The sequence below is a fragment of the Roseibium sediminicola genome (assembly GCF_023156505.1).
GTDB classification, from domain to species: domain Bacteria; phylum Pseudomonadota; class Alphaproteobacteria; order Rhizobiales; family Stappiaceae; genus Roseibium; species Roseibium sediminicola.
This window is the reverse complement of record NZ_JALNMJ010000029.1, coordinates 1-54,408: the sequence shown is the minus strand read 5'-3', so window position 1 is coordinate 54,408 and position 54,408 is coordinate 1. Positions and strand designations below refer to the sequence as shown.

Sequence of the window (54,408 nt, the reverse complement as noted above, 5' to 3'; positions counted from 1 at the left end):
GTCTATGCCGAAGCGTCCCGTCAGAAGGGCGATACTTCGGAAAACCTGATCGGCCTGCTGGAGCGCCGTCTCGACGCCATCGTCTACCGCGCCAAGTTCGTGCCGACCGTGTTTGCTGCCCGTCAGTTCATCAACCACGGCCACGTCAAGGTCAACGGCAAGCGCGTCAACATCCCGAGCTACCAGCTGCGCCCGGGTGATGTGATCGAAGTCCGTGAAAAGTCCAAGCAGCTCGCTCTGGTTCTGGAAGCTGTCCAGTCCGCGGAACGCGACGTGCCGGACTATGTCGACGCCGACCACAACAAGATGACCGCGACCTACTCGCGCATTCCGGGTTTCTCCGATGTACCGTATCCGGTGCAGATGGAACCGAACCTGGTCGTCGAATTCTATTCGCGCTAATCAGCGCCGAATACGGTTTGATGGGAAGGGCCCGCCACTTGGCGGGCCTTTTTCTTTTGGCGCGACCAAAGGCGCTACTGGCCCGATAGCCTCTTTAGGTGCAGGTCCACCGCTTTTTCGATCGGCGATTTTTGGGTCTTGTCGGCTGGCACATAAATGCCATCGGCGGCAAGAATAGCCCATAGGATCGATTGTTCCGACTTTTCATAGTGGCGTGTTGCCTGCTTGAGTTGCTGCATCAGGGCGCGGGTCTCGGCCTCTCTTTGAAAACTGAAAAGATGACCGTCATAGAGACCTTTCCGGGCAGGGTCGGCTGACCGGTAGACATGCATTGACGTGAAGAGTTCAATGCCGGACCGGGTCTTGCCCTTGAGAAGGCACACAAAGGTCGCGACCCCATAGGTCCTGCCACCGGTTCCGTATCTGCCCGGCAGAGTTCCCATATCGCTGCCGAGCTTGGGACAGCCGATGGCACGATAGTCCTTGATTTCACCGGTGGTTGCCTGCACGAATTCGCCATCGGGGGCGATTGCGTAGACATCTTCCGTGCCAGAATATTGCAGCTTCTTTGCAAGCAAACTTTCAGCCCGGGCAGTCTCCAGCGGTCCCGTTCCGCGGAACGAATGGACCAGAAAATACCCCACCGTGACTGCGACAAGGCCAACTGCGACCACTTTGGAGGCTGAACTGCTCATTGAGCCGGTATCCTCTTTGTTTGTCGCATCGCGGGCGGATGGGGCAGCCGCCCGGCAGACAGAGAGTGTGCCATCGTTCGCGCACTCGTGTTGAAAGGTTCCGCCATTCGGGCGGAAAATCTTTGTTGGCTCAGATCCTTGTTGTTCGGATCCCGGCTTGCCGAACAAGTCATCGCCTTGCGGATGCTGGGCGGAAGTCCGCCTCAGTTGAGGACCTGCGGTTCGACAGACCGCATTGCGGCCGTGGCGACAGGCACCAGCTCTAAAGTTTTCTGAGTTTTGCCGGCTCCCGGCCGGTCCCGTAAGACGGTGATCGTGAATTCCCGGCTGTCCTCCAGTCGGACAGGCTGTGCGAAAATCGCGTCACCGGATATCGTATTGCGCATAATGCACCTACCCGTATCCTTGGAATTTCTAACGGGTGGAACCTATCTCATGTGTCACACCGGTTGTGTGACCTTCGGCACATTCTTTGCGTTTCAGCCCGAGGAATGCCGGGTCCGGCGTTCAAAGATCGTTGCGCGGAATCCGCAGCACCTGACCCGGGAAGATCACATTCGGATTGCTCAACAGGTGCTGGTTCGCCTCGAAGATCGGCTGGTAGATGGAATTGCCATATTGCTGCTGCGCGATCTTCGTCAGGGTGTCGCCGGACTTGACCGTATAGGGCTGCCAGCCGCGATAACCCGACAGGATCCTGGGGCCGTACAGGACCGGGATCACTACCGACGGTCCGTTTTCGTTGCCCGTATCGTCGGCCAGCGTCAGGAACAGCCGGTTGAGCTCGAAGCTGTTGGTGTCGGGAATGTCGATAAAACCCTGAAACTGCCGCAGACCGAGGGCGCCGACCTGGGTGAAGGAGGCATATTCGTCGTGACCTTCGGAAACGCGGATGCTGAGCGTGCCTTCAAAAGCCGTGGCATTGCCGGCGATCAGGATCTTCGAACCGACCAGGTCGAAGGGCTGCGGCTGCTGGATGTCGAGCGTTACAGTCATTTCAATTGCCTCCTGAAACAAGCTTGAGATGTCGACCAATGCCCTCGACCGGTTTACAACAATGCACAAGGTTTTGGCGAAAGCGTGTTCGATACACCTGAAAGTCGCGGCAAGTGCGGTCGAAATTCAGATGTCTGTGGGGTTGCATCGGGCTATGTCGATTGGCAGGAACGCTGAAAAGGTCTGGCTGCTGGCCTAGGCAGCCCTTGGAAAGCCGGAGCTTTTTGCTTTTCCCGGCGTTGGCGATCCGCTATGTCACCGGGAACAAACAGACAGCTCCAAGGCCGCCAATATGAACGACATTGCCGACAGCACCGACATGGATGTGCCCGCGCTCCTGCGCAATGCGCCCTCCAGCGTCGAATTCAAAAAGCTGCGCAAGCGCCTTCTGCGGCAGGCGCGCGAGGCGATTGGTGATTTCGGCATGCTGCCGGCGGACGCTTCGCAGGACAACAAGCCGAAATGGCTGGTCTGTCTATCCGGCGGCAAGGACAGCTACACCCTGCTCGCCGTCCTGATCGAACTGAAATGGCGCGGCCTGCTGCCGGTCGATCTGGTGGCCTGCAATCTGGACCAGGCACAGCCTGGTTTTCCGGCACATATCCTGCCGCAGTTCTTTGAGGAAAACGGCATCGAGCACATCATCGTGCGCGAGGACACCTATTCGATCGTTACCGACAAGATCCCGGCGCACCGGACCTATTGCTCGCTGTGCTCGCGCCTGCGCCGCGGCATTCTTTACCGCGTTGCGCGTGAGCAGGGCTGCGAGGCGATCGTGCTCGGTCATCACCGGGACGACATTCTCGAAACCTTCTTCATGAACCTCTTCCATGGCGGCCGGCTTGCCTCCATGCCGCCGAAGCTGATCAACAACGAGGGCGATCTCCTGGTGCTGCGCCCGCTCGCCTATGCGGCGGAAAGCGATATCGAGAAATTCTCGAACGGCATGCGGTTCCCGATCATCCCGTGCAATCTCTGCGGCTCGCAGGACGGGCTGCAGCGCGAGGAGGTCAAGCGCATGTTGCAGGGCTGGGAGAAGGCGAATCCCGGCCGCCTCGGTGTCATGGCGCGCGCCCTGGGCCACACCAGGCCGTCGCATCTGCTCGACCGGTCTCTCTATGATTTTGTCAACCTGCGTCCGGCGGAAGGAAGTTCGGCCGGGGCAAGCGGCGACGCAGAGGAGCCCTGCGGCGCGAGCCTGGCCATGACCGCGAAGCTGTTCGCGGCGGAGTGACGACCAGGCGCCTGTTGGTATGGGATTGCCTCCAATCTACGTCATTGCCGGACTTGATCCGGCAATCCATGCCGTTGACTTGCCAAACCTGCGGTCCGCCCGATAGGAAGTGAAACGGCATGGATGCCAAGGTCGGGCCCACTGGTGTCCGGTTTAAGCAGTGTTCGCAGTTCTTACTCGGGCCTCGCGGCTTGTTCCAGTCTCCCCCCTTGCGGGGGAGATGTCTCCATCAGGAGACAGAGGGGGGTGTCAACCTCCCGATATCATTCGGCATTTCCGAATTCGCGGTGACCGCTTCACCCCCCTCTGTCCGGTTCCCGGACATCTCCCCCGCAAGGGGGGAGACGGCAGCAAGCGGCCAATCTTTTGAAAGTCCAACAAGCTGTTCACGGCAGATAGTCAAATCGTTCAAACATCTTGCTGAAAGCGTAGTCGTTTAAACCGGACAGCAGTGGGTCAAGCCATGGCATGACGAATGAGGGGGATAGAAGAGGCCGTAAGAGGCCGGGCGGGTCCGCTTTCCTCTGCTGTCACCCCCGCTTTCGCGGGAAAGGCAGGAGGGGAATGGAGGCGACAATTCAGCCAAACAACTCCCTGAGCCAGCTTTCAACAGTCTGCGTTGCCGCATTGGAAGGCCCGCCGCCTTCCCGGTGCAGAAGATAATGCGAGCGCACGGACGGAAGGCTGACGTCAAGGGGAACCGCCAGCCGGCCGTTTGCCTGCAGCCGTCTGGCGACCTTGCCCAGCAGCAGTGCGATGCCACCGCCGACGGCGGCATGTTCGACGGCAGCCAGCGAGGTGTCGACGGTTATGCCGCTGGTCTTGCCTGGGGGCTTGAGATCGCAGGCCTCGAAATAGCGCGGCCAGTGATCGTCGAAGCCGAGAATGTGAATGCGTGGCTGGTCCACGAGGTCTGACGGCTCTGCAATTCGCCGCGCCAGGTCCGGATGGCACACAGGCACAATTGTTTCCATGCCGAGCGGCTCCGCAGAGACCCCCGGCCAGGTTCCCGTGCCGAGCCGGATCTCGATATCGATGCCGGTTTCGAGCGCCGTGTCGGCCCAGATGGCCGACAACAGCCGGATGTCGAGATCCGGATGCTGGCGCCGGAAAGTCACGAGGGCGGGCGCGACGATCAGCGCGGCCTCGGAGATCGGCGCACGGATGGTAACGGTGCCCGATGTCCGGCTGCCGAACAGGCCCTCGGTCGATGTGGCCAGCTCCTGCAGCGCCTTCCTGACCGAAGGCAGATAGGCCTTGCCGCTGGCGGTCAGGGCCACCTTGCGCGTGGTCCGCTCCAAAAGCTGATGGCCGAGCTGGGTTTCCAGCGCGCTGATATGGGTGCTGACGGCGGCCTGGGTTAGACCAAGCTCGCTGCCGGCCGCCGTAAAGCTGCCCAGGCGGCTTGCCGCCTCGAAACTGCGCAGCCAGATCAGGTTGGGAAGCGACAGCATGCGAGCTTACTCATAAAAAAAACAGGGTAATTCTCCCTGTTTATATCGTTTCTCTTACCAAATGGCGAGGCGCAAAGTGAGGTTCCTGAGGTCACATAGTCAGAAAGGCGCTTCTCATGCGTGTCGGGTTCATCGGTCTGGGCAATGTCGGCGGCAAGCTGGCGGGCAGTATTCTGCGCAACGGGTTCGAGCTGAAGGTGCTCGATCTCAATCCGTTGCTGGTGGAGAGCTTTGTGGCAAAAGGGGCGACCCGCGGCGACAGCCCGAAGGAACTGGCCGAAGCCTGCGACGTCGTCATCACGTGCCTGCCGAGCCCGGCGGCCTGCGCGGCGGTCGTCGAAGGCGAGAACGGTATCCTGGAGGGGATTGGCCCCGGCCGGATCTGGGCGGAAATGTCGACGACCGACGCCAAGGAAACAAAGCGTCTCGCCGACCTCGTCATCGCAAAGGGCGCCGAGGCAATCGAATGCCCGGTGTCCGGCGGTTGCCACCGGGCGGCGACCGGCAACATCTCCATTTTCGCTGGCTGCACCCGCGCCACTTTCGAGAAGGCGCTGCCGTTCCTGACCGTGCTCGGCCGCCGTGTGCTGCACACGGGTGAGATCGGTTCTGCCTCGATCCTGAAAGTGGTGACCAATTATCTGGCGACTGCCAATCTGGTGTCGGTCGCCGAGGCTCTGGTGACGTGCAAGGCGGCCGGCATGGATCTGGGCATTGCCTATGAGGCGATCCGGATCTCGTCCGGCACGTCCTTCGTCCACGAGACCGAAGGCCAGGTGATCCTGAACGGCTCCCGCGACATTTCCTTCACCATGGATCTGGTGGCCAAAGACATCGGCCTGTTCCAGAAGATCGCCGAAGACAATGACGTGCCGCTGGAACTATCGCCGCTTCTCAACCGCATTTTTGCCGACGGCATCGAGCGCTACGGGCCGCGCGAACTTTCGCCCAACATCATCAAGCGCCTTGAAGACGCCACCAGCCTCAGCGTGCTGGCACCTGGTTTTCCAGCCGAGATGGTTGACGACGAGCCGGAAGAATCCGGATATGAAGTTGTGCCCAATCGGGGCGCGGCGACGTCAGGACAACGGGAAGCGGCAAGCGGATGATCGAAAAAAAGCAGTTCTATATCAACGGCACCTGGGTGGACCCGGTTGAAGCGAAGGCGCTTGAGGTGATCAATCCGGCGACCGAACAGCCGGTCGCCGTGATTTCGCTCGGAACAAGCGCCGATGTCGACAGGGCCGTCGCGGCCGCCAAGGCCTCCTTTGCGAGCTGGTCTGAGACCAGCGTCGAGGAACGGGCCGCCCTGCTGGAGCGGATCATCGCCGTCTACGAGCGCCGCTCTGGGGAGATGGAAGAGGCCATCCGGCTGGAAATGGGCGCGCCGAAGACCTTTGCGCGCGAGAACCAGACCCCGGCGGGAAGCGGTCATCTCCAGGCTACCCTGGACGCCCTGAAGAGCCACCGGTTCGAGCGGCCGAGCCCGCGCGGCGGCAGTCTTCTGCGCGATGAGCCGATCGGTGTCTGCGGCCTGATCACACCTTGGAACTGGCCGATCAACCAGATCGCCGCCAAGGTGGCGCCTGCGCTTGCCGCCGGCTGCACCATGGTGCTGAAGCCGAGCGAGATCGCGCCGCTCTCCGGGCTGCTCTTTGCCGAGATGCTGGACGAGGCCGGCTGCCCGGCCGGTGTCTTCAACCTGGTCAATGGAGACGGCCCGGGCGTCGGCGCGCCGCTCTCCGCTCATCCGGACATCGACATGATGTCCTTCACGGGCTCCACCCGTGCAGGTGTCTCGGTGAGCCAGAACGCGGCCCCGACCGTCAAGCGGGTTGCGCTGGAGCTTGGCGGCAAGTCCGCGAACCTGCTCTTTGCCGACGCGGATCTTGAAACCGCCATGCGCACGTCGCTCTCCGGCTGTTTTTCCAATTCCGGCCAGTCCTGCGACGCGCCGACCCGGCTGCTCGTCGAGCGCAGCGTCTATGAGGACGCCGTTGCCCTGGCCGCCAGGATCGCACCGGAGTTCAAGGTCGGCGATCCGGCGGAGGAGGGCGATCATCTCGGCCCGGTGATCAGCGAGCTGCAATACGAGAAAATCGAAGGCCATATCGAGCGCGGCATCGCCGACGGCGCCCGGCTGGTCGCCGGCGGTCCGGGCAAACCGGAAGGTTTCGAGACCGGCTATTTCGTCAAACCTACGATTTTCGCCGATGTCAGCAACGACATGACCATCGCCCGCCAGGAGATCTTCGGTCCGGTGCTGGTGATGATCCCGTTCGATACGGAAGACGAAGCGATCGCAATTGCCAACGACACGCCCTACGGCCTCGCCGCCTATCTGCAGACCGGCGATCCGGAACGCGCCAAGCGCGTATCGCGCAAGCTGCGCGCGGGCAGCGTCTATATCAACGGCGGCAGCCCGGACTATGACGTGCCCTTCGGCGGCTACAAGCAGTCCGGCAACGGCCGTGAATTCGGCGAATTCGGCCTAGAGGACTTTCTGGAACTGAAGGCGATCACGGGGTAGCCGGCGCCGGGCGGGTTGACGCTCAAAGCGGTCGCCGCGAACCTGGCGACCGCAACGCCCATCTTCACAACACCACGATCGGCGAGCCGACGGGAACGCGGCTGTAGAGGTCGATGATGTCCTGATTGATCAGCCGGACGCAGCCGCTGGAGACGGCCGAACCGATGGTCCAGTATTCCATCGTGCCGTGCACCCGGTAGAGCGTGTCCTTGTTGCCTTCAAAGATATAGAGCGCGCGGGCACCGAGAGGGTTCTGCAGACCGGGCGGCATGCCGCCGTTGCGCCAGCTCCATTGTTCCAGTTCCGGCTGGCGGGCGATCATTTCTTCCGGTGGGGTCCATTTCGGCCATTCGGACTTGCGGGCGATCTTCGCCCGGCCGGACCATTCGAAGCCGGCACGGCCAAGTCCGACACCATAGCGCATCGCCTTGCCCTGTTCCTGGACCAGGTAGAGGTAAAAGTTGTTGGTGTCGACCACCAGAGTGCCGACCCGTTCCGAGGTCGGGTAGTCGACCTGTTTGCGATAGAAGCGTACCGGCACCTTTTTAAGATCGATCGCCGGAAGCGGAAAGCGTTCCTCCGGCATGGCGCGGTACATGACGAGATTGGCCGGATCTTCCGCCGGGGAGAGAGGCACGGGCGTTCTGTTGGTCGAGGCGCAGCCGGTGACGGCGAGCCCGGTGAGGCTCGCCGAACCGGCAAGAAAGTGTCTTCTTGTCAGCTTTATCATCTGGGGGTTACTGGCCCATTTCCATGTAAGGTTTGGCGGCGCCTGCGGTGTTGGCGCCGATTTCGTAGACTGTGTATCGGGCGTCCGGGTCGTCGCCCATGCCAAGCGATCCCATCGGCATGCCCGGAACCGCGATGCCGTGAATGTCGGGCCGTTCGCTCATCATCTTTTCCATCGCCTCCAGCGGCACATGGCCTTCGACGATGTAATTGCGCTCACCGCCGATCACGGCGGTGTGGCAGGCCTGCATGTCGTCCGGAACACCCGCCTGTTTCTTGATGGCATTGAGGTCCTCGTGATCCTCGATGATGACCTTGTAACCGGCGGCCTTGACGGCATCGGTCCAGACCTCACAGCAGCCGCACCAGGGAGATTTGTAGACCGTGACCACGGTGTCTTCTCCGGCATGGGCCGGGAGGGAGAGGGTGAGCGCGCCGCTGAAAACGGCCTGCATCAGATAGGACTTTTTCATTGGTCGGCTCCGGTCTTGTTGGTGGCGTGGCAGGACGTGCCCATGAAACGGTGCATGACGGCATGCATGGCAAGGCAGCCGAGCATCGGGGCGGCCAGGAGAAGCGTTTCCGTCCATGTCAGGCCGGAGGGTGCCGACGTGATCAGCAGACCGGTACCGGCGATCATGGCGGCACAGCAGGCGATCATGAAAAGCGATTGGGCGTTGAAGTGTTTGCGGCTCAACGCCGGAATGGCAGGCGCATGTGAACGATTGCCGGTGTGAAAGAGGCTCATGAAGCGTTTCCCTTCAAAGCGAGGCGAACGGAGCGTGTGCCGGGTTCCATGCCCGGTGGGGTCTTCGTCCGACCTTCCAAATGACTGACTGTCCGGCGCTTTGCACCGGGATGACGGGTCAGACGTTTATGGGAGGCTGCAGGAAAGGTGCGGGCAAAAAGGCGGTCAGCGTGGGCTGGGATCGCGATTCCTCGGCAGCCGCGGCCGGGCGGGGAATGTGCAGGCAGCCAGGCAGAACAGATGCGCAGTCCACGCTGCAATTTGCGACCTTCGCCTTCATCGCTTTCGGATCGGTTTGTTCACAACAGGCTAGGTGGTGCGGTTGGGAAAGCACCGTCATCACAGCCATTTCGGTGTCGGCAGTCAGCGAACGCTCAATGGCTGCCGCACGTTGCGGCGCGCGGGTGAGGGCGTTGGCCGTGTGGACCCCCGCGAAGAACATCACCAGCAATGTCACCAAAAGGGTGCGCATTCCAAGCCCCAATTTCCAACGTTTGCATCAAGCGGGAATCGCATAATCCGATCAGCTCAAAATAGCAGGTAGAAACAAATTGCGGTCAAACCGTGACTGTCACGGGAAGGTGACCGAGACGAGATCCCTGACCGGCACCACATGCCAGAGAGGGATGGCTCATGAACTCCTTACGGCAGCTTGCAGTGGCTTCGTGTTGGGCAGGTCGCTTGTCTGGAGCGCTGGCAGGGCACCGGTCTGCGGGCGGCCGAAATAATAGCCCTGCATCAGCGTGATGCCGATATCCTGAAGACAGGTGAGTTCTTCCTGCGTTTCGATGCCCTCCGCGAGCAGAGAAACATCCAGCATCCGGCACATCTTCTCGAGGCCGGTGACGATCGCGTGCTTGGTTTTGTTGAGATGGATGTCGCGGATCAGATCCATATCGATCTTCAGCAAATCCGGCGTGAACCGTGCCAGCGCATTGAGGCCGGAAAAGCCGGCGCCGAAGTCGTCGATGGCGGTAATGAAACCCTGCCGTCTGTATTCATCGACGATTTTCCGAACATGTTCAGTGTCGAGGAATGGCTCGTTTTCGGTAAACTCGAACATGATCCGTCCGGGATTGAAACCGGTCCTGGCAGCGGCAATCAACGTTGTGCGGATGCAGGCGGCTGGCTCGTAAACGGCATTCGGCATGAAATTGATCGATAGGCGCGACCCGTCATCCGGGAACAGCTCGGCGGCCAGTTCCACCGCCTTGACGCGGCATTCCTGATCGAAACGATAGCGGTTTTCAGGGGTCACCTTCTTAAGGATTTCGCCGGCGCCTTCGCCGTTAAGGCCGCGCACCAAGGCCTCATAGCCCCAGACGCGATCTGCGCGCAGATCGACGATGGGTTGAAATGCCATGGTAAATTCGAAGTCCAGGACAGCCTTGTCCCCGCACCCCTGACAGGCCATTTACGTCTCCAGGTCAACTACCGCAGGTGCCGTAAGGTACCCATATCAACTTGCAGAAATCTTAAGTCGTCTGATTGTCTGAATTGAATCCGGTCGCTGAAGCCTGGGCCATCAATGCGGAAACGGTTTGTCTGGACAGGCATTCCGTCCTTGCCTATCTCTTTCCCATGACCTTGCGCGCGCAACAGACTTCCAACGACTACGGCATCGTGGTGGAACCCCTTTCCGGTGAGGTGATCGCCTGGCGGGGAGACCAAATGATCGCCCGCTCGACCCGGGCCCGGGTCATGTACGAGACCCGGCTGCCGCCGGTGGTCTATTTCCCGGAAGAGGACATTCTGGCGGAACTGGAACCGGCAAAGGACCACAAGACCTTCTGCCCGTTCAAAGGCACGGCCTACTACAGGCATGTCCATTTTGGCGGGGAGCGCATTGAAAACGGCGCCTGGCACTATCCGAGAGCCTTGCCGGAAGGACAGGCGGTCGACGGCTGCTTTGCCTTCATGCCCGGCGTGGCGTCGCGCATCGAACACGACGGCAAGGCGGTCGAAACGCTGCCGGCAGGCAACATCACCGGGCCAGTGGTCGACTGGCTGCTCCGGGAGGCCTGGACGGCGAAAACGCCGGAAGAGCTGCTGGCGGCACTCGGCAATAAGCTGGTGGAAGACGGCATCGCTGTTGCCCGCATGAGCATCCTGATCTGGTCGCTGCATCCGATGATCGCCGGGCAGAACTGCATTTGGTTCCGCGACAAGGAAGAGGTCACCAGCCGCTATCCGTCCTACGACATCCTGGAAAGCCCGGTCTTCCGGGACAGCCCCTTCCAGCATGTCGCCGAGGGGCTCGGCGGAGTGCGCCAGAAGCTCGACACCAATCCGGACGAATTCAATTTTCCGATCATGGAAGATCTGAAGGAGCAGGGCGTCACCGATTATGTCGCCATGCCGCTGCCTTTTTCCGACGGCCGCATCAATGTACTGACTCTCGCTTCCGACCATCCGAACGGTTTCACCACCGCCAATCTGGGGCTGATTTTCGAATGCTCGGCGCTGATCAGCCGGCTGTTCGAGGTGTTCGCGCTGACCTCCAACGCAACGTCGCTTCTGGAGACCTATCTCGGCAAGCGCACCGGCGCCCGGGTGCTCGGCGGCAAGATCCGGCGCGGTGATGGCGATGTCATCGATGCGGCGATCCTGTTCTGCGATCTGCGTCACTCGACCCGGCTGGAAACGGAGCTTGGCCGGGAGGCCTATGTCACCCAGCTCAACCGCTTCTTCGAAATCACCACGGAAATCGTCAATGCCCATGAGGGCGAGGTGCTGAAATTCATCGGCGACGCGGTCCTGGCGATCTTCCCGGCCAGTTCCGGCCATGGCGCGGCCTGCCGCCACGCGCTTCAAAGCTCAGAAGAAATCGTTGCCAAGCTGAAGGATCCCGATCCGGAATCGGACGACATTGCACTCGCCTGCGCGATCGGCATCGCCTTTGGCGAGGTCACCTATGGCAATGTCGGATCGAAGGAACGGCTGGATTTCACCGTGATCGGCAGTGCCGCCAATATCGCGGCCCGTCTCGGCGAATACGGTAAGGTGGCCGGTCACCCGGTGGTGGCGACAGTAGATGTCGCGGCGGATGCCGGATTTCAGCTGGAAAGCCTTGGGGCGGTCGACCTGCACAACGTCAAGGAGCCTGTGGCCGCCTGTGCCGTCAAGGTTGGCTGAGCGGGCCCATTACGGATGACTGCCTTCAGTGCAGCGTGTTCTCGCCGACAAATCCGCCCATGGGCTGGTTGCGGACCAGGATCACCAGACCCTCGTCGCTGGGCAGTGCGTCCTTTTCGGCGACACCGCCGTAATTGGCGCAAAGTTCCTCGGCGCTTTTCTTCTGCGCGGGGGTGAACATGGTGATGGCCTGGCAATCGACGCGCCGCAATTCGCTGTCGGTTTTCACGCCGCCGGACAAGGCGAGGCTGACGCCGACCAGTGCGATCGCGAAAGTGGTGGTGGCTGCAACAGTAATTTTCTTCATTGTCCCCGGTCCCATTTCCCGGCCCCGTTCCTTGAAGGGGCCCCGTGATATGGTCGGAGAATGGCGGAACACACCTGTACTCACCCTGACATCCGCATTCACCTTGCATTCAGCTTAGGTGATTCGTGCTTTGCTGCCGAGGTTTTGCCCCAATTCAGGCGATTTCGATTCGGGTTAATGTTGGATAATTCGCGATCCTAGGTGGTTTTGACGCTGGGATTTTCCGAGGAGCAGCCGTTCTGGACAGCGAGGCGCGGCTGAGGGGGATCCGTTTCCAGCGGTTTGTGATCGCAGATATTCTCGGATAACGCGTTTCCTCACCGGCGTCTTCCCGGCCAAGCGCTGCACGAGCCAGGACCGGGGAGCCTCATGATTTGCGGGTTTCACTCATTTCCGACGAGAGACCCAGGCTCCCCGGTCCCGGGTCTACGCTGCGCTGCGTCCGGGATGATGAACTTCTCAACTTGTCATTCCGGACAAGTGCAGCGTGGCTGCACGCTGATCCGGAACCCAGCGCATCAGCGCGAGCGAAAGCGAGCACGAAACCAGCCAAGCATTTGAATTTTCTAATAGAGACGCGCCTCCGGCGCGAAGTGTGCGCTGGGTTCCGGATCTGGCCATGCAGCTGCGCTGCAGACCGTCCGGAATGACGGAGTGACTTTGTCATCAAAAAAGGGGCGGAAAAACCGCCCCTTTCAAGCATTCCTTGTGAAACTGATTCCAGCTCAGGCCGTCTGCTGGCTGGTCGCGACGCCTTTTTCGCTGAGCAAACCCTGCAGTTCCTTGTTCTGGAACATCTCGCGGATGATGTCGCAGCCGCCGACAAATTCGCCCTTTACGTAAAGCTGCGGGATCGTCGGCCAGTTAGTGAATTCCTTGATGCCGTTGCGCAGCTCATCGTCTTCCAGCACGTTGATGCCTTTATACGGTGCGCCGACATAGTCGAGGATCTGCACGACCTGGCCCGAAAAACCGCATTGCGGGAAGTTCGGAGTGCCTTTCATGAACAGCACCACGTCGTTGCTGTCGACTTCGTTCTTGATCCAGTCCTGGATGCTCATGTTGTCCGTCCTTTGTCGTCTCTTTGCCGCCTATCTGGAGAACCCGGGCGGCAGAATCAAGGGCACATGCCGGCTGCGCGGCATCGTGTCAGGCTCTATCGGCTCAATCGGGCGCCTTGGTCTGCAGGGCGAGGGCGTGCAGCGTGCCGCCCATATTGCCCTTCAGGGCCTCGTAGACCAGCTGATGCTGCTGCACGCGGCTCTTGCCCCGGAAAGCTTCCGAGACAACGTTGGCCGCGTAGTGGTCACCGTCGCCCGCCAGGTCACGGATCTCCACCTGAGCGTCGGGCAGCGCCTCCTTGATCAAGGTTTCGATCTCATTCGCGTTCATCGGCATTGTGCAACAGTCCTTCTTATAAGCGCCTGACAGGCAACGGCCTTAAGCCATTGCCATATAGGTCGGGAACCAATCTTCGTGCGCATTTTTCAAGTTTGCAACGGATATGGTGAGAATGCCCTCAACAGTCAATTCTTCGCCGCCCGTGGTGCCGATTTGTTGACCGTCGACGCCGGCATCCAGAATGTCTTCCAACACCGCTTCGACCTTGTCCTGAGCAACCGTGACGACATAGCGGCCCTGGTCCTCGCCGAAGAGCGCAGCATGGGCCGGGCCGTCGACCTTGACGGTGGCGCCGATGCCGCTTGCCATGGCCATTTCGGCCAGGGCAACACCCAGGCCGCCGGAGGAGATGTCGTGCACGCCGGTGACACGGGCCGCGCCGATCAGCTGGCGGACCAGCGTGCCGTTGCGCCGTTCGGCGGCCAGATCGACCGGCGGCGGCGCGCCTTCCTCGCGGCCGAGGACGTCGGCGAGATATTGCGAGGCGCCGAGATGGGTGCCGTTGCCGCCAATGACGAGAATCGCGTCGCCTTCAGCGGCAAAGCTTGCGCCCGCGCGCACGGTGACGTCCGGCAGCAGGCCGACGCCGCCAATGGCCGGGGTCGGCAGGATCGCCTCGCCATGGGTCTCGTTGTAGAGAGAGACGTTGCCGGAAACGATCGGGAAGCTGAGCTCGCGGCAGGCTTCGCCGATGCCTTTGATGCAGCCGACGAACTGGCCCATGATCTCCGGCTTTTCCGGATTGCCGAAATTGAGGTTGTCGGTCGCGGCCAGCGGCTCGGAGCCGACGGCGGTCAGGTTGCGCCAGACTTCGGCGACCGCCTGCTTGCCGCCCTCGAACGGATCGGCTTCGCAATAGCGCGGGGTGACGTCGACGGAGAAGGCAAGGCCCTTGCGGCCGCCTTCGACACGGATGACACCGGCATCGCCGCCCGGCGTTGCCGCCGAATTGCCCTGGATCAGCGTGTCATATTGTTCATAGACCCAGCGGCGCGAGGCGCCGTTGGCGCTGCCGACGAGGGTCTTCAGCGCTTCGGCATAGTCTTCGGGCTCGGCAATCTCCGATGCCGACAGAACCGGCCGTTTCTTAGGTTCGACCCACGGACGGTCATATTCCGGGGCCTCGTCGCCCAGTTCCTTGATCGGCAGGTCGGCGACGATCTCGCCCTGGTGCTTGACCACGAAGCGCAACGTGTCGGTGGTCTTGCCGACAATGGCGAAGTCCAGGCCCCATTTTCTGAAGATGGCTTCGGCCTCGTGTTCCTTTTCCGGACGCAGCACCATGAGCATGCGCTCCTGGCTTTCCGACAGCATCATTTCATAAGCGCTCATGCGCTCTTCGCGCACCGGCACCTTGTCGAGGTCCAGCTCGATGCCAAGATCACCGCTGGCGCCCATTTCGACGGCAGAGCAGGTGAGACCGGCGGCGCCCATGTCCTGGATGGCGATCACCGCGCCGATTTCCATCAGTTCCAGGCAGGCTTCCAGCAGGCATTTTTCGGTGAACGGATCGCCGACCTGAACGGTTGGGCGCTTTTCATCGATCGTATCGTCGAATTCGGCCGAGGCCATGGTCGCGCCGCCGACACCGTCACGGCCGGTCTTGGCGCCGAGATAGACCACCGGGAGGCCGACGCCTTCGGCTTTCGCCAGGAAGATCGCATCGGATTTGGCCAGGCCCGCTGCGAAGGCGTTGACCAGGCAGTTGCCGTTGTAGCGGGCATGGAACTCGACCTCGCCGCCGACGGTCGGCACGCCGAAGGAATTGCCGTAGCCGCCGACGCCGGAAACGACGCCCGAGACCAGGTGGCGGGTGCGCGGATGGTCCGGCGCACCGAAGCGCAGCGCGTTCATGGCGGCTACCGGGCGGGCGCCCATGGTGAACACGTCGCGTAGGATGCCGCCGACGCCGGTCGCCGCGCCCTGATAGGGCTCGATATAGGACGGGTGGTTGTGGCTCTCCATCTTGAAGACCACCGCTTGGCCGTCGCCGATATCGACGACACCGGCATTCTCGCCCGGTCCCTGCAGCACGCGCGGGCCTTCGGTCGGCAGGGTTTTCAGCCATTTCTTGGAGGATTTGTAGGAGCAGTGCTCGTTCCACATGGCCGAGAAGATGCCGAGCTCGGTGAAGCTCGGCTCGCGGCCGATCAGCTCCAGAATGCGCTCATATTCATCCGGTTTCAGGCCGTGGGAAGCAATCAGGTCGGGCGTGATCTTGATGTCGTTCGGGATCATGTCGGTCCGGTATCTAGATGGCCGCTGCGGACGGGCCGCGCTGGCGCAGGCTGGCAGTGATGCCGCCGTTTAACAGATTGTCCGGGAAATGGGGAGAGCGGCGGGTCAAAGAAAATCCACAAATCGCCGCTCATCCAAGGGCATTGGCCAGAATAATGGTTGTATAGCCGGCATAGGTCAGCAGCATGAGCGCGCCTTCCCGGCGGCAGATCCGCCAGCCGCTCATGGCAAAGACCAGCAGCAAAGCCGTTGCCCCGAGCAGGACCCAGATGTCGAGCTGCATGATTTCGCGCGGCACCTCCAGCGGAGATATCACTGCGGTCAGTCCGAGAATACCCAGAATGTTGAAGAGGTTAGACCCCAGGATGTTGCCGAGTGCGATGTCGGTCTGACGCTTCAACGCGGCGATGACGGAGGTCACCAGCTCGGGCAAGGATGTGCCGACGGCAACGATGGTGACACCGATGACGGCGTCGCTGATCCCGGCCGCCCGCGCGAAGGTGGTGGCGCCCGAGACCAGGAAATGCGCACCGGCGAGAATCATGGCGAGGCCGCCAAAGGCCATCACCAAATTGAGCGGCAGATTCGAGGGTTTGGGTTCGGGAATTACCAGGTCCGTTTCGCTGCGATGAAGCACGGCCGCAGGCGACTTCTGGCCTTTTTCCATCCGGTAGGTGATCACTAGATAGGCAGCGAGGGCAAGGAGCAGAGCAAGACCGGCTTCGCGGCCGATCAGGCCGGTGAGGGCGAGGCCCGCAAAGGCGAGCGCCGCCAGAGCATTGGCAGGGCCGTCCCTCAAGAGAGCAGCCGGTTCGACGCGCAAGGGAAAAATCAGCGCTGTCAGGCCGAGGATCAGTAGAATATTGGCAATGTTCGAGCCGGCGACATTGCCGACGGCAATGCCGGGTGAGCCGTTTAGCGCGGCCAGCACGCTGGTCATCAGTTCCGGTGTCGAAGTACCGAAGCCGACGAGTACCAGGCCAATGAGCAGCTCGGAGATGCCGAAGCGTTGAGCAAGGCCGACGGAACCGCGGACGAGCAGATCGCCCCCTGCCACAAGTAGCGCAAGGCCGAGCAGAATTTCGAAGAAGGTCATGATTGAGATCCGGAGAAAACGCATTCGGCAAGTGGGATGGTGCCGGAGCGTTTGCAATGGCTCCGAGGGGGTATGGTCAAAAAAATCTGCTTTTGCAGTGACGACACTCGAAACTGAGATATTGACAGTTAGGCTGTCAAGCTTTATATGACAGTTAGACTGTCAATTTTGAGGTGGCGATGCAGACCAACAAATCCTCCGAAGTTGCGGACCTGCGGCTGCTGATCGGCGAGGTCCGGAAGACCTTCCGGCTGATGGCCGGCCTGTCGGACCGGATGCTAGAAGCGCGCGGCCTGACCGCGTCACTTCGGGCAATCCTGGAATACCTGGCAGAGGAGGGGCCGAGCCCGGTGCCGAAAATGGCGGCGGCCAAGTCCATGACCAGGCAGTCCGTGCAGGCGCTGGTCGACCGGCTGGACGCCCTGGGGCTGATCGATTCCCAGCCGAACCCGGACCACAAGCGCTCGCAGCTGATCGCGCTGACGAGGGAAGGGCAGGCCACGTTCCAGGCGATCCTCCTGGAGGAAAAAGACCTTCTGGTCCGCATTGCGGCGGACTGGACAGGCGGCGATCTGCAGGAAACCTGCCGGACCCTGCGGATGTTTCAAACCCGGCTGAACGACCTGAGGAGTGACATCGATGCAAGCTATTCTGAAACAGACGCATGAGGGCAAAACCGACGGACGCTGGAAAGGCCATCTTGTCTTGAAGATCGTGGCCGGATTGGTCTTTGCGGCCGTCGCCCTGACCTGGTTCTGGTCGACCACCGCGGTGGAGGTTTTCCAGGCGCCGGCGCTCCGCTTCTCCGATGCCTTTGCCACGGTTTTGGTCCTGATGCTGCTGGCCTTCGGTTGCGGCGCGGCCTTTCGTCTGGGGCAGGACCGTGACGACGACTGACACCATTGAAGGCATCGGCCATGACACTGGCCTTGTCGGCCAGTTCCGGCGCCCCCACGGTATGTTGGGGGCGCTGGCTGGCTGGATTATGGCCCATCGCGCCTCCAATATCGGCCGCAACCGCTGGACGGTGGAGCTGCTCAGCTTGGCCCCCGGGGCGCATGTCCTTGAGATCGGCTGCGGACCGGGCGTCGGCCTTGGGGCGGTCCTGGCGAGCGTACCCGATTGCAGGGTGACCGGGCTGGACCATTCGGAGCTGATGATCCGCCAGGCCGCCCGCCGCCATGCTGCGGCACTGACGGCAGACCGGCTGGAGCTCTGGCAGGGAACGCTGGAGAGCCTGCCGCACGGAGCGGCCTTCGATGCCGTCTTCAGCTGCAATGTGCTGCAATTCGTGACGGAGCGCCAAGCTCTGCTCGCCGAGGTCAAAACCCGTCTGAAACCCGGTGGCACCTTCGCCACAACTTACCAGCCGCGCGGCCAATGCGCGTCGGCGGAAGAGGGGCGTGCCTGGATCGGCCAATTTGCCGAGGACTTGTGTATGGCAGGCTTCGGTGAGGTCGAGGTCAGGGAAAAGCCCTTCGGCGCCATGCCGGCGTTTTGTGCGCTGGCGATGGCGCTAGGTACACGTTAAGCGCAGCTGGAATCGCTGCAGAAATCTTACGCACCGCGCCACCCTGAGGAAGGCCGGCAGGCCCGTCTCGAAGGGTTGGCCAAATGTATATGTTTCTTTTTGGCTGGTCCTTCGAGACAGCGTTTCGCGCTTCCTCAGGATGACGTCGAGTGTATGGTTGTCGCTGTTTAGCGGCTTGTCCCGACTTGAGCTTCCAGCGCATCCGCCAAGCCCTTGCCGTAAAAGGCAATGGACTTGGTGCGTTGGGAGCCGGGAACGCTGACCTCGATCCGGAAGCCTTGCGTGAAAAAGAGATTTGTCCGCTGGCCGTTTGTGATCGCATGCCACGGGATCAGCAGCGGCTCATGACCGATCCGGAAGACCAGGATCGGGCGCAGGAACAGGCCGGACGGAGACACGTTGACGGTGAGAATGTTGCGGTAGCTGGCGAACCAGCTGAATTGCGCGCTCGTCCAGTGCCAGCTCTGGCCGCCCTGCGGTTCGGATCCCGGATAATGCCGTGCCAGGGTGGCCCAGCCGGACAGGCGTGAACTCAAGAAGACGATGGCCGACCATAGCAGCCCGAAACACACAAAGAATGCCGGTACAATCAGGACAACGAGGCCGGTTTCGGACATGTGTCACACCCTCCAGTCAGAAACGAACATGTTTCGAGCCTAGTCACCCGAATCTGAAGTTCGTCTTATTTCCCGGCACACTCGGAACGAGCTTCAGATTCAAAAGGGTGACTAGCAAGCATATGTTTCTAGTGTGGTGAATTTGAAATTCGCTTCGATGGTCGCTGCAACAATGAGGCGAATTTCAAATTCACCACACTAGCGCATTGTCCGCGATGTTGAGAATGGGCCGGTGACGAATTCTCCGCGATCACTCGAAACTGTCGTAACAGACGCAATTGTCTTCCAACAGATCCTGCAGAACTTTCAGGCCATTGGCGGTTTCCTCTCGGGTCATCGGGTTGGTCACGCCGATGCGGACCCGGTGATGCACCTTACCGGAACGACCGGCCTTGAACTCGTCTTCATCGTCGATCAGCACATTTTCTGCCGCGGCGGCTGCCTTGAAGGTGCCTGAAAGCCACGGATCGGGCAGTTTCAACCACAGGAACGGCGCTTCCGGGGCAGTCTCCATCTCATAGGTCCCGAGATGCTCACGCACCAGCGTCTGCCGTGCCGTGACTTCGGCAAGGATCTTGGTGCGAAATTCGCTCGCGGCGCCGGAGAGCACCAGACGGGCGGAAAGCTCGGCCAGAAGGAAGGAAATGCCGCCGGTCAGCATCTTGTGTGCGGTGTAGATCCGCTGGGCATGGGAGAGGGGACTGGAGACCCAGCCACCGCGCACGCCGGCCGTCACCGATTTCGACAGCGAGCCCACATGAAAGGTCCGCTCAGGCGCGAGGGCGGCGATTGGCGCGATATCTGTGTCGCGCAGGGAACCGTAGACCTCGTCCTCAATGATCCAGAGATTGTACTGGCGGGCAATCGCGACAATCTCTTCTCGGCGCCGTGCGCTCATGAGATGGACCGTCGGGTTGTGCATGGTCGGCATCACGAAGAGAAGCTTCGGATGTTTCTGGGCACAGACCCGTGCCAGGTCCTCCGGCAGGGGTCCTTCTTCATCCCGTGCCACCGGGACGGGGCGCCGGCCGGAGAGGGCCGCGCCGCGCGCAATCGAACTGTAGGTCAGCTCCTCGAACGCGACCTGGTCACCGGGCGCGGTGGTTGCGGCGATGATCGCCATGATTGCCGCCTGGGCGCCGGTGGTGGGGACGATGCTGCCTTCCGGCGGTGCCCAGCCCGAGCGGGACAGCCAGATGCGTCCCGCCTCGCGCCAGCTGTCCGGCACGGTACGGGTATAGCTGGCAATGTCATAGGCCGCGTCCCGGGTGATTTCGGCGGTCAGCCGGCATATGGCTTCGGCCTGGCCGATTTCCGGCGCCGACGTGCTGTCGAACCGGATCGCCTCGGGGGCGGGCACGGAGATGCGCGTGCCGGCAAAGGCCGTGTCCTTGGGGACGGACATCGCGCCCTGCAGCCAGGACGGCGCAGAGGCCCCGCCATTGCCGTTCGGGTTCCGCATCTCCCGGTCGAGGTCCGGCTTCGGGTCTTCTTCCAGATGCGAACCGGGAGCGCTGCCGAGCACAAAGGTGCCGCGGCCGACCTCGCCGCTGACAAGGCCGCGTTGACGGATCACCGCATAGGCGCGGCCAATTGTGCCGACGGTCACGCCGAGATCGTAGGCGAGATCGCGCTGGGGTGGCAGTTTGCTGCCGGCGGCAAGGGTGCCGGTTGCAATGTCCTCGCCAATCCGGTCCGCCAGGCGAATGTAAAGCGGCCCCTGGCCGTCGGGGATCTGTGGGTGCCAATTTGTCATGGTGACAATTTAGTATATTGCATCTCTGATTGAGTCAATTCATATCATTGTAACGCTACAATTTTCCGAATTTAGCGAATTGTCACCCTTGAAAGGAAGCGAAATGAGTTCAATCGAAGTCATATCCGGCCGCCCGGTCGCGCGTTTGCGGTCCGGCGGCTCTCTTTTGCGGTCTTTGCTGGATCGGTTGGTCCTGTGGAACCGCGTCCGGCGGACACGCCTGCATCTACTCGAACTGAGCGAGCATGAGCTGGAAGATCTTGGCCTGACCCGTGCGGCAGCCCACGAAGAAGCCATGCGTCCGTTCTGGGACATGGGAACGCGGCGCGAGGGCCGGTCCTGATGCTGGGCAGCTGATCCGGGGTCTGTGGCAAGCCGGATCCCGGCAGGGACCTTTCGAAGGTCCGGTTTTTCACAGACCCCGGTCGTTTTTCAGACATAGACCTGCTTCCCCTGGCAGGTCCTTGCCGGTGCCGGACGCGATGTAGCCCGCGTCCGGCATCTTTTTTTTGATCTCAGACCGCGCCGGTATATTCGCCGCGCGCCGGATAGTCGTTCTTCTGCACGAAATCGAGCGCTCCGACCATTTCCTGAAAATGCGGACGCACAAACGGCATGGTCTGGACGGATGCGAAATAGAGCGTGCCGTCCGGCCTGACCAGGAACACGCCAGGTTCTGAGAACAGGGCCGGTTCCTCGATGCCGATCGAGGTGGTGCCACGGCTTGTGGAAATGAACAGGCCCCAGTCGCGGGCGACGTTCAGCGGCAAGCTGTGGCCGAAGCGCAGGTCGGCATAGCCGACCTTGTCCGCCATCTGGCGGGCACGGTCCTCGCCATCTGAGGAAATTGCGATCGTCTTGACCCCCTTGGCGGCAAAATCCGGCGTCAGCCGGCCGAGTTCCTTTAGATAGGTGGCGCAGATCGGGCAGTGCAGGCCGCGATAGAACACGACAAGCGTGGCGAAATCGGAACCATCCTGGGCGAGATCGAAGGAGCCGTGGTCGAGCGTTTTGACGGTCAAGCCCGGAACCTGTTGGCGTGGAACAAGCATTCGTTACCTCATTAACTGTGAGCAAGGGTTCACATTGCCTTGCGGATGTCCTTAAGGTAGTGAACGATTGAGATCGAAACATTCTAAAAAGATGATCGGGAGTACGGAATATGCCGGTTGCCTATCGCACATCCTTCAATGGCAGGCTGGACCGGCTGTCGTCCCTGATCGACCGGCTGCGGGTCAATGTCGCCAATGTGCCGGCTGTGAGTGCGGGCGGGGACGTGGCGAACCTGCGCATCTACCAGGCTGGGAACGGAGCTTTGCGGCTGGTGTTCTGTCCCTATGGGGAGGAGGCTCCGCGCGAAGGTGACGGCATGGGCCCTGAACCGGGAGAAATTACCCTGGTTGCGGCCCGGATCACGATCACCGGAATCGGCAGGCAGCTGATCACGGCGCTGCCGGATTGCATTTCGGTGCCGCTCGCCGAGGAGCCCTATCTGAACGGCGTGGTGACGCCCCTGATCGAGGAGGTGACCCTGCCCCGTTGCGGCGGGCAGGCAGCCTTTCAGCGCCTGTGCGAGGTGGTGGTGATCCGGCTGCTGCGCCATGCCATGGAAGAAGGCAAGGCCGATACCGGTCTGTTGAACGGTCTGGCTCATCCGCGCATCGCCGCCGCGCTGGTCGCGATCCACGAGGTGCCGGGCGAGGCCTGGACGCTGGAAAAACTCGCGGCGACGGCCGGCATGTCGCGCACCCAGTTCGCGGTGACTTTCAAGGAACTGGTTGGCACGACGCCGATGGGCTATCTGGCCAACTGGCGGCTGGACATTGCCCGGGCGGAACTGGAAGCCGGCCGGCAAGTGAAAGCGGTCGCGACTCTGTGCGGCTTCGCCAGCCCGGCCGCCTTCTCCCGCGCCTTCACCCGGCGCTTCGGCCATTCTCCGAAAAGACGGCCCGCCGAAGCGGCGTGAGGGGGGAGAGGTCTGATGCGCCTCATTCTTCGCCATGTCATGGCTTGACCATGGCATCCATGCCGTTTCGTCTCCTATCAGATCCAGTGCTGCTGGTAAGGCCACGGCATGGATTGCCGGATCAAGTCCGGCAATGACAAACGGAAGGGGAGGTTTGAAGGTCGGAAAACTCTAACGCTCTTCGACCTGTTGCTCGAGCGCATAGATTTCGTCGTTGATGTCGTCCGCCTTGCGGGCGAACAGGGCCTGGGCGTCTTTCAGGCCGAGATTGTAGAAATGGGCGCCGAGGGTCGGGGTCAGGAAATCCATCAGCATCTCGGCATCCATGTTGCCGATGTCGATGTCCAGGTCCTCGTCCAGATAGCGCTTGATCTGATGAGCGAGGCGGGTCCGGACGTCCTTGTCGAGTTTCAACTCCGTCATTCCCGCCTCCGTTCGGTCAGGCCGCGTTCAGAATGCTTTCAAACAGGATCCGGCCGTCGAGACCGCCTTGAAGCGGTTCGACCAGGTTTTCCGGATGGGGCATCATGCCGAGCACGTTGCCCTTGGCGTTCATGATACCCGCAATGTCATTGATCGAGCCGTTCGGGTTGGTGCCGTTTGCATAGCGGAACACCACCTGGCCATTGTCCTCGATCTGCTTCAGCGTGTTTTCGTCGGCGAAATAATTGCCGTCGTGATGGGCGACCGGGCAGCGCCAGACCTGGCCCTTCACGAACTTGGAGGAGAAGCGGGTCGCGGTGTTGACCGTTTCCATCATCACTTCCTTGCAGACGAAGTGAAGGTCGGCATTGCGCATCAGCGCGCCGGGCAGGAGACCGGCCTCTGTCAGGATCTGGAATCCGTTGCAGACGCCCAGGACCGACACGCCGCTGTCGGCCTTGGCGACCAGGTCCTTGAGGATCGGCGAGCGCGCGGCAATCGCGCCGGAGCGCAGGTAGTCGCCGTAGGAAAAACCGCCCGGCACCACCACCAGGTCGACGTCGGGCAGCGTGCTTTCCGTGTGCCACACGCTTTGCGGCCGTGTGCCGGTGATCAGTTCCAGCGCATGGAACATGTCGCGGTCGCGGTTGGAGCCTGGGAAAACGATGACGGCGGTTTTCATGTGGGCAATCCCGAAGTCTAGAGCAGGACAAGCACGGCGATCAGGGCCGCGAGAGCAGGAACCAGGATGAAGATTGCGGCTTTGACGGCCAGGAAGGCGATGGCCCTGCGGGTGTCTTCATCCATGGGCGAACCCGCGTCAGGCGATCTCGATCGCGTAATTTTCAATGACGGTGTTGGCGAGCAGCTTTTCGCACATCTGCTCCAGTTCGGCCTGGGCGGCGGCCTTGTCGGAGCCGGTCAGCTCGACATCGAACACCTTGCCCTGGCGGACGGAGCCGACATCGCCGAAGCCGAGGCCGCCAAGCGCGCCTTCGATGGCTTTTCCCTGAGGATCGAGCACACCGTTTTTCAAGGTGACGATCACACGTGCTTTCATGATTGGGGTCCCCGCGGATGACTGCAGATTCTGTTCTGACAAACAGTTTGGGGCTCCCCATACACGAGGAGCCCCACTTGCGAAAGTGTTATGACCGGAAAAGCCGGAAATTAGGGCACACGGCGGACCGTGGTCTGTTGGAAGAAGCGACGGAGATTGGTCTTGGCCGTTGAACGGGATTTTGCGAAGGAAGCAACAACACTGCCCCGATTGTCCTGGAAAATCAGGCGGGCGGCGCCATAGTCGTAACCGCTTTTTGTTTTGAACCGTGCGCTCAAATCGAAGCCGGTATAGGTTTTTGTAACGACGCGTCGGTCGGTCTTGAACCTGACTTGCCCCTTCGCGGCGACATTGACCAGGTTGTCGACTGCGTTCATGAGCTCAGCAGACAGGATGTCCTCGCGAATGGCCGCTTCAACATCGCCGCGCACCTTCGCCGGGCCGACCACAACGATCTGAGGCGTTTTGCAGACCGAGGGCAGGCAGACATAGACCGCCTTGTTGCCGCTTTTCTGGCTGACCCAACCCTTTGGCGCGAAACTGGTGTTCAGGCTGCCTGGCTTCAATCCGGAGGTTTGGCAGGCGGCAAGCAGGCCGCAGAAGATGACAAGAGCCGCAGCCCTGAAAATGGAGTTGAACTGAAATGACATGACGCCCCCTTGTTGAATAGAAGGCAGCGTCTAATCCGTCTTTTATACAGGGGCAATCGTGACGCTACGGCTGTTTTTGTCGTTTGTGGAGGCGGTGTGGCGAAGCTGCATCGGTGCCGCTTCGCCACTTGCTATGCGCGTGTGCCAAGCGGGACTGGGGCTGGATAGCCAAGGAATGGTTCCCTATCTCGCTGCTGTCGCAATGCTTCCATCAGCCGCCTATTGCGGAAAGACAATCCGCAGGGCGGCCGCGCCAAGGAGCAGCAGATAGCCGATCAGCAGGCATGCCTGGTCGCGCCGGCGCCAGCCTTCCACGTTTTTCTTGTGTTTTTCGGACAGGATCGCGCGGGTGCGTGCCCGGAAATCGCTGTCATCCCTGGCCTGGAGTTCCGCCTGCTGAACCTGGTGAAGTTTGCGCTTCCGGAAATTGAGGTCCCAGACCGGAACCGCAAGGATCGCGATCCCGGCGAATGTTGCCAGGTTCAGCCACCAATGGAGCGCCTGCATCAGGCGAACACGAGGTCCTGGCCCGGCTCAAGGCTCGGCGCGATCTCCTCCGGAGAGATGATCAGCGCCAGATGTCCGCCGCAGGCCGAGACATAGCGCTCGATCGATTCCAGTTTGGGAACCGAGCCGGTGAGGGCTTCCAGCCGTGCCACGACCGACTGGGTCATGCCCGATTTCCTGGCGACATCGTTCTGGGTCAGACCGCGGGAGTCGCGCAGTGCCCGCAGGCTCTTGGCGATCGCCTGCTTGCGGGCGTTCCTGTCTTGCCGTTCCACCACATCCGGTCGGACAGCGCGCATCCGGTCGCGGAAGGACTTGGCTGCTTTGCTCATGTTCTTTTCTCCCAGCTGGGGTCAACAAGGCGGAATTGCCGCACGGCCATCTGCCGGCCCAGTTCACACGCCCCGGCGGAGGCCGGCAAGGTGCCGTGGATCCAGCGCGGCTGACCGGAGGCCCTCCGGTCGATCGAGACAATCAGCACGCTCCGGGCGCAGTCCGGCAGCGGGATGGCAAAGAGTTCATATTGGTCGGCCAGATGCCCGCAGCGGTCATTGAGGCTGGGCTCGTGTTCCTGAAGAATGTCCAGCAAGGCCGAAAAACCGTCCGCGCAGGCGAGCGCAAGTTCGCTGAATTCGTTCAGTAGCTCATCCTCGCATCCAGGCACCGGCTCAACCCTGAATCTTGTCATCTGTCTGTCAGACCTCAAGGACTATAGCAAATTTGCGATATTTTTCCAAACCGAATGCGAGTTCTCGGTTTGACGGGAAGCGCGGAATGCAAGTTAAGTTCCTATTTTGTTGTGTTTTTTCGCGTTTCTGATTCAGGGTCCCGTTATGGTGGTGAACTCTATAAATGTCACTCAATGAGGGCAATTGGCGTGAAGGAATGGCGGCAGCCTTTGAAGCAGACCCGGATCAGGTGGCTTGCGGGCAGGGGCAGGTAAGAGGCGCCTCAAACAAGAAAACCCCGGGGAGATCCCCGGGGTCTTGCTTTGTCATTTTCCGAAATCCAGGATTTTGAGATCCGATGACCGGAAGAGGCGTTTACTGCACCAGGGTCGGGCCGGAGCCGACCGGGCGCTCGTTGCCGAGCATGATGCCGAGGCGCTTGGCGACTTCCTGGTAGGCTTCCAGCATTCCACCCATGTCGCGGCGGAAGCGGTCCTTGTCCATCTTGTCGTTGGTCTCGATGTCCCACAGGCGGCAGCTGTCCGGGGAAATTTCGTCGGCGACGACGATGCGCATCATGTCGCCCTCGAACAGGCGGCCGCATTCGATCTTGAAATCGACGAGGCGGATGCCGACACCCAGGAACAGGCCGGACAGGAAGTCATTGACGCGGATGGCCAGCGCCATCATGTCGTCCAGTTCCTGCGGAGTGGCCCAGCCGAAGGCCGTGATATGCTCTTCAGCGACCATCGGATCGTCGAGTTCGTCGTTCTTGTAATAGAACTCGATGATCGAACGCGGCAGCTGGGTGCCTTCCTCCAGACCGAGCCGCTTGGCGATCGAGCCGGCGGCGACATTGCGCACGACCACTTCCAGCGGAATGATCTCCACTTCCCGGATCAGCTGCTCGCGCATGTTGAGGCGGCGGATGAAATGGGTCGGAATGCCGATGGCGTTCAGATGATTGAAAATATATTCGGAGATGCGGTTGTTGAGCACGCCCTTGCCGTCAACAATCTCATGCTTCTTGTTGTTGAAGGCAGTTGCATCGTCCTTGAAGTGCTGGACCAGGGTGCCCGGTTCAGGACCTTCGTAAAGGATCTTGCCTTTACCCTCATAAATGCGCCGGCGGCGGTTCATAGGCTATACCGTTTGTTCTTTAGAGAATCCCGAGGGACCTTGCTGACCTTGGTTCATCGGCCGGGACATCAGTACATCAACCGGCAAGTGCGTTCAGGTGCAAGCCCTATTTTGCGGCGCGGAACTTACCCGAAGCCGGAGAAAAGTACAATGCCGCTTTCCCGCACGTGACCGCGGATTTTGCGGAACGGTTATGCTTTTGACGCATGAATGAAGGTACTGCGTTGATTTGCTGGGCTTGCGGGGATATGCAAGAGACCAAATCAGCCCCATATGGGGGGTAGTGCATCAGCGCAGTTCAGGAGACGATGAATATGAGCACATTCGACAAGCGCGAGCAGGGCTTTGAAAACAAGTTTGCGCATGACGAGGAGCTGCGGTTCAAGGCGAACGCACGGCGCAACAAACTGCTGGGCCTGTGGGCAGCCGAGCTGCTTGGCTACGAAGGCGACAAGGCCGTTGAATATGCCAAGGAAGTGGTCAGGTCCGATTTCGACGAGCCGGGCGATGAAGACGTTTTCCGCAAGATCCGCGGAGATTTCGACGCCAACAATGTTGACCAGTCCGACCACCAGATCCGCCGCACCATGGACGAGTTGATGCACACGGCTATCGACCAGGTCCAGAACGAAGGCTGAGCTCGGCCAATCAGGCGTTAGACTTGCCGAAACGCCCGCTGGAAACGGCGGGCGTTTTTGTTTTAGGATGGTGTCTGGCGAGGCGTGGCGCAGGGGCGTTCAACATCCACGCAAAGAGCACTTGCGGTTGCGCGCAGGGACGGATTTGATGGTCCTTCACCAGAGGAGAACGCCCGTGACCCAAAACCCATTTCTCGCCGACAAGCTGCGCGCCGGACAGGCGGTCGTGACGGCCTGGTCGCAATTGTCCGCGCCGATGGTGCCGGAACTGTTCGCGCGCGCGGGCTACGAGGCGGTGACGCTCGACATTCAGCACGGCATGTATGATTTTGCCGCCGCCTGCGAGACGCTGGCCGCGGTGGCCCTTGGCGGTGCGCATAGAATTGTCCGCATTCCCGTCGGCGACAACGCTCTTGCCGGACGGCTGGTCGATATGGGGGCCGAATGCATCATCGCGCCGATGATCAATTCACGCCGTGAAGCGGAGGCCTTTGCCCGGTCGGTGAAATACCCGCCCCTCGGAGAGCGCAGCTGGTCGCCATTCCGCGCGGCCATGCTGAGCGGCCAGACACGGGACCAGTATCTGGCCAACGCCAATTCCCAGACACTCGCGTTTGCCATGATCGAGACCGAGGACGCCATCGATGCGCTGGACGAGATCCTTGCCGTCGAAAGTCTCGATGGCGTGTTTGTGGGACCGAGCGATCTGTCCCTGGCCTTGTCAAAGGGCGCCAGGCTTGATCCGAATGGTGAGGAGACCGCCCGCGTTTCTGCGGAAATCGCCGAAAAAACCGTCGAGGCCGGCAAGCTTGCCGGCATCTTCTGCCTCAACGCCGACAAGGTCGAGGAAGCCTATCACCAGGGCTTCCGGCTGATCTCGCACGGGGTCGACACGATCTTTCTCGACCACGCCGCGCGCGCGTCCCTGCGGGAGGTCGCCTGGCTGGCCGACGTCAAGGACGGTACGGCCGCCGGGTATTGAGGCCCGAATAGCCGTTATCCGAGCCGTTTCATGAAATGGGCGAAGGACATCAGGCCTTCGGGCCACGGACCATGGCCGCTTTCCAGATTGATATGGCCGGCTTCACCCGCGTCCTGAAATGTGGTGCCCCAGGCTTTTGAGAAGGCCTGAGCGCGCTCGTAATCGCAATAGGGATCGTTGCGGCTGGCGACCAGATGGGCGTGGAAGGGCAGAGGATGCGCCGGTATGGGCTTGAAATCGCCGCCGTCGAATTCGGCGACCAACCCGTCCCGGTCCCAGTCGGACGGCGCGACCAGATAGGCGCCCTTGATCTTGTCCTTGAGCGCGTGCGCGCCGTGGGCGACGAGAATGCAGCCGAGCGAATGGGCCACCAGCACCACCGGCCGCTCCGCGGTCTCGACCTCTTTCACCAGCGTATCCAGCCAGTCTTTCCGGCTAGGTGTGTGCAAGTCGGCCTGTTTGACGACACGCGCGGTTGGCATCTTGTCCCGCCAGCGCAGCAGCCAGTGGCCGGGCAGCGTCTTGCCGTAGCCGGGAATGAGCAGGATGTCGGTTTCTGAGATTTTCACGGGGGCAAAACCTGTCGCAAGCGGTTGATCCATCAGCCGCTCTCTCGCAGAAAATCCGGGCCCTTGTCAAACCGACCCCGGTCTTTGTCTCCACCAATCACGGCCCGTAGGGCGACAGGCAGGCGCGCCTTGGGCCGTGATAGGGCTGGAAACTGTTGTCGACCGCCCGGTAGGAGCGGTAGCGCCGGTCGCACCACTGGTAATGGGCCGGGCTGAAGTGTGGGCCATAATAGGGCGGCGGGGGCGCATAGGAGGGCGGCACGATCACCAGCGGTGGCGGTGCGATATAGCGTTGCGGCGGTATGACCCTGTAGCCGAAGCCGAAACCGAAGGCCGCCGGGGGAAACCACCAGCCATTGTACTGGCGATAGCCGCGCCGATAGTTCCGGTAGCCGCGATGGCCGTTGTAATAGGGATATCTCTTCTTGCCGTGGTAGCCGTGTTTCCCGTGCCCTCGGCGATGATCGACGGTCAGTACAGGCAGATCTCCGCCGGCGCTCGGAGCCGAAAGAGGCGCGGCATTCAACGAGACTGCAAACGCAGGTGCGGACAGGGTCGCGGCAAGACCGGCCGCAAACGTGGCCAGGACGATTTTCCTGAAAAACATCTCACTCTCCATCGCCCCCGACTGAAAGTGTAACGTCTTTTCACGGCGTTTGTTCCCGGTTCCTTCAAATGTGATCGGGGAAAAGCTCTAGGAGAGCGGGCCGTAGAACCCGTTGCGCAGCGAGCGGGCCCAGCCGAGACGTCCGTTTTCCTCCGCCTGGCGGGCGGCCGTGTCCCAGTCATAGGTCAGGATTTTTTCCTGGAAATTCCAGGCACCGCCATTGTTGCTCATCAGGGCGTAGCGTGCATGCGGGCTGCCAGCTTCCATGACATGGCGGTGCGGATGATCGTCTTCATAAGAAGGCAAGCCGACGCTGCCCGGATTGAGCAGGATCTGGCCGGTTTTCTGCAGCGGGATCACGCGCGGAATATGGGTGTGGCCACAGCAGATCACCGGTGCTGCCTCGCCCTTCAATTCGGCAAGCAGCGTTTCCTCGTCCGGCAAATGGCCTTTCGGGCCTTCCACCTTTTCTGTCAGATAGCGGTCGTCATTGTCGGGGGTGCCATGACAGAGAAAGACGTCGTCCGTCAGGCGGATCGTCGGCAGCGTGGTGGCCAGCCAGTCCCGGCTTGCCGCCGACAGGCGCTCTACCGTGAAGGCATCGGTCGGCCCCATTTTTTCGATCGGATCGTCCAGCACGATGCGATCGTGATTGCCGCGGATGGTCGGCCAGTTCGTGTCGCGCAGGATCGCGGCTGTTTCCTCCGGCCAGAGCGGGCCGGAGACGCAGTCGCCGAGATTGACGATCACGTCCGGAGCTTCCAGCTTGAGGTCAGCAAGCACGGCTTCAAGAGCCAGGACATTGCCGTGAATGTCGGAAACAACCGCGATTTTCATTTATCAGCCTCTTTGTGGCCGATGCGGCCGAGATGGGTGATCTTGAACCCTTCCGGGCTCTTGAGGCCATAGCCCAGCACCCGGTCGAAAGCGATATGGGCGGCCCAGATCAGGGCATAGGGGGCAAAGGTCTGGAACACTTCAGTTGCCTGACCGGACTTGGCGAGCGCAAGGCCCAGGACCATCAGCAGCGCCGGGCCGGCATAGGCATGGGCGAGATTGTAGAAAAACGCACCGATGCGCGGATTGGCCAGATAGCCGAGCATGGCGAGATCCGGCACCAGGAACAGCAGCGCGAACACTCCCCATGATGCGCCGGTCCAGGCATAGAGCGCGAGAAGCAGGGCAAAGACGAACAGCGCTTCCAGGCGCAGCCAGGTCTTGAGCGAGGTTTCACTGGTCATGGGGCGGGTCTCCCTGAGAGGAGGGAGCTGCGGAGGAGCCGGTGATCTCGCACGACCTCTAAGTCGTCATCCCGGACGCAGCGTAGCGAAGATCCGGGACCGGGGAACCAAGGGGTGTCGGGCAATTTCATGCGCAGAATCATTGCTCATTGGCTCCCCGGTCCCGGCTCGCGCTTTGCTTGGCCGGGATGACGAATGTTGGGTTTGTGCTGTTGCGCCGGCCTCAGCTTTCGCCGAAGACCCGCTCGAAGATCACGTCGACATTCTTGGTGTGGTAGCCGAGGTCGAAGCGGTCGCGGATCTCTTCTTCCGAAAGATACTTGCGCACGTCCTCATCGCCGAGCAGTTCGGTGAGAAAGTCGACCGACGCCGACCCGGCCACCTGGTAGCTGTCCCAGACCTTCATGGCGTTGCGCTGAACGAGGCGGTAGGCGTCTTCGCGCGAGGAGCCGGCCTGGGTGAGGGCGAGCAGGATGCGCTGGGAATGCACCAGGCCGCCGAGACGGTCCATGTTGCCGATCATGCGCTCCGGATAGACCATCAGCTTGTCGATGACGTTGGTGAGGCGCACCAGGGCGAAGTCGAGCGTGACGGTCGCGTCCGGGCCGATCATGCGCTCGACGGAAGAGTGCGAGATATCGCGCTCGTGCCAGAGCGCCACGTTTTCCATCGCCGGGATGGAATAGCCGCGCACCAGGCGGGCGAGACCGGTCAGGTTTTCCGTCAGCACAGGGTTGCGCTTGTGCGGCATGGCCGAGGAGCCCTTCTGGCCCTTGGAGAAGAATTCCTCCGCTTCCAGCACTTCGGTGCGCTGCAAGTGACGAACCTCGGTCGCGACGCGCTCGATCGAGGAGGCGATCACGCCGAGGGTGGCGAAATACATGGCGTGGCGGTCGCGCGGGATCACCTGGGTGGAGACGGGCTCCGCCTTCAGGCCCATGGCCTTGGCGACATGTTCTTCCACCGACGGATCGATATTGGCGAAGGTGCCGACAGCGCCGGAAATGGCGCAGGTGGCGATTTCCTCGCGGGCGGCCAGAAGCCGCGTCTTGCAGCGGTCGAATTCGGCATAGGCCTCGGCCATCTTCAGGCCGAAGGTCACCGGCTCGGCGTGAATGCCGTGCGAGCGGCCGATGCAGACCGTGTCCTTGTGTTCCATCGCCCGGCGCTTGATGGCGGCCAGCAACGCGTCCATGTCGGCGAGCAGCAGGTCTGTCGCCTTGACCAGCTGGACGTTGAAACAAGTGTCGAGCACGTCGGAAGAGGTCATGCCCTGGTGCACGAAGCGCGCGTCCGGGCCGACGATCTCGGCAAGGTGAGTCAGGAAGGCGATGACGTCATGCTTGGTCTCGCGCTCGATTTCGTCGATGCGGTCGATGTCGAACGTGGCCGCGCCGCCCTTGTCCCAGATGGTCTTGGCGGCTTCCTTCGGGATGACGCCGAGCTCGGCCAGCGCGTCGCAGGCATGGGCCTCGATCTCGAACCAGATGCGGAATTTCGATTCCGGCGACCAGATGGCAACCATGTCGGGACGGGAATAGCGCGGGATCATCGCAGGCAGGACCTCGTTTTTCAGGAATTTCTGGCTGCGGAATAGCAGAGGGGGGCGGTCCCTTCAATGCGGTGGGGCGGATTTTGCTTGCAGCGCAGGGGCACAATGTGAATTTTAGCGCCCAGACCAGTCCCATGGGGGAGATGCGCATGACGATCTGGCGGCCGTCCAGTTCCATTACGGTCAAGGCAATGGCCCTGATCTGGCAGGATGACGCCCTGCTTCTGTCCGAGATCCACGATGACAGTGGCCGGGTGACCGGCATGCGGCCGCTGGGCGGCTCAATCGAATTCGGCGAACCCTGGCGGGACGCATTGCAGCGCGAGTTCCTGGAAGAGCTGGGTACGCGGATCACGCTGCTCGACAACTATTTCGTCATGGAGAACATCTACGACCACCACGGCGTGACCGGGCACGAGATTGTCTTCCTGTGCCATGCCCATTTCACCGACAGCAGTTATTACCGGATGGACACCATCGTCTACGAGGTGAACGACGACACGATGGGGACGGCGAAGTGGATTACGCTTGACGAACTCGCGGCCAAGGGGCTGGAGCTTTATCCGGGCGGGCTTGCGGACCGGCTTGCCGAGCCCCAGGGTGTCACGCGGCCTGGGCGTCTGTTCAGTTGAGCCGGGTCGTTTTTGTCGCCAGTTCTTCATGTTTTGTTAGAGCGCTGCGTGCTGGATTTGCGCCGAAATTTTAGATTTGGAGACTAACAATGATTTTGCAGCGCCTCATGTTTACCGTTCCCGTCGTTATGCTGTGTTCGACTTTTCCGGCAGGAGCGGCTGATGTTGACTTTGCCCGGTTCATGGCTTCGGCATCGGGCGCTGCCGGATTGAGCGCAGCCATCTCCAGTCTTGGACAATGCGACACGGCTCCTCAATGGGCTATCAGCTACGATCCGGAGATTGACGGCGACAACCCGAACCACGTCTATGTCGGGTGCCAGTACGATCCTGACTGGGAAGAGGGAACAGACCTTTACGACAAAGGTATCTTGGCCAAGTTTGTCGAGAGTGAACAAGGGCCTGTCCTGGTAAGCTTGACACAGCTTCCCTGATTCCCGGAGGGCTAAGCCGGAGCGCCGTATTCGGCTTCCTCGTCCGCTTTTTCCTCGGACATATAGAGATCGAACTTGTCCTTGTGCAGGCTGAGCCGGACCGCGAGCAGGTAGATGACGGCCGCCAGCAGGCCGACGGCCGCGATGTCCGGTCCGACCGGGATCAGACCCGCGCCTCCGCCGAAGGAGCCGAGATAGGACAATGTGACCAGGCCGGCCAGATAGGGCGCGAGCCAGGCGGCCTCGCGCCAGTCGAGGCTGTCAAAGCCGCCGAGTGCACTGCGCAAGAGCATCAGCGCGAAGCCGACTGCCAGGCAAATGCCCAGATGCAGCATGGTGTTCCAGCCGCTCCAGTAGATGATCAGGCTGGCAACGATGAAGGCGAGACAACCCGTGACGGGAGCCACCGGCAATGTGAAGGCGCGCGGCGTGTCGGGCAGAAGCCGGCGGAAGGCGAGGACGGCGATCGGGCCAACGATGAAGGACAGCACGATCGAGGAGGTGTTCAGCGCCAGCACTTCCTTGAAGGGCAGCAGCACGAAAAACAGTGCCGAGACCGCGAAGTTGACGAGCAGCGCGAACAGCGGCACGCCGCGCGCCGACAGGGTTTCCATGAATTTCGGGAAGAGGCCATTCTGGGCCATGGCAAGCCCGAGACGGGCGTTGGAGCCGACGGAGACAAGCCCCGAGGCGAAGCTGGAAATGCGGGCGCTGGTGTCCAGGATGCTGACGATCCAGAGCGCGCCGACGGCGGTCGCCAGTGCCGCCATGGGGCCCAGTTCTCCTGGAAAACTAAGCGCGGGCCAGCCGTTCGACAGTTGCGAATGATCGAGCGCGCCCAGAAAGGCCAGCTGCAGTCCGCCGTAAATGACCAGGCAAATCACCAGGGACAGCACCAGGGCGAGCGGCACATTGACCTTGGGATTGCGGGCCTCGCCTGCCAGATCGATGACATGGCGGAAACCGATCAGCGCGAAGATGACACCGCCGGTGGAAATCGCCGACAAGATGCCCTTGAGGCCTTCCGGGGCAAAGCCGCCATAATCGCTGAAATTGGCGTAGCGGAATTCTGAGGTCAGGATCACGGCGGCAAGCAGCGCCGGCACCAGGATCTTAACCCAGGTCAGCGCCGTGTTGATGCGGGCGAAGAACTTGACGCCGAAGGCATTCAGCACGGTGAAAACCAAGAGCAGCAGGCAGGCGACGCCGAGCCCGGCGGGGCTGAGCAAGCCATCGGAGCCGTAAAGCCAGGGGGCGAGGCTCTTCGAATAACGCAGCACTGCCTCGACCTCGATGGTGGCGGTGGTGTTGTAGCCGACCCAGGCGGTCCAGCCCATGGTCATGGAGACCACCGAGCCATGGGAGAAATGCGGCACCCGGCCGATGCCGCCGGCAACCGGCAGGATGGTGGTGATCTCGGCGAATGTCGCGGCCAGCAGCAGCATGGCGAAGCCGCCGATCACCCACGCGATCAGGGCCGAGGGCCCGGCGGCCTGGGCGGCCAGGAGCGGGGCGAACAGCCAGCCGGAGCCAAGAATGCCGCTGATGGCCACAAAGGTCAGGCCGAGCAGCCCGATACTGCGTTGCATATGCGCCAAGACGAATCCCCCCGGGTCTCTGTCTTCGACAAGGAGCTTAGCCGAGGGAGTGTCCCAACGGGAAGACAGGTTGTTGCGGTTGTGGCTTTCTTGATGAATGGAGTTTGTGGCAAGGGCTCTCCAACCTGCCTCGGGATGGCGCTGATGGGTTTGGCAGGGGCCGGCATTCTTCACTGGAACAAGCGGCCGGATCCTTCGAGACGCGCGCTTTAGCGCGCTCCTCAGGATGACGCTTGTGGATGTTGAAGCGCAGAGAACCGAGAGTTCGTAGCGCTCACCTCACCCTCGAGCGTCATCCTGAGGAGCCGCGCAGCGGCGTCTCGAAGGATCGGCCGCCTGGTTGTTTGGTGTTCGCCCAATTGCAATCTCAGGTTAAGCTCATCCAATGACCGCCACCATCTACATCCTGCGCTGCGCGGACGGCAGCTATTATACCGGGATCACGGACAAGGACCTGGAAACCCGGGTGAGCGAGCATCAGCAGGGTTTGTAGGACGGGTTTACCAAGCGGCGCAGGCCGGTGTCTCTCGTCTTTGATTGTCATTTTGAGCAGGTCACCGATGCCATCGCCTGCGAGCGGCAGATCAAGGGATGGCGGCGAGAGAAGAAGGAAGCGCTAATCCGGGGAGATTTTGAGTTGCTGCCGGAGTTGTCTAGGCGGGGTGTGAAGGCGCGGTGAGCAGGCATGGGGAACAAGCGGCCGGATCCTTCGAGACAGCGCTGCGCGCTTCCTCAGGATGACGCTTGAAGTTGTTGAAACGCCCAATACTTCCAGTGTGGTATAAGCTTCAACCACAAACTTCTTTTGCTACGCCAACCACACCCAAAAGCCTCATCCTGAGGAGCCGCGCAGCGGCGTCTCGAAGGATCGGCCACACGCTCCCGTTACAAACTCAGCTTCAAGCGTCTTCAGCCGCCGTCCGGATCGCCGAAATATTGCCCGAATAGCTTTCCACAGTCTCGCCTTTGAAGACGGCAGACCCGGCCACAAGCACGTTGGCGCCGGCGGCGGCGACCAGCGGGGCGGTTTCCGGGGTGACGCCGCCGTCGATTTCGAGGTCGATCGGCCGGTCGCCGATCATCTCGCGGATGCGGCGGGTCTTTTCGACCTGGGAGTGGATGAACTTCTGGCCGCCGAAACCCGGGTTGACCGTCATCACCAGAATGAGATCCAGCCGGTCGAGCACATATTCCAGAACGCTCTCGGGCGTTGCCGGATTGAGCGAGACGCCGGCCTTCTTGCCGAGATTGCGGATCGCCTGCAGGGAACGGTCAAGATGGGTGGTGGCTTCGGCATGTACCGTGATGATGTCCGATCCGGCCTTGGCGAAGGCTTCGAGGTATGGGTCGCAGGGCTCGATCATCAGATGGGTGTCGAACACCTTGTCGGTGTGCGGGCGGAGCTTGGCGATGACATCCGGACCGAAGGTGATGTTCGGCACAAAATGGCCGTCCATGACGTCGAGATGGATCCAGTCCGCCCCGGCCTCGACCACGTCGCGAACCTCCTGGCCGAGCTTGGAGAAATCGGAGGCAAGGATAGACGGAGCGATCTTGATGTCGCGGGGCATGGCACTCTCCCGAAAGGCAGGCGCGGCCCCGACCCGGGCCGCAGTCAACTGGTGCTGCCGCGCTAGCATTTCTGGGGCCGCCGGGCAAGACGGCACCGGGTCCCTCAAACGGTTTAGCGGCTCACAGCCGTCCGGTTATCGCCAGATAACGGCGATCGGGACCTTCGAACCCGAGACTGTCCATCTGGATGAGGACGGCAAAGACCGGTGGGGCTTCCGCCGGGAAATGCGTGACAAAGCGCTCGATCCGGTAGCCGAGCGGGCATTTGCGGCTCTTCGGGATCGCATTGTCCTGATTGAGAATGCGGGTGACGCCCTTGTGCACCAGGGTCAGGCGGAAACCCCTGGTGTCGGCGCCGTAGCTCTGGCACTCGGCATCGGGCAGGGCGTATTCGGAGAGCGTCAGGTCGACCGGGTCGTCGCCGAGGCGGAAGCTGTCGCGTGCGGCGACGATCATCTTGTGCGGATCGGACGTCAGTTCCGTGCGCGGGTTGAAGCCGACGGTCTCGCCCTTGCCGGCAATCGCCTTGTCCTGAAACAGCGGCTGCGCCGCAAGGCGGTTTTCAGAGCGCGTGTGCGTCAGGGCCGTATCGGCTGCATCGCCAAGTCCAGCCTCGACATCCTTGCGCAGCCGGAACGGGGAAGGCGGCACCCAGCTGTCGCCGGTGACGTCGACCACGAAGATTTCAGAATAGGGAAAGCCGGATCCGTCCTGGATGCCATATTGCTCGAAGGCGAAGAAGTCGCCGTTTTTCGAAAAGCCCAGCAGCTGCAGCTCCGAGGTGTCGCCGGCGAGCGCGGCTGGCGCCAGAAGACCTGCAACGACAAGGGCGGATAGTCTCAAGACGGCACGGATACGGAACAACGGCACTCTCCTTAAACGGCAATCACTTGTTTCAGGGCGAAGAAGCTAATCCTATCACGCGTCGGCGGATGCGGGTTACGTCACACTCCCGGCGTTTGGTCCGCAATAGATCCTGACAAAGGGCTTCACCAGCAACGGCAGCATATAGATCGGGAACTGGCCGACGGCGAACCACAGCCAGGTCAGTTCCGGCAGCGTGCCGCCGAAGGCGGCCACCATCAGCCCCATGTTGCGGGTGCCGCAGGTATGGGCAATCGCATAGGCATCTTCACGGGTCGCGGGCGAGAACAGGACAAGCGACAGCAGGATCTGAACCAGCGCCAGCGCAAAGGTCAGCGCGGTGAGACCCAGGGTGAAGACCGGTTTGTCGGCAAAGCTGGCGGCAACGCCATCCATCGCGGCAATGGCAAAGACCAGGAGTAGAAGCACGTTGAGGCCGCTGATATGGTGCGACGAGCGGGCCAGGCGCTCCCGGCCCGCCAGCCGGCGCAAGGCGAAGGAAACGGCAAAGGCGCCGACCAGCAGAAGGGACAATTGCGCGGCCAGACCGCCGACGCTCAAGGGCAGGGAAGCCCCCAGCATCAATTCGCCGATAAAGGGCGCGGTCAGCGGCGTGACGATCAGGGCGGCGACGGAGAGGGCCAGGCTGAGCGTTCCGTCGAGGCCGAGCAGGTAGATAAAGGCGGGCGCGGCCATCACAGGCGGCGCGGCGGTGGCGATATAAAGTGCGAGCACAAGGTCCGGGCCGAGATTTTCGGGCCCGTACAGCGTGATGCCGAAATAGGTCAAGAGCGGCGCGCCGAGCATCATCCACATGAGCGCGGCGATCAGCAGCGCAGGACGGCGCAGGCGCATGCGGATGGCTTGCTGGTCGACCCGGAGAAAGGCGAGGGTCAACAGGCTGAAGACTGCCAGAGCGAGATAGGGCCGCAGCGTTGCCGACAGGGCGGGCAGGGCCATGCCGATAAAGATACTCACAGCTAGCGCGGCGGTTCCATGCCGTCCGATCCATGCCAGACCTGCCCCGATCCTTCGAATCATCTAGTCTTGTCTCCTGAAATGTCTGGAATGGCAGGCACTTCGGCATTTCCCTTGCGATCCGCACAGACCGAAGCCAGATCCTGGACCGGCCGGAACAGGTATGACAGCAAAAACGAGACAGACGCAATCCTTCGACGTGATGGTGCTTGGCGCCGGCATTGTCGGCGTGTGCACGGCGCTGCATCTGCGCCGGCTCGGGCTGGATGTCGCCCTGATCGATCGCAAGCACCCGGGCGAAGAGGCCTCCTTCGGCAATGCCGGCATCGTCCAGCGCAACGGGTTCGTGCCGCACAAGATACCGATGCGGCCACTGCAGCTGCTCGGTATTGCCCTCGGGCAGTCCAGCGCGGTGTCGCTGGATCCGGCGACAGTGGTCCGGATGCTGCCCTGGCTCAGGCAGTTCCACAAGGCGGGCAGCGAACGGGGCACTGAAATCTACTCCCGGGTCGTCGCGCCCTTGCGCGCCTTCGCCGTGGAAGAACATTTGGAGCTGGCGCGCAGTACCAATGCGGACCGGTTCTACCGCCAGGGCGGCTGGCTGCATCTCTACCGCTCCGAGGCCGGCTGGCGCGGAGGAGATGTCGAACGGCAATATGCCCGTGTCTTCGGTGTTGCCTATGACGAGCTTGCCGGGGCAGACGTCACCGCGCTCGAGCCGGGGCTGCTGGCCACCGGTCTGAAGGCGGTGCACTGGCTGGAAAGCTGCTCGGTGTCCAATCCGGGGGCGGTGGTCGATGCGTTCTGGCGCGGCTTTGTCCGGGAGGGCGGTTGTTCACTTCGCGGCGATGCGCAGAAACTCCACCGGCAACGCGGTGCCTGGCGGCTCGAGTGTGAACGCACGGAAGCCTATGCGCCCCATGTTGTCGTCGCCCTGGGAGCCTGGTCCGGCGATCTTTTGACGACGCTGGGCGAAACCTATCCTCTTGCGGTCAAGCGCGGCTATCACATGCATTTCCGGCCGAGATCCGGTGCGTCGCTGTCGCGGCCCGTGGTCGATGTGGAAAACGGCTTTGCCTTGACGCCAACGGACAATGGCATCCGCCTGACCACGGGTGTGGAGCTCGCCCCCCGCGACGCGCCGGTCAATCAGTCCGTGCTCAAACTGGCCAAGCGACGGGCCGAGGACCTGTTCCCGCTGGGCCGCACGCTCAAGGACGAGATCTGGATGGGCTGCCGCCCCTGTCTGCCCGACAGTCTTCCGGTCGTCGGTCCGTCCCCGGTGACGCCGGGCCTGTGGCTGAATTTCGGTCATGCCCATGACGGGTTCACGCTTGGACCGGTCACCGGGCGGCTTGTGGCGGCGATGATCGCGGGAAAAAGCCCGTTTCTCGATCCCTCCGGCTTGTCCCCGGCACGCTTTGCGCTTTGACCGCCCGGCACTGCCGCCTGGCGTCATGAGGTCTCTCATCCGCGGATAATCTCTTTCTAAACCGGCATAAACCTTGGTTGAGAACCGGGTTTATAAGCCTACGACCGATGGCTGAGCGGGGGCGTCGAACCCCAGATGCGGTCCAGACGGCGACACCCACGCTGTCGATCTGACCTCCAATCAGTCAAAGGACGTAAACTCATGAAGACCCCGTTCAAATCGCCGGCCCTGACCCTGTTTTCGGCAACCGGCCTTCTGGTCAGTACCGGCATTGCGCTCGCGGCCGTCAGTGTCGGCGACACGCTCGGTACCACGGAAGAGGATGTGCGCGCCGCCCTGACTTCGCAGGGATACATGGTCGAGGAAATCGAAACCGAAGACGGAGAGATCGAAGCCGAGGTCTCGATGGATGGCCAGGAGATGGAAGTTGTCGTCGATGCCCAGACGGGCCAGGTTCTGGAAACGGAAATGGACGGTCCGGACGAGGATGAAATGGACGACGACTGACGTCTGACTGAGCCGACCCCGGCCGGACCCGCCACGGTCTGCCCCGACCGCCGGCCGGGGTTTTCTCGCGCTTTGCCCGTCGATGCGCCTGCAATGCGCCACCGAAACCTAAGTGTCCGCAGACCCTAGGATTGACGCAGGAACCGGCGCATCATACCCCTCCATCCATCCGGTGCCCTGACACATCCGGCCTGACCCTTTCATGGAGTTTCAAACAAGACCATGCCGACCCTTCCCAACTGGAAAATCGCCTGGCCCTGGCTGTTGTTCGGCCTGCAGGGGATCTGCATTTTCTTTCTTGTCACCGAGGAAGTGGTCGACTGGTTCTGGGGGGAGAATCCCGCCTCCGTGATCGGCAACGACATCGTGGAAAATCTGATTGTTGCGGCGCTTGTCGTCAGTCTGGTGGCCACCGGCTTTGAAGTCAGAAAAACTATGACCCGTCAAAAACGACTGGAGCAGCAGGTCAAGGCCGCCTCGGGCGCCTTCGCCGTGATGCTGGAAGAACATTTTGAAAGCTGGGCGCTGACCCCGTCCGAAAGCGATGTCGCGCTGTTGGCGCTGAAGGGCTTTTCGATTGCCGAGATCGCTTCGATCCGGAAAACCGCCGAGGGCACGGTAAAAGCCCAGTGCAACGCGATCTACCGCAAGGCTGGCGTGTCTGGCCGGCCGCAGCTGCTGTCGCTGTTCATCGATGAACTGCTTTACGGCTCCCTGCTGTCCGAGCGCGCGCCCGACGACGGCGAAGCGGATGTGGTAAGGCCGGCGAACCGGGCGCAGGCCTGACCGGCCGGCCTCAGTTTTCCCGCAAGGGCAGTGCGACCGTGTCCTTCACCGTGTTGACCACGATGCGGGACTGCACGTCGGAGACGAGCGTGTTGTCGAGCAATTTCAAACGCAGAAAATTGTCGTAGGTTTTGATATCATCGGTGACGACCTTGATAAGGTAGTCGACGGCACCGGTGATACGCTCGCACGTAACGACCTCCGGCCAGTGATGCACCAGCTTGTCGAAGGTTTCCATGTTTTCCCGGCTGGGAACCGCGAGTTTGACGAAGGAATAGGCGACAAAGCCGAGACCCACGGATTCGCGGTCTATAATGGCGGTGATTTGGCGGATGATGCCTTGTTCTTTCAGGCGTTTTATCCGGCGCCAGCAAGGCGTTTGGCTCATGCCCGCTTCCTTCGCCACCTCGGCGATCGAAAGCGATGCGTCCCGCTGCAAGACACGAAGAACGCGAATGTCAGACGGGTCGAGAAGATATTTGTCGGTCATTGGTTATTTTAGGAATTTTTGTTCTGCCCCTGGGTGATTGCCCGCGACGATAGCACAGAAATTGCCGGAGAAAAGGATAATATTACTCAAAACGTGAGGTTGCCGCTGGGCGTTGCCGCCCCAGATGTCGGTTGAGGAGGAATTCGGATGAATGTGCATATGCCAACCGTGACCCTGGAGGACAAATATGTCGCCACGGAAGGACGGGTCTATCTGACGGGCATACAAGCGCTGGTCCGTCTGGCTCTCGACCGGGCGCGTCTCGACCGCGAGGCCGGCCTCAAGACCGGCGGCTTCATTTCCGGGTACCGCGGCTCGCCGCTGGCCGGTTACGACACCGAGCTGATGCGTGCGCACCGGCACCTCAAGGGTTATGACGTCGTCTTCAAGCCGGGTGTCAACGAAGAGCTCGGCGCCACCGCCGTCTGGGGCAGCCAGAAGCTGCGCGGCGAGGGCGGCGTCGGCCGGCCGACCGCTTACGACGGTGTCTTCGGCATCTGGTACGGCAAGGCCCCCGGCGTCGACCGGGCCGGCGATGTGCTGCGCCAGGCCAATGCGTCCGGCACCGACCGCAATGGCGGCGTGCTTGCGCTTGCCGGCGACGACCATCTCGCCAAATCCTCAATCCTGCCGGCGCAGAGTGAATTTTTCTTCCAGCACGCCGAAATGCCGGTACTGAACCCGGCCGACATCCAGGAAGTGCTCGACTATGGCCTGCACGGGCTGGAAATGTCCCGGTTCACCAGCCTCTGGACCGCGTTGATCTGCGTGGCCGACACGATGGATGCTTCCGCCACCATCAATGTCGCTCCCAACCGGCTGCGGCTGGTGCGTCCGCTCGATGGCGATCCGCGCAAGGACTATCATCAGAACCGCGATCTCCTTCTTGGCAACCGCCTGGAAACAGAGCGCCTCGTCCGCGACCTGCGTGTGCCGGCCGCCCAGGCCTATGTGCGCACCAACGGTCTCGACCGGGTGGCGTTCGGAACGCGGACCAACGCCAAGCTCGGCATTGTCGCTTCCGGCAAGGCTTATCGAGATCTGCTCCAGGCCCTGGATCTCATGGGCATCACCGAGGACTATGCCAAGCGCCTGGGCCTCGGGGTCTACAAGGTCGCCATGACCTGGCCGCTGGAGCCTTTTGGCTTGCGCGAATTCGCGCGCGGCACGGAGCGGCTGCTTGTGGTGGAACACAAGCGCGCCTTCATGGAAACGCAGATCAAGGAAATCTCCTATCACTGGCCCGACATGAGCCGGCCGGAAATCTGGGGCAAGCACCGTCCGGACGGCACGCCGTTCCTGTCCGACGTTCTGGAAATTTCCGTTGCCGAACTGATCGAAGGCCTGATGAAGTGGCTGCCCGAAGAGGTGGTCAACGAGGAAATGCGCTCGATTGCCGAGCGCATGAACAAGCAAGCCATGTGGGCCCAGGGCCATGCGGAGCGCGCCGCCCGCATTCCCTATTTCTGCTCCGGCTGCCCGCACTCGACCTCGACCAAGACCCCCGAGGGCTCGCGTTCGCTGCCGGGCATCGGTTGCCATGCCATGACCGAGATGGCCGGCCGCACCACCGAGGGCCAGATCGCCATGGGCGGCGAGGGCGTGCTCTGGGTCGGCCAGCAGCCTTTCTCCGGTGACACACATGTGTTCGCCAATGTTGGTGATGGCACCTATTTCCATTCCGGCATCCTGGCGATCCGCCAGGCGCTCGCCTCCAACGTGCCGATCACCTACAAAATTCTCTACAACGACGCGGTTGCCATGACCGGCGGCCAGAAGGTCGACGGCCAGCTGAGTGTACCGCAGATTACCCGCCAGCTGGAGGCCGAGGGCGTCGAGCGCATCGCAATTGTCTCTGAAAACCCGGAAAGCTATGGCTCCTGGTCGCCGATCGCGCCAGGCACCAAGGTGCATCACCGCGACGAGCTGATGGATGTGCAGGAAGAGATGCAGACCTATCCGGGTGTCTCGGTGATCGTCTATGACCAGACCTGCGCGGCGGAAAAGCGCCGCCGGCGCAAGCGCGGCAATTTCCCGGATCCGGATATGCGCCTCTTCATCAACGACCGGGTCTGCGAAGGCTGCGGTGACTGTTCGGTGCAGTCCAACTGCCTCTCGGTGGAACCTCTGCCGACCCCGTTTGGTGAGAAGCGGATCATCAACCAGTCGAGCTGCAACAAGGACTTTTCCTGCATCAAGGGCTTCTGCCCGTCCTTCGTCGAGATTGACGGCGCCGCGCTGAAAAAGCCGAGAAAGGCCGATGTCGACATAGACGCGCTGGTTGAGAGCCTGCCGCAGCCGGAGCTGGCCTCGCTCGAGCGTACCCAGAACACGCTGGTCGCCGGTATCGGCGGCATGGGGGTGACCACCATCAGCGCCGTTCTGGCCATGGCCGCCCATATCGACGGCAAGCAGGCTTCAACGCTCGACATGACGGGTCTCGCCCAGAAGGGCGGTCCGGTGACCTCCCATGTGCGTTTCGCGGCGCTGGACAGGTCCATCGAAGGCCCGCGGGTTCCGGCCGCCAGCCTGGATCTCCTGATAGCCAGCGACATGGTGGTCGCCGCCAACGCGGACCAGCTGGCGCTGGCCCATCGCGGCCACACACTGACGGTCGCCAACACCAAGGTCGCGCCGACGGCGGAATTCGTCCTGAAGCAGACGCTTTCCTTCGATGAGCAGAGCATGGACAATGCCCTGCGTCAGGCATCCAGCACCTATCTGCCGATCAACGCGGCGGATGTGGCCGAGAAACTCCTCGGTGATGCCATCTACGCCAACATGCTGCTGGTCGGCATGGCGTTCCAGAGCGGCGCGCTGCCGATCTCCGATTATGCCATCGAGACCGCGCTGGAGTTGAACGGCGCCGCGGTGAAGAACAACATCAAGGCCTTCCGGGCCGGCCGCGTGCTTGCAGCCGAGCCGGACAAGCTCTTGAAGTCGCTGCCGTCGGAAGCAAAGCCGCGCGTCTTCACGCTCGACGAGAAGATTGCCTTTAACGCGGCCGAGCTGACCGCCTACCAGGATTTGGCCTATGCCGCCCGCTATCAGGATCTGGTGGCCAAGGTGAAGGCCGCCGACGAGGCCCATGGTCCCGGCACGATGCGCCTGACCCAGACGGTCGCCGACCTGCTCTACAAGGTGATGGCCTACAAGGACGAATACGAGGTCGCCCGGCTTTATTCCGATCCGGCCTTCAAGGAGAAGGTCGCCCAGCGGTTCGAAAATCCGCGCAAGCTGAAAGTGCATCTGGCGCCGCCGATGCTGGCTCACCGCAAGGACCCCAAGACTGGCCGTCCGGAAAAGATCGCTTTCGGTCCCTGGATCTTCAGCGCCTTCAAATTGCTGGCGAAATTCAAGGGCGCGCGCGGCAAATGGTACGATCCATTTGCCCGCACCGCCGAGCGCAAGGCCGAACGGGCCCTGATCAGCCAGTATGAAGGCGACATCGCCGAAATTCTCAACCGCCTGCCGGAAAGCAATTACGGCCTTCTGGTGGAACTGGCGCGGGTGCCGGATCAGATCCGCGGTTTCGGCCCGGTGAAGGATGCCAACATGGACCAGGCCGCCGAAAAGCGCCGTCAGCTGCTCAACCAGCTCAACAAGCGCAATGACGGCGGCAGCGACGACAAGGATGGCAGCAAGGAATTCCTGGCGGCCGCTGAGTAGGCCAGGGCGTCACTTGGATGTTGGAAGAACCCGGTACTCAAAAGTGCCGGGTTTTTTGTCATGGTGCGGGAGAGACGTCACTCCCACAACCCACTGATCTCCGGCCGGCGGCGGATTTGTTCGCGGGCGCGCAGGCCGTTGTCCGCCAACACGTCGGCCAGCAGGTCGTCCGGAATGGCGCGCAGGGCGGGTTTCCTTCGAAGCAGGATTTTCAGAATGGAGGTCCAGCTGCGCAGACCGCGCGGCTCGGCGGGGGCAGGGACCAGGAAAAGGGGCGGGGGCTGTCTGCGGGGCATGGCATTCTCCATATAAAGAAATAAATTCCTTTCTTTATATGGAGGTGTCCTGGAGCGTTCAATAAAGGAAGTTTTTCATTTTTAAATTGGTGCCGCAAAGCTCCTTCCGACCGGGATTTCGGCGCCTGAACCGGTTCGCAGACGCTTTAACAGGGATCTAGGAAATGCTTGCCGGAGGCGCGTGTCAGCGGTGCCGGGAATTCTTTTTCGCAAATATTTTTTTACAATTTCCTCCGGGTTTTCGCCCCTGAATGCCTTTGGAAAAATCATGAAAAATATCGCGAATTCAACGCGCTACAATGAATGCATGGCATGTGTCTAGAATTCTCTGAAAGTTTTACAAAAAGACAATTACATTCTCGAAAAGCACGTTTCGACCTTCTTTAAGTCTCACCTTCATTTTCGGTACCAACGCCAATCCGGCACATTTTTGACAACTGGTATCGAACAATGACTGAAGCGTTGAAAACAGAACTGGTGAACTTCTCGGAGCTGACCGGTGAAGCTGGCAGCGCCCGCAGGGCCGAACTGGCCCGGCATGTCGCGACCCTGTTCGCCCTGACCTCCGACCGCTGTTCGGATGAACAAGTCGATATCTACGACAGTGTGCTGTTGCGGCTGGTCGATATGGTCGAAGGCGAAGTCAGGCGCTATGTCGCCGAGCAGATGGCCAGCCTGCGCCGGGGGCCGGAAGAAACCATCCGCCGCCTGGCCGACGACGAGATCGAGGTCGCCGAGCCGATCCTGCTGCGCTCGACGGTCCTGCGAGACACCGACCTGATCAAGATTGCCGAAAAGCGCGGCAATGCCCACCGCTTTGCCATTGCCCAGCGGGAGGTCCTGTCCGAGGAACTGACCGACGTGCTGGTGCGCCAGGGCGATCTGAAGGTCAAGCGCAAGGTTGCCGGCAATGACGGCGCCAGCCTGTCCAACGCTTCGATCATGGCGTTGATCAGCGATGCGGCTTCCGATGCCACGCTGCAGCTGTCCCTGAGCGAACGCGCCGATCTGGCCGAAGCGCATATTGCCAGCCTTGTCTCCGTCGCCAGCGAGGAAGTGCGCCGCAAGCTGCACGCCCAGGGCAGGAGCCAGGAAGCCGAACGCGTCGACGAGGCCGCCGATGTGGCCGCACAGCGCATGTCCAACCAGTACTGGCTTGGCCGCTATGATTTTGAAACCGCGCGCAGCCGCATTCTGCTGCTTGCCAAGCGCGGCATGGTCAACGAGGCGGCGCTGCGCCGGTTCGCCTCCGAAGACCGCTTCGCGGAAGCGGTGGCGACCTTCGCCTGGCTTGTGCGCTGCGGCGTCGAGGAAGTCAGCCACTGGATGGTTCGGCCCGATCCGGAACCCTTTGTGATCCTGGCCAAAGCTTCTGGTTTTTCTTCCATCACCGTCGGCTCGCTGCTCGGCATCGGCCCCTGGCGCCACCGGCTGACCCCGGAAGTCCGCAGTGAAGCCATGGCGTCCTTCGAGCGCATGACTATTGCCGAAGCCAAGCGCAAGATGGCGCATTGGAACCACACCGTTCTGCACTGATCCCACCAGCAAGGCGCATCCTGCTGAAACCTGAGGCCCGGTTTCCCCCGACCGGGCCTCTTTTTGTCGTGAGGGCAGGCACGGCGGGCGAAAGCGGCGTTTTCTTCCAAACGGCATCGATCCGTGCCAAGAAAGGCGAAGTCTGACTTCGCGACTCGCCAAGGTACCGCCATGCGTTTGCTTCGTTTTCCTCAGTCCACTCACTCCAAAACGCGTGCTGGTCTCCGCCGGTTCGCCGCAATCGTGCCGGTTCTTCTCCTTGCGCTGGCCGTTTGGGGCTCATCGGGGGGCATCGCTCAGGCACAGGGAATTCCGGGGCTTTTCACCGAAGTCACCAAGTCGAAAGAGGCGGAGAAAAATGCCGCGGCGACATCCGGGAGTACCGGTGAAGTCGTGCCGGACGCAGGCAAGGAGGCGGACGCAAACGATGCGGGTGAAGGCGCCGCCACGATGGAGGCGATCGATGCCTTTGCCGACGATGCGGTGGCGGCGCGAAATGTCCTCAAGTCGATCCTGCAGGAAATCCCGACCATCCACGAAACCATCGTGGCAACGCTGAGAGCCCAGGGGGGCGACCGCGGCCTGGACTGGATTCCGGCGACCCTGATCGATATTGCCATCGCGGTGGCCTTCGGTCTCGCCGCCTCCCTTCTGCTCAGCCGCTGGGGACGGCGGCAGTTCGCGTCCTGGTACCGGGCGGATGTCTATTCCCGTGCGGACAAGATCATCTATCTCTATTCCCGCGCGATCCTGATGATTGTCGGCGTTGCGCTCTTTTTCGGGGTTGCGGCCGCGGTTTACCTGGCAATCGGCACGGGACTGGATGCGTCCAATGACACCGCGCTCGTGGTGGTCAGTGTGATTGCCGCCTTCATGGCTCTGCGTGTCGTCTGGCTGAATGTGCTGGCGCCCGACGCCGAAAGTCACCGGCTCGTGGCCTTGACGACAGCGGAAGCAAGAGGACTTTACCATGTGCTGCTGACCGGCTCCGGCATCTCTCTGACCACAATCGGCTTCTGCCTGTGGATGGAGCAGCTCGGCCTCTCTCGCGATGCGCACAAGGTCGCCCTGATCGGGGCTTCCGGCCTGTCCATGATTATCCTGATCGGCATCGTCATTGCCTATCGCAAGGTGATTGCGCGCCTGATCCGCGGTCCTGAAGGGGCTGTTGCCCCTCTGTGGCGGCGTGTTCTGGCGACCGGCTGGCACTTCATCGCGATCGTCTATTTTCTGATCGCCTGGTTGTTTTCAGCACTCCGGATCCTGCTCGACCTGCCCGATGCCACGGGTCTCGTCGGGGCACCGCTTCAGGTGCTCCTGACCGCGGTCATTGCCTATGGCGTCCTGATCCTGTTCATCGACAAGGTGCTGCTGCCGCGTCTCGATACGGCCGCCGCCCAGGCGAAGATCGCCGAGGATATCGAGCGGGCCGAGGAAAGCGAAGGCAGCGAAGGGGACAGGGAAAGCACCCTGGCTCAGGCCCGCGCAGAGGCTGCCGAGCGCGAAGCGCGGCGCTCGCCCTTCAGGGACCTGTTCGACCGCGGCGCCGCCATCCTCGTGATCTTCACATCCGTCGATATGCTGGCGTCCCGCTGGGGCGTGCCGCTTGCCGGCAGTGGATCGCTGATCGGCTCTTTCGTGGAGATCCTTCTGGTGATGTTCCTGGGCTACATGTCCTATGAGGCGGTCAAGATCCTCATCGACCGGCAGATCGCAAAGGAGGCGCCGGCGGAAAAGGACGAAGAGGCGGAAGTCGGCGGGGCCGGTGAGAGCCGGATCGCGACGCTGTTGCCGATCTTCCGCAATTTCCTCCTGATCACCATCGTGGTGATCGCGTCGATGGTGGTGCTGGCGCAGCTGGGCGTCAACATCGCTCCGCTCTTTGCCGGTGCCGGTGTGGTTGGCCTGGCGATCGGCTTTGGCGCGCAGACGTTGATCCGGGATATTTTTTCCGGTGCCTTCTACCTGATCGACGACGCCTTCCGCAAAGGCGAGTATATCGATATCGGCAGCGCCAAGGGCGTGGTCGAAAAGATCTCGATCCGGTCCATGCAGCTGCGTCACCACCGCGGCGCCCTGACCACGATCCCCTTTGGCGAAATCCAGCAGGTAGAGAATTTCTCGCGCGACTGGGCGGTGATGAAACTGGCCTTCCGCGTCACCTATGACACGGATGTGGAGAAGATGCGCAAGATCATCAAGAATTTCGGCAAGGAGCTGCTGGAGGACGAGTATTACGGGCCGATGTTCCTGGCGCCGCTGAAGTCCCAGGGCATCATGTCGATGGAAGACAGTGCCATGATCGCGCGGGTGAAGTTCACCACCAAGCCCGGCAAGCAGTTCGAATTGCGCAAGGTCGTTTACGCGGGCCTGCGCGATCTCTTCGAGCAGAACGGCATCAAGTTCGCCCACCGCCAGGTCACCGTGCGTGTGGCCGGCTCGGACGGTGAGGAAGAGGGACACCCGAGTGCCGCCGCCAAGGCCGCCGCAGCAGCCGGCGCAGCGGCGGCGGGCATGCTCGACGAGGAGGGCCAGAACGGCGACCCGGCCGGCGACCAGATCTAAAGGATTGCGCGGCGGAGGCTGCTGTCAGCCTGACACAGTGCTATGCTTTCCTCTCACCGAGCAACGCGAGGGGGAAGTGATGCTGAAACGAAGCTTACTGGGAGCAGCCCTGCTGCTGGGATCTTGCGCACTGGCCACCGCCGGTCCGGCGCAGGACAAGGCGGCAGAAGCCGAAGCGGCGCTGAGCGCGGGCAAGGGCGACGACGCCATTGTCCTGATGCGCGAAGCCCTTTACGCGGTCTGGAAAGAAGCGCCCCTGGCCATCCCGACAGCGACCTATGTCACCGCTCCTGCGGACGGCTATGGCATCTACACGGCCCGGCAAAACAACGCCTTTGCCGCCGGCGAACCGCTGCTGATCTATCTCGAACCGGTCGGTTTTGACTGGATCCCTAAGGACGGACTTTATGTGTCGCTTCTGACCGTCGATTTCGATCTGACTTCGCCGGATGGGAACGTTCTGGCCGGGCAAAAGGGATTCGGCCGTTTTGAATTCAAGAGCCACGAGCAAAATACGGAATATATGGCGAACCTGACCTTGAATGTGAGTGGTGCGCCTGCCGGAGACTATGTTCTTGTCTTGACCGTGAACGACGAAAACGGTGGCGGATCGGCGAAAGTCGATATGCCTTTCACCATCAAATAGTCGGGCAAATAGTCGGGCAAATAGTCGGGCAAACAGGCCGGGTGCGCCGGACCGGGGAGCCGTCTGGATGCATTTCTCCGGCAATTGCATGGACCTTGGCCGTGAAATCTTATATCGGTCCCGGCGGACAACTTGACGGGACCGGAATGCGGATCGGATTTCAGGCAGGGACACTGAACGAGCGCGGCATGAGCGTAGCGCTGCATGATTATGCGCGGGGCGTTCAGGACAAGCTCGGTCACGAAGCCTTCGTGTTCTACAGCGCCGCCAAGAGCGCTCCGTCCGTGGTGGAGAAGTTCGGGCAGTCGGTGAGAATGGTGCCGATCGCCCCGGGAGAAGACAGCCGCAGGATCAGCGAACCGCTGAAACTCGACTTTTGCTACTATATCCGCGAGGGACGTGCCGGGCCGCTCGATGTCGCCGCGGACCGCTCCGGCGTTCATGCCGTCTTCCGCCATTTCGAACCCCATGGCGATGTCTATGCCTATGTGTCGTCCTGGCTGGCCGAGTGGATGAGCGGCGGTCTGGCACCGGCCGTGCCGCATATCGTCGATCTGCCGACCCCGATGGGCACGCTACGGGACGAACTTTCCATTCCTGCGGATGCCCATGTGGTCGGGCGTTATGGCGGCTTTGACCAGTTCAATCTTCCCTTCGCGCACAAGGCGGTGGCCGAAGCGCTGCAAAAGCGGTCCAATCTCTGGTTCCTGTTCGTCAACACGGAAAAATTCATCGACCATCCGCGGGCGCTGTTTTTGCCGCCGATCATCCGGCCGGAGGAAAAGGCACGGTTCATCGCCACCTGCGACGCCGGATTGAACGCCAAGAAGATCGGCGAGAGTTTCGGACTGGCGATCGCCGAATTCCTGATGTTCGGCAAGCCGGTCTACAGCTGGGCGGGGGGCATGGACCAGAACCATGTCGTGATGACGCCGAAATCCGACTGGATCTACAAGACACGGCGCGACCTCGTGCGCCTGCTGACCGACCATACGCCGTCCCTTCAGGATGCCGACCTGGCGCGTGCCTCCGTTGCCCGCTATCTGCCAAGCCAGGTGATGCAGACCTTTGACGAGGTGTTTCTGTCCGGAGCCTGGTCGACGGCAAACCTTCACCTGCCAACAGGTTTCAAGGTGAAACGGTATCTGCAGGAAAAGGCCATGCGCGCCCAGTTCAGACTTTGGAAGAGTTTATAGGCCTTCATGAAGCTCTACGATTGTTTCGTCTTTCACAACGAGTTCGACCTCCTGGAAATCCGTCTCCGGGAAATGGGCGATCATGTCGATCACTTTGTGCTCGTGGAAGCCAACCAGACCCAGCGCGGTGGTCCGAAACCCTATTATTTCGCGGAAAACCGCGCGCGGTTCGCACCCTGGGCCGACAAGATCATCGACCTTCAGGTCGAATTCCCGGACAAGCTGCCGCCGGCGCTGGGCGTTTACAAGAACCGGCGCAAAAAGGACTGGGAGCGGGAGAACTTTCAGCGCAACTGCATCGCACAGGCGCTGGAGGCCTGCGCGCCGGACGATCTGGTCCTGCTCTCGGATGTGGATGAGATCATCCGGAGCGAGGTGTTGGACACAGTTCTGAAAGAGCAGCTCTATCGGGGCCGTCTCCTGGTGTTCGAACAGAGCCTGCACAAGCACCATCTCAATCGGATCGTGCCGGACAAGACCTGGCTGCTCGGCTCCCGCATGATCGAGAAGACATATCTCACCACGCCGCAGCAGCTCCGGCGGACCAAGGCCCGGATGACCAAAAAGTCCTATGTGCCAGGCTTTCTCGCGCAGCCGTTCCTGAGGATCCGCAACAACAATCTGTCCGGTATCAGCCGGCCGGTGAAGATTGTCCCACACGCCGGCTGGCATTTCTCTTCCATGGGTGGCCTTGGGGCGTTCCAGACAAAGCTTGCGTCCGTCGTTCACGGCCAGACGGTCGATACCAGCAATATCGAAAAGCTCTACCGGCAGGAGCTTGAAGGAACGGCGCTCATCCCGCTTGACGATCTTCCGGACTGTGTGCGCGACAGGCAGTTCGATCATATACTGGAACTTGGCGACGGCACGGTTTAGGGAAACCGATAATTGTCGCCGCAGTGTCTTCTAGGCACAGGGTCAAGGCTCATTCGCTTCCCGCCAGCTGCTCGAACCGGCGTGCGGCAAGGGCCGCTGCGAGCGAAACTGCGGCGGCCGTCAGCATGATGGCGAGCAGTCCATAGCGGACATTGTCCCCCGACAATGCCGCCCCGGCAATCCATGACATGACTGCTCCACACATGATGGTGAACGCCCCTGCCAGCCCGGCGGCGCTTCCGGCAAGTTGGGGCCGGACAGACAGCACACCCGCATTGGCGCTCGGCAGGGTGAGGCCGTTGGACAGGCCGACAAAAACACAGGGGCCGAACAAGGCCAGGACATGCAGAAAGCCCGCGGCATAGAGGCAGAGGCCGAGGACGAGTGCCGTGCAGGCGATAACCCGGCCGGCAATCATCATGGTCGTCAGTTTAAACCTCGGACTGAGCCGCCCGGACAGGAAGCTGCCAACCATGAAGCCCCCGGTGATGGAACCCATGAAGAGGCCGAGTGTGCCGGGGGACATTTCAAAGGCGGCATTGGCCGCAAGCGGCGCGCCTGCCAGAAAGGCAAAAAAGGTCCCGATCGAAAAGCCCATGCAGAGCGTAAAGGCCCAGAACCGTTTCGACGTGACAAGTTCCGGGTAGGTGCGAAACTGGCCCAGGATGGTGTCGGACGGATTGCGGTTGGTTTCCTTCAGGTCGATCCAGCACAGGATGAACACAAGGACGCCGAACGCGGCCAGGAACCAGAAGCTCGCCCGCTAGCCGAAGGTCTCGTCCAGCAGGCCGCCGAAGCCCGGGCCGAGCATCGGCGCGACCGCCCAGGCCATGGCGATATACCCGATCCTGCTGGCGGCCTGTTCCTTGCTCGTCGTGTCGCGCACAACGGCCAGCGCGACCGAGTAGGTCGGCGCGATCACGGCCTGGATCAGCCTGAATGCGAGGAAGGACCAGATATCTGGGGCAAAGATGCAGCCGAGCGTGGCGGCCAGAAAGACGGTCAGACCCAGGAGAATGATTGGCCGCCGGCCGAACCTGTCCGACAGGGGCCCGAGCACAAGTTGCAGAACGGCCGACACGGCGGCATAGGCGGCCAGGGACAGGCCGACAATGGCGTAATCCACCTCAAATTCGGCCGACATGTTGGTGAGCGAGGGCAGGAAGATGTTGATCGGCAGGATGCAGAGCGCCGACAGCAGGATCAGGGTGCTCAGGCGCGGTCCGGGCGTTTGCTCTGTCATGGGAGAGATCGTTTCTGATGGTCATTGAAATAGGCAAAAAAAGAGCCCCGTCTGGGGGGCGTGAGCGCGCATGGATAACTGTCGCCAGCGGGCTCTAACCCGCATTTCTCAAAGCATTAGGTGCATCGGCCCCAAGAATCTGAGAACATTCTTTTGCAACAGAGAGTTATCAGGTTCTGATGCGGGGTCCGATGCCAACACACTGTATCTGCGAAC

The 54,408-nt window shown here is 61.5% G+C and carries 59 protein-coding genes and 2 pseudogenes (1 of these 61 only partly in view); 24 read left to right on the top strand and 37 right to left on the bottom strand.

All coding sequences use genetic code 11. From position 1 onward, the window contains the following. Positions 1–402, top strand: partial view of a 30S ribosomal protein S4 gene (gene rpsD, locus M0H32_RS26395; protein ID WP_248159481.1) — the 3' portion only. 216 nt of this gene lie to the left of the window's left edge; the window shows 402 of its 618 coding nt (coding positions 217–618); its start codon lies off the left edge, out of view; it ends in the stop codon at positions 400–402. A gap of 74 nt (positions 403–476) precedes the next feature. Here the strand turns inward: rpsD and M0H32_RS26390 are convergent, their stop codons facing one another. Both M0H32_RS26390 and M0H32_RS26385 read right to left on the bottom strand, forming a co-directional pair. After that, positions 477–1,265, bottom strand: coding sequence for a hypothetical protein (locus tag M0H32_RS26390; RefSeq protein ID WP_248159480.1), 789 nt, complete (start codon positions 1,263–1,265; stop codon positions 477–479). Between the two features lie 339 nt (positions 1,266–1,604). Next, complete coding sequence (locus M0H32_RS26385; RefSeq protein WP_248159479.1) at positions 1,605–2,093, bottom strand: LysM peptidoglycan-binding domain-containing protein; 489 nt, start codon at positions 2,091–2,093, stop codon at positions 1,605–1,607. 292 nt (positions 2,094–2,385) lie between these two features. Here M0H32_RS26385 and ttcA point away from each other — a divergent pair, with 292 nt between their 5' ends. After that, a complete protein-coding gene (gene ttcA, locus M0H32_RS26380; RefSeq protein WP_248159477.1) occupies positions 2,386–3,327 on the top strand; it encodes a tRNA 2-thiocytidine(32) synthetase TtcA in 942 nt (313 codons plus the stop codon). A gap of 578 nt (positions 3,328–3,905) precedes the next feature. On the opposite strand, the gene M0H32_RS26375 is transcribed toward ttcA, so the two are convergent. Next, positions 3,906–4,781 (bottom strand): LysR substrate-binding domain-containing protein, encoded by an 876-nt coding sequence (locus M0H32_RS26375; protein WP_248159475.1) that lies wholly within the window; start codon positions 4,779–4,781, stop codon positions 3,906–3,908. 116 nt (positions 4,782–4,897) lie between these two features. Here M0H32_RS26375 and M0H32_RS26370 point away from each other — a divergent pair, with 116 nt between their 5' ends. Beyond that, positions 4,898–5,890: an NAD(P)-dependent oxidoreductase gene (locus M0H32_RS26370; RefSeq protein ID WP_248159473.1), complete on the top strand. Its 993-nt coding sequence runs from the start codon at positions 4,898–4,900 to the stop codon at positions 5,888–5,890. Beyond that, positions 5,887–7,311, top strand: coding sequence for an aldehyde dehydrogenase family protein (locus M0H32_RS26365; RefSeq protein WP_248159471.1), 1,425 nt, complete (start codon positions 5,887–5,889; stop codon positions 7,309–7,311). The genes M0H32_RS26370 and M0H32_RS26365 overlap by 4 nt, the downstream gene beginning before the upstream one ends. 64 nt (positions 7,312–7,375) lie before the next feature. Here M0H32_RS26365 and M0H32_RS26360 read toward each other — a convergent pair whose 3' ends face one another. The 5 genes from M0H32_RS26360 to M0H32_RS26340 all read right to left on the bottom strand — a co-directional run bounded on the left by M0H32_RS26360 (position 7,376) and on the right by M0H32_RS26340 (position 10,151). After that, positions 7,376–8,041: a L,D-transpeptidase gene (locus tag M0H32_RS26360; RefSeq protein WP_248159469.1), complete on the bottom strand. Its 666-nt coding sequence runs from the start codon at positions 8,039–8,041 to the stop codon at positions 7,376–7,378. Between the two features lie 7 nt (positions 8,042–8,048). Beyond that, the gene (locus tag M0H32_RS26355; RefSeq protein ID WP_248159468.1) at positions 8,049–8,513 is read right to left on the bottom strand and encodes a DUF411 domain-containing protein; all 465 of its coding nucleotides are present in this window, start codon (positions 8,511–8,513) and stop codon (positions 8,049–8,051) included. Continuing rightward, positions 8,510–8,788, bottom strand: a complete 279-nt coding sequence (locus M0H32_RS26350) for a hypothetical protein (RefSeq protein WP_248159467.1) — start codon at positions 8,786–8,788, stop codon at positions 8,510–8,512. Before M0H32_RS26350 ends, M0H32_RS26355 begins: the two co-directional genes overlap by 4 nt. Before the next feature lie 118 nt (positions 8,789–8,906). After that, positions 8,907–9,260: a hypothetical protein gene (locus M0H32_RS26345; protein ID WP_248159466.1), complete on the bottom strand. Its 354-nt coding sequence runs from the start codon at positions 9,258–9,260 to the stop codon at positions 8,907–8,909. Positions 9,261–9,419: 159 nt separating this feature from the next. Further along, positions 9,420–10,151 (bottom strand): EAL domain-containing protein, encoded by a 732-nt coding sequence (locus M0H32_RS26340; protein WP_486660019.1) that lies wholly within the window; start codon positions 10,149–10,151, stop codon positions 9,420–9,422. A gap of 125 nt (positions 10,152–10,276) precedes the next feature. Here M0H32_RS26340 and M0H32_RS26335 point away from each other — a divergent pair, with 125 nt between their 5' ends. Beyond that, the gene (locus tag M0H32_RS26335) at positions 10,277–11,923 is read left to right on the top strand and encodes a DUF427 domain-containing protein (RefSeq protein ID WP_248159464.1); all 1,647 of its coding nucleotides are present in this window, start codon (positions 10,277–10,279) and stop codon (positions 11,921–11,923) included. 25 nt (positions 11,924–11,948) lie between these two features. On the opposite strand, the gene M0H32_RS26330 is transcribed toward M0H32_RS26335, so the two are convergent. From M0H32_RS26330 to M0H32_RS26310, 5 genes are all read right to left on the bottom strand, one after another. Continuing rightward, the gene (locus M0H32_RS26330) at positions 11,949–12,230 is read right to left on the bottom strand and encodes an antitermination protein (protein WP_248159463.1); all 282 of its coding nucleotides are present in this window, start codon (positions 12,228–12,230) and stop codon (positions 11,949–11,951) included. Positions 12,231–12,955: 725 nt separating this feature from the next. Next, positions 12,956–13,291 carry a Grx4 family monothiol glutaredoxin gene (grxD, locus tag M0H32_RS26325; protein ID WP_248159462.1) on the bottom strand — a complete coding sequence of 112 codons (336 nt, stop codon included), beginning with the start codon at positions 13,289–13,291 and terminating at the stop codon, positions 12,956–12,958. Between the two features lie 103 nt (positions 13,292–13,394). Continuing rightward, the gene (locus tag M0H32_RS26320; protein ID WP_248159460.1) at positions 13,395–13,628 is read right to left on the bottom strand and encodes a BolA family protein; all 234 of its coding nucleotides are present in this window, start codon (positions 13,626–13,628) and stop codon (positions 13,395–13,397) included. Positions 13,629–13,670: 42 nt separating this feature from the next. Next, complete coding sequence (gene purL / locus M0H32_RS26315; RefSeq protein ID WP_248159459.1) at positions 13,671–15,869, bottom strand: phosphoribosylformylglycinamidine synthase subunit PurL; 2,199 nt, start codon at positions 15,867–15,869, stop codon at positions 13,671–13,673. A gap of 130 nt (positions 15,870–15,999) precedes the next feature. After that, a complete protein-coding gene (locus M0H32_RS26310) occupies positions 16,000–16,965 on the bottom strand; it encodes a calcium/sodium antiporter (RefSeq protein ID WP_248159458.1) in 966 nt (321 codons plus the stop codon). Positions 16,966–17,144: 179 nt separating this feature from the next. On the opposite strand from M0H32_RS26310, the gene M0H32_RS26305 reads away from it, so the two are divergent. Genes M0H32_RS26305 through M0H32_RS26295 form a run of 3 tightly spaced genes read left to right on the top strand, consistent with a single transcriptional unit; the run spans position 17,145 to position 18,496 of the window. Continuing rightward, the gene (locus M0H32_RS26305) at positions 17,145–17,633 is read left to right on the top strand and encodes a MarR family winged helix-turn-helix transcriptional regulator (RefSeq protein WP_248159457.1); all 489 of its coding nucleotides are present in this window, start codon (positions 17,145–17,147) and stop codon (positions 17,631–17,633) included. Beyond that, entirely contained in the window at positions 17,605–17,862 is a 258-nt protein-coding gene (locus M0H32_RS26300; RefSeq protein ID WP_248159456.1) for a hypothetical protein, read from the top strand. Before M0H32_RS26305 ends, M0H32_RS26300 begins: the two co-directional genes overlap by 29 nt. Continuing rightward, on the top strand, positions 17,849–18,496 hold the full coding sequence (locus tag M0H32_RS26295; RefSeq protein WP_248159455.1) for a class I SAM-dependent methyltransferase: 648 nt from the start codon (positions 17,849–17,851) through the stop codon (positions 18,494–18,496). The genes M0H32_RS26300 and M0H32_RS26295 overlap by 14 nt, the downstream gene beginning before the upstream one ends. A gap of 167 nt (positions 18,497–18,663) precedes the next feature. Here M0H32_RS26295 and M0H32_RS26290 read toward each other — a convergent pair whose 3' ends face one another. Continuing rightward, the gene (locus M0H32_RS26290) at positions 18,664–19,113 is read right to left on the bottom strand and encodes a hypothetical protein (protein WP_248159454.1); all 450 of its coding nucleotides are present in this window, start codon (positions 19,111–19,113) and stop codon (positions 18,664–18,666) included. Positions 19,114–19,363: 250 nt separating this feature from the next. Continuing rightward, positions 19,364–20,869, bottom strand: a complete 1,506-nt coding sequence (locus tag M0H32_RS26285; protein ID WP_248159453.1) for an aminotransferase-like domain-containing protein — start codon at positions 20,867–20,869, stop codon at positions 19,364–19,366. A 103-nt stretch (positions 20,870–20,972) separates the two neighbouring features. Here M0H32_RS26285 and M0H32_RS26280 point away from each other — a divergent pair, with 103 nt between their 5' ends. After that, entirely contained in the window at positions 20,973–21,212 is a 240-nt protein-coding gene (locus M0H32_RS26280) for a YjiS-like domain-containing protein (RefSeq protein ID WP_248159452.1), read from the top strand. A gap of 172 nt (positions 21,213–21,384) precedes the next feature. Here the strand turns inward: M0H32_RS26280 and M0H32_RS26275 are convergent, their stop codons facing one another. Continuing rightward, positions 21,385–21,921 (bottom strand): peroxiredoxin-like family protein, encoded by a 537-nt coding sequence (locus M0H32_RS26275; RefSeq protein ID WP_248159451.1) that lies wholly within the window; start codon positions 21,919–21,921, stop codon positions 21,385–21,387. A gap of 110 nt (positions 21,922–22,031) precedes the next feature. Here M0H32_RS26275 and M0H32_RS26270 point away from each other — a divergent pair, with 110 nt between their 5' ends. Further along, positions 22,032–22,835: an AraC family transcriptional regulator gene (locus M0H32_RS26270; protein ID WP_248159450.1), complete on the top strand. Its 804-nt coding sequence runs from the start codon at positions 22,032–22,034 to the stop codon at positions 22,833–22,835. Positions 22,836–23,006: 171 nt separating this feature from the next. Here M0H32_RS26270 and M0H32_RS26265 read toward each other — a convergent pair whose 3' ends face one another. The 9 genes from M0H32_RS26265 to purC form a co-directional block, all read right to left on the bottom strand. Further along, the gene (locus M0H32_RS26265) at positions 23,007–23,258 is read right to left on the bottom strand and encodes a DUF2164 domain-containing protein (protein WP_248159449.1); all 252 of its coding nucleotides are present in this window, start codon (positions 23,256–23,258) and stop codon (positions 23,007–23,009) included. Between the two features lie 16 nt (positions 23,259–23,274). Further along, the gene (gene purQ / locus M0H32_RS26260; RefSeq protein ID WP_248159448.1) at positions 23,275–23,940 is read right to left on the bottom strand and encodes a phosphoribosylformylglycinamidine synthase subunit PurQ; all 666 of its coding nucleotides are present in this window, start codon (positions 23,938–23,940) and stop codon (positions 23,275–23,277) included. A 17-nt stretch (positions 23,941–23,957) separates the two neighbouring features. After that, complete coding sequence (locus M0H32_RS26255) at positions 23,958–24,065, bottom strand: phosphoribosylformylglycinamidine synthase-associated small membrane protein (RefSeq protein ID WP_248159446.1); 108 nt, start codon at positions 24,063–24,065, stop codon at positions 23,958–23,960. 13 nt (positions 24,066–24,078) lie between these two features. Further along, entirely contained in the window at positions 24,079–24,321 is a 243-nt protein-coding gene (gene purS / locus M0H32_RS26250) for a phosphoribosylformylglycinamidine synthase subunit PurS (protein ID WP_248159484.1), read from the bottom strand. A 107-nt stretch (positions 24,322–24,428) separates the two neighbouring features. Beyond that, positions 24,429–24,968 carry a hypothetical protein gene (locus M0H32_RS26245; protein WP_248159444.1) on the bottom strand — a complete coding sequence of 180 codons (540 nt, stop codon included), beginning with the start codon at positions 24,966–24,968 and terminating at the stop codon, positions 24,429–24,431. A gap of 219 nt (positions 24,969–25,187) precedes the next feature. After that, positions 25,188–25,475 carry a hypothetical protein gene (locus M0H32_RS26240; protein ID WP_248159442.1) on the bottom strand — a complete coding sequence of 96 codons (288 nt, stop codon included), beginning with the start codon at positions 25,473–25,475 and terminating at the stop codon, positions 25,188–25,190. Further along, positions 25,475–25,807: a helix-turn-helix domain-containing protein gene (locus M0H32_RS26235; RefSeq protein ID WP_248159440.1), complete on the bottom strand. Its 333-nt coding sequence runs from the start codon at positions 25,805–25,807 to the stop codon at positions 25,475–25,477. The genes M0H32_RS26240 and M0H32_RS26235 overlap by 1 nt, the downstream gene beginning before the upstream one ends. Further along, complete coding sequence (locus tag M0H32_RS26230; protein ID WP_248159438.1) at positions 25,804–26,163, bottom strand: hypothetical protein; 360 nt, start codon at positions 26,161–26,163, stop codon at positions 25,804–25,806. The genes M0H32_RS26235 and M0H32_RS26230 overlap by 4 nt, the downstream gene beginning before the upstream one ends. Before the next feature lie 355 nt (positions 26,164–26,518). Then, positions 26,519–27,283 (bottom strand): phosphoribosylaminoimidazolesuccinocarboxamide synthase, encoded by a 765-nt coding sequence (gene purC / locus M0H32_RS26225; RefSeq protein WP_248159436.1) that lies wholly within the window; start codon positions 27,281–27,283, stop codon positions 26,519–26,521. A gap of 314 nt (positions 27,284–27,597) precedes the next feature. Here purC and M0H32_RS26220 point away from each other — a divergent pair, with 314 nt between their 5' ends. After that, positions 27,598–27,921: a DUF1476 domain-containing protein gene (locus tag M0H32_RS26220; protein WP_248159435.1), complete on the top strand. Its 324-nt coding sequence runs from the start codon at positions 27,598–27,600 to the stop codon at positions 27,919–27,921. A 175-nt stretch (positions 27,922–28,096) separates the two neighbouring features. Further along, positions 28,097–28,903: an HpcH/HpaI aldolase family protein gene (locus M0H32_RS26215; protein WP_248159434.1), complete on the top strand. Its 807-nt coding sequence runs from the start codon at positions 28,097–28,099 to the stop codon at positions 28,901–28,903. Positions 28,904–28,917: 14 nt separating this feature from the next. Here M0H32_RS26215 and M0H32_RS26210 read toward each other — a convergent pair whose 3' ends face one another. The 5 genes from M0H32_RS26210 to purB all read right to left on the bottom strand — a co-directional run bounded on the left by M0H32_RS26210 (position 28,918) and on the right by purB (position 32,872). Beyond that, positions 28,918–29,472, bottom strand: a complete 555-nt coding sequence (locus tag M0H32_RS26210) for an RBBP9/YdeN family alpha/beta hydrolase (protein WP_248159483.1) — start codon at positions 29,470–29,472, stop codon at positions 28,918–28,920. A 97-nt stretch (positions 29,473–29,569) separates the two neighbouring features. Beyond that, positions 29,570–30,079 (bottom strand): BA14K family protein, encoded by a 510-nt coding sequence (locus M0H32_RS29680; RefSeq protein ID WP_345779377.1) that lies wholly within the window; start codon positions 30,077–30,079, stop codon positions 29,570–29,572. Positions 30,080–30,166: 87 nt separating this feature from the next. Beyond that, complete coding sequence (locus M0H32_RS26200; RefSeq protein WP_248159433.1) at positions 30,167–30,916, bottom strand: metallophosphoesterase family protein; 750 nt, start codon at positions 30,914–30,916, stop codon at positions 30,167–30,169. Further along, positions 30,913–31,320: a DUF4260 domain-containing protein gene (locus M0H32_RS26195; RefSeq protein WP_248159432.1), complete on the bottom strand. Its 408-nt coding sequence runs from the start codon at positions 31,318–31,320 to the stop codon at positions 30,913–30,915. Before M0H32_RS26195 ends, M0H32_RS26200 begins: the two co-directional genes overlap by 4 nt. Positions 31,321–31,543: 223 nt before the next feature. Continuing rightward, the gene (gene purB / locus M0H32_RS26190; protein WP_248159431.1) at positions 31,544–32,872 is read right to left on the bottom strand and encodes an adenylosuccinate lyase; all 1,329 of its coding nucleotides are present in this window, start codon (positions 32,870–32,872) and stop codon (positions 31,544–31,546) included. Between the two features lie 149 nt (positions 32,873–33,021). Here purB and M0H32_RS26185 point away from each other — a divergent pair, with 149 nt between their 5' ends. Further along, positions 33,022–33,504, top strand: a complete 483-nt coding sequence (locus tag M0H32_RS26185; RefSeq protein WP_248159430.1) for an NUDIX hydrolase — start codon at positions 33,022–33,024, stop codon at positions 33,502–33,504. An 89-nt stretch (positions 33,505–33,593) separates the two neighbouring features. Then, positions 33,594–33,938 (top strand): hypothetical protein, encoded by a 345-nt coding sequence (locus tag M0H32_RS26180; RefSeq protein ID WP_248159429.1) that lies wholly within the window; start codon positions 33,594–33,596, stop codon positions 33,936–33,938. 11 nt (positions 33,939–33,949) lie between these two features. On the opposite strand, the gene M0H32_RS26175 is transcribed toward M0H32_RS26180, so the two are convergent. Beyond that, on the bottom strand, positions 33,950–35,527 hold the full coding sequence (locus tag M0H32_RS26175; protein ID WP_248159428.1) for an APC family permease: 1,578 nt from the start codon (positions 35,525–35,527) through the stop codon (positions 33,950–33,952). A gap of 394 nt (positions 35,528–35,921) precedes the next feature. Here M0H32_RS26175 and M0H32_RS26170 point away from each other — a divergent pair. After that, positions 35,922–36,215, top strand: a pseudogene (locus M0H32_RS26170) (GIY-YIG nuclease family protein). A gap of 220 nt (positions 36,216–36,435) precedes the next feature. Here M0H32_RS26170 and rpe read toward each other — a convergent pair. The 3 genes from rpe to M0H32_RS26155 all read right to left on the bottom strand — a co-directional run bounded on the left by rpe (position 36,436) and on the right by M0H32_RS26155 (position 39,013). Then, positions 36,436–37,107: a ribulose-phosphate 3-epimerase gene (gene rpe, locus M0H32_RS26165; protein ID WP_248159427.1), complete on the bottom strand. Its 672-nt coding sequence runs from the start codon at positions 37,105–37,107 to the stop codon at positions 36,436–36,438. A gap of 121 nt (positions 37,108–37,228) precedes the next feature. Beyond that, positions 37,229–37,972: a DUF2259 domain-containing protein gene (locus M0H32_RS26160; RefSeq protein WP_248159426.1), complete on the bottom strand. Its 744-nt coding sequence runs from the start codon at positions 37,970–37,972 to the stop codon at positions 37,229–37,231. Between the two features lie 75 nt (positions 37,973–38,047). Beyond that, a complete protein-coding gene (locus M0H32_RS26155; protein ID WP_248159425.1) occupies positions 38,048–39,013 on the bottom strand; it encodes a sodium:proton symporter in 966 nt (321 codons plus the stop codon). A gap of 100 nt (positions 39,014–39,113) precedes the next feature. Here M0H32_RS26155 and M0H32_RS26150 point away from each other — a divergent pair, with 100 nt between their 5' ends. From M0H32_RS26150 to M0H32_RS26140, 3 genes are all read left to right on the top strand, one after another. Then, a complete protein-coding gene (locus M0H32_RS26150) occupies positions 39,114–40,382 on the top strand; it encodes an NAD(P)/FAD-dependent oxidoreductase (protein WP_248159424.1) in 1,269 nt (422 codons plus the stop codon). Between the two features lie 201 nt (positions 40,383–40,583). After that, a complete protein-coding gene (locus M0H32_RS26145; RefSeq protein ID WP_248159423.1) occupies positions 40,584–40,889 on the top strand; it encodes a PepSY domain-containing protein in 306 nt (101 codons plus the stop codon). A gap of 222 nt (positions 40,890–41,111) precedes the next feature. Continuing rightward, positions 41,112–41,675 carry a helix-turn-helix transcriptional regulator gene (locus M0H32_RS26140; RefSeq protein ID WP_248159421.1) on the top strand — a complete coding sequence of 188 codons (564 nt, stop codon included), beginning with the start codon at positions 41,112–41,114 and terminating at the stop codon, positions 41,673–41,675. Positions 41,676–41,685: 10 nt separating this feature from the next. Here M0H32_RS26140 and M0H32_RS26135 read toward each other — a convergent pair whose 3' ends face one another. Then, positions 41,686–42,165, bottom strand: coding sequence for an Lrp/AsnC family transcriptional regulator (locus M0H32_RS26135; protein ID WP_248159419.1), 480 nt, complete (start codon positions 42,163–42,165; stop codon positions 41,686–41,688). 147 nt (positions 42,166–42,312) lie between these two features. Between M0H32_RS26135 and M0H32_RS26130 the strand changes: the two genes are divergently transcribed. After that, entirely contained in the window at positions 42,313–45,834 is a 3,522-nt protein-coding gene (locus M0H32_RS26130) for an indolepyruvate ferredoxin oxidoreductase family protein (RefSeq protein ID WP_248159417.1), read from the top strand. Between the two features lie 77 nt (positions 45,835–45,911). Here the strand turns inward: M0H32_RS26130 and M0H32_RS26125 are convergent, their stop codons facing one another. Beyond that, on the bottom strand, positions 45,912–46,130 hold the full coding sequence (locus M0H32_RS26125) for a hypothetical protein (protein ID WP_248159415.1): 219 nt from the start codon (positions 46,128–46,130) through the stop codon (positions 45,912–45,914). Positions 46,131–46,580: 450 nt separating this feature from the next. On the opposite strand from M0H32_RS26125, the gene M0H32_RS26120 reads away from it, so the two are divergent. The 5 genes from M0H32_RS26120 to M0H32_RS26100 all read left to right on the top strand — a co-directional run bounded on the left by M0H32_RS26120 (position 46,581) and on the right by M0H32_RS26100 (position 52,949). Next, positions 46,581–47,666, top strand: coding sequence for a DUF2336 domain-containing protein (locus M0H32_RS26120; RefSeq protein WP_248159413.1), 1,086 nt, complete (start codon positions 46,581–46,583; stop codon positions 47,664–47,666). Positions 47,667–47,909: 243 nt separating this feature from the next. Beyond that, a complete protein-coding gene (locus tag M0H32_RS26115) occupies positions 47,910–50,231 on the top strand; it encodes a mechanosensitive ion channel family protein (protein ID WP_248159411.1) in 2,322 nt (773 codons plus the stop codon). Positions 50,232–50,310: 79 nt separating this feature from the next. Beyond that, positions 50,311–50,877, top strand: coding sequence for a hypothetical protein (locus M0H32_RS26110; RefSeq protein WP_248159409.1), 567 nt, complete (start codon positions 50,311–50,313; stop codon positions 50,875–50,877). A 146-nt stretch (positions 50,878–51,023) separates the two neighbouring features. After that, positions 51,024–52,073 (top strand): glycosyltransferase family protein, encoded by a 1,050-nt coding sequence (locus M0H32_RS26105; RefSeq protein WP_248159408.1) that lies wholly within the window; start codon positions 51,024–51,026, stop codon positions 52,071–52,073. A gap of 6 nt (positions 52,074–52,079) precedes the next feature. Next, a complete protein-coding gene (locus tag M0H32_RS26100) occupies positions 52,080–52,949 on the top strand; it encodes a glycosyltransferase family 17 protein (RefSeq protein WP_248159407.1) in 870 nt (289 codons plus the stop codon). 49 nt (positions 52,950–52,998) lie between these two features. On the opposite strand, the pseudogene M0H32_RS26095 reads toward M0H32_RS26100, so the two are convergent. Then, a pseudogene (locus M0H32_RS26095) lies at positions 52,999–54,192 on the bottom strand (multidrug effflux MFS transporter). Positions 54,193–54,408 lie beyond the last annotated feature (216 nt).

Bases quoted from the DNA above. Each gene is read 5' to 3' on its own strand.
- M0H32_RS26385 (WP_248159479.1), bottom strand. From the start codon at position 2,093: ATGACTGTAACGCTCGACATCCAGCAGCCGCAGCCCTTCGACCTGGTC.
- ttcA (WP_248159477.1), top strand. From the start codon at position 2,386: ATGAACGACATTGCCGACAGCACCGACATGGATGTGCCCGCGCTCCTG.
- M0H32_RS26375 (WP_248159475.1), bottom strand. From the start codon at position 4,781: ATGCTGTCGCTTCCCAACCTGATCTGGCTGCGCAGTTTCGAGGCGGCA.
- M0H32_RS26370 (WP_248159473.1), top strand. From the start codon at position 4,898: ATGCGTGTCGGGTTCATCGGTCTGGGCAATGTCGGCGGCAAGCTGGCG.
- M0H32_RS26365 (WP_248159471.1), top strand. From the start codon at position 5,887: ATGATCGAAAAAAAGCAGTTCTATATCAACGGCACCTGGGTGGACCCG.
- M0H32_RS26360 (WP_248159469.1), bottom strand. From the start codon at position 8,041: ATGATAAAGCTGACAAGAAGACACTTTCTTGCCGGTTCGGCGAGCCTC.
- M0H32_RS26355 (WP_248159468.1), bottom strand. From the start codon at position 8,513: ATGAAAAAGTCCTATCTGATGCAGGCCGTTTTCAGCGGCGCGCTCACC.
- M0H32_RS26350 (WP_248159467.1), bottom strand. From the start codon at position 8,788: ATGAGCCTCTTTCACACCGGCAATCGTTCACATGCGCCTGCCATTCCG.
- M0H32_RS26345 (WP_248159466.1), bottom strand. From the start codon at position 9,260: ATGCGCACCCTTTTGGTGACATTGCTGGTGATGTTCTTCGCGGGGGTC.
- M0H32_RS26340 (WP_486660019.1), bottom strand. From the start codon at position 10,151: ATGGCATTTCAACCCATCGTCGATCTGCGCGCAGATCGCGTCTGGGGC.
- M0H32_RS26330 (WP_248159463.1), bottom strand. From the start codon at position 12,230: ATGAAGAAAATTACTGTTGCAGCCACCACCACTTTCGCGATCGCACTG.
- grxD (WP_248159462.1), bottom strand. From the start codon at position 13,291: ATGAGCATCCAGGACTGGATCAAGAACGAAGTCGACAGCAACGACGTG.
- M0H32_RS26320 (WP_248159460.1), bottom strand. From the start codon at position 13,628: ATGCCGATGAACGCGAATGAGATCGAAACCTTGATCAAGGAGGCGCTG.
- purL (WP_248159459.1), bottom strand. From the start codon at position 15,869: ATGATCCCGAACGACATCAAGATCACGCCCGACCTGATTGCTTCCCAC.
- M0H32_RS26310 (WP_248159458.1), bottom strand. From the start codon at position 16,965: ATGACCTTCTTCGAAATTCTGCTCGGCCTTGCGCTACTTGTGGCAGGG.
- M0H32_RS26305 (WP_248159457.1), top strand. From the start codon at position 17,145: ATGCAGACCAACAAATCCTCCGAAGTTGCGGACCTGCGGCTGCTGATC.
- M0H32_RS26300 (WP_248159456.1), top strand. From the start codon at position 17,605: ATGCAAGCTATTCTGAAACAGACGCATGAGGGCAAAACCGACGGACGC.
- M0H32_RS26290 (WP_248159454.1), bottom strand. From the start codon at position 19,113: ATGTCCGAAACCGGCCTCGTTGTCCTGATTGTACCGGCATTCTTTGTG.
- M0H32_RS26285 (WP_248159453.1), bottom strand. From the start codon at position 20,869: ATGACAAATTGGCACCCACAGATCCCCGACGGCCAGGGGCCGCTTTAC.
- M0H32_RS26280 (WP_248159452.1), top strand. From the start codon at position 20,973: ATGAGTTCAATCGAAGTCATATCCGGCCGCCCGGTCGCGCGTTTGCGG.
- M0H32_RS26275 (WP_248159451.1), bottom strand. From the start codon at position 21,921: ATGCTTGTTCCACGCCAACAGGTTCCGGGCTTGACCGTCAAAACGCTC.
- M0H32_RS26270 (WP_248159450.1), top strand. From the start codon at position 22,032: ATGCCGGTTGCCTATCGCACATCCTTCAATGGCAGGCTGGACCGGCTG.
- M0H32_RS26265 (WP_248159449.1), bottom strand. From the start codon at position 23,258: ATGACGGAGTTGAAACTCGACAAGGACGTCCGGACCCGCCTCGCTCAT.
- purQ (WP_248159448.1), bottom strand. From the start codon at position 23,940: ATGAAAACCGCCGTCATCGTTTTCCCAGGCTCCAACCGCGACCGCGAC.
- M0H32_RS26255 (WP_248159446.1), bottom strand. From the start codon at position 24,065: ATGGATGAAGACACCCGCAGGGCCATCGCCTTCCTGGCCGTCAAAGCC.
- M0H32_RS26245 (WP_248159444.1), bottom strand. From the start codon at position 24,968: ATGTCATTTCAGTTCAACTCCATTTTCAGGGCTGCGGCTCTTGTCATC.
- M0H32_RS26240 (WP_248159442.1), bottom strand. From the start codon at position 25,475: ATGCAGGCGCTCCATTGGTGGCTGAACCTGGCAACATTCGCCGGGATC.
- M0H32_RS26235 (WP_248159440.1), bottom strand. From the start codon at position 25,807: ATGAGCAAAGCAGCCAAGTCCTTCCGCGACCGGATGCGCGCTGTCCGA.
- M0H32_RS26230 (WP_248159438.1), bottom strand. From the start codon at position 26,163: ATGACAAGATTCAGGGTTGAGCCGGTGCCTGGATGCGAGGATGAGCTA.
- purC (WP_248159436.1), bottom strand. From the start codon at position 27,283: ATGAACCGCCGCCGGCGCATTTATGAGGGTAAAGGCAAGATCCTTTAC.
- M0H32_RS26220 (WP_248159435.1), top strand. From the start codon at position 27,598: ATGAGCACATTCGACAAGCGCGAGCAGGGCTTTGAAAACAAGTTTGCG.
- M0H32_RS29680 (WP_345779377.1), bottom strand. From the start codon at position 30,079: ATGTTTTTCAGGAAAATCGTCCTGGCCACGTTTGCGGCCGGTCTTGCC.
- M0H32_RS26200 (WP_248159433.1), bottom strand. From the start codon at position 30,916: ATGAAAATCGCGGTTGTTTCCGACATTCACGGCAATGTCCTGGCTCTT.
- M0H32_RS26195 (WP_248159432.1), bottom strand. From the start codon at position 31,320: ATGACCAGTGAAACCTCGCTCAAGACCTGGCTGCGCCTGGAAGCGCTG.
- purB (WP_248159431.1), bottom strand. From the start codon at position 32,872: ATGATCCCGCGCTATTCCCGTCCCGACATGGTTGCCATCTGGTCGCCG.
- M0H32_RS26185 (WP_248159430.1), top strand. From the start codon at position 33,022: ATGACGATCTGGCGGCCGTCCAGTTCCATTACGGTCAAGGCAATGGCC.
- M0H32_RS26180 (WP_248159429.1), top strand. From the start codon at position 33,594: ATGATTTTGCAGCGCCTCATGTTTACCGTTCCCGTCGTTATGCTGTGT.
- M0H32_RS26175 (WP_248159428.1), bottom strand. From the start codon at position 35,527: ATGCAACGCAGTATCGGGCTGCTCGGCCTGACCTTTGTGGCCATCAGC.
- rpe (WP_248159427.1), bottom strand. From the start codon at position 37,107: ATGCCCCGCGACATCAAGATCGCTCCGTCTATCCTTGCCTCCGATTTC.
- M0H32_RS26155 (WP_248159425.1), bottom strand. From the start codon at position 39,013: ATGATTCGAAGGATCGGGGCAGGTCTGGCATGGATCGGACGGCATGGA.
- M0H32_RS26150 (WP_248159424.1), top strand. From the start codon at position 39,114: ATGACAGCAAAAACGAGACAGACGCAATCCTTCGACGTGATGGTGCTT.
- M0H32_RS26145 (WP_248159423.1), top strand. From the start codon at position 40,584: ATGAAGACCCCGTTCAAATCGCCGGCCCTGACCCTGTTTTCGGCAACC.
- M0H32_RS26140 (WP_248159421.1), top strand. From the start codon at position 41,112: ATGCCGACCCTTCCCAACTGGAAAATCGCCTGGCCCTGGCTGTTGTTC.
- M0H32_RS26135 (WP_248159419.1), bottom strand. From the start codon at position 42,165: ATGACCGACAAATATCTTCTCGACCCGTCTGACATTCGCGTTCTTCGT.
- M0H32_RS26130 (WP_248159417.1), top strand. From the start codon at position 42,313: ATGAATGTGCATATGCCAACCGTGACCCTGGAGGACAAATATGTCGCC.
- M0H32_RS26125 (WP_248159415.1), bottom strand. From the start codon at position 46,130: ATGCCCCGCAGACAGCCCCCGCCCCTTTTCCTGGTCCCTGCCCCCGCC.
- M0H32_RS26120 (WP_248159413.1), top strand. From the start codon at position 46,581: ATGACTGAAGCGTTGAAAACAGAACTGGTGAACTTCTCGGAGCTGACC.
- M0H32_RS26110 (WP_248159409.1), top strand. From the start codon at position 50,311: ATGCTGAAACGAAGCTTACTGGGAGCAGCCCTGCTGCTGGGATCTTGC.
- M0H32_RS26105 (WP_248159408.1), top strand. From the start codon at position 51,024: ATGCGGATCGGATTTCAGGCAGGGACACTGAACGAGCGCGGCATGAGC.
- M0H32_RS26100 (WP_248159407.1), top strand. From the start codon at position 52,080: ATGAAGCTCTACGATTGTTTCGTCTTTCACAACGAGTTCGACCTCCTG.